At 67.7% G+C, this 57165-nt stretch carries 49 protein-coding genes, 1 pseudogene and 1 riboswitch (2 of these 51 cut by a window edge); of the genes and pseudogenes, 18 read left to right on the plus strand and 32 right to left on the minus strand.

The window, feature by feature from the left end; genetic code table 11:
- Together GJV26_RS03955 and GJV26_RS03960 are read right to left on the minus strand one after the other, a co-directional pair.
- Positions 1–410, minus strand: the start of a protein-coding gene (locus GJV26_RS03955; protein WP_189441658.1) for a GGDEF domain-containing protein. The gene continues 763 nt to the left of window position 1, outside the view; the window shows 410 of its 1173 coding nt (coding positions 1–410); the start codon lies at positions 408–410; its stop codon lies off the left edge, out of view.
- Between the two features lies 1 nt (position 411).
- Positions 412–687 (minus strand): hypothetical protein, encoded by a 276-nt coding sequence (locus GJV26_RS03960; RefSeq protein ID WP_155707688.1) that lies wholly within the window; start codon positions 685–687, stop codon positions 412–414.
- 199 nt (positions 688–886) lie between these two features.
- Between GJV26_RS03960 and GJV26_RS03965 the strand changes: the two genes are divergently transcribed.
- The 3 genes from GJV26_RS03965 (at position 887) to GJV26_RS03975 (ending at position 5058) form a co-directional block, all read left to right on the plus strand.
- Positions 887–1660 (plus strand): methyltransferase domain-containing protein, encoded by a 774-nt coding sequence (locus GJV26_RS03965; protein ID WP_155707689.1) that lies wholly within the window; start codon positions 887–889, stop codon positions 1658–1660.
- A gap of 134 nt (positions 1661–1794) precedes the next feature.
- Positions 1795–4677: a bifunctional diguanylate cyclase/phosphodiesterase gene (locus tag GJV26_RS03970; protein ID WP_155707690.1), complete on the plus strand. Its 2883-nt coding sequence runs from the start codon at positions 1795–1797 to the stop codon at positions 4675–4677.
- A gap of 138 nt (positions 4678–4815) precedes the next feature.
- Positions 4816–5058 carry a hypothetical protein gene (locus GJV26_RS03975; protein ID WP_155707691.1) on the plus strand — a complete coding sequence of 81 codons (243 nt, stop codon included), beginning with the start codon at positions 4816–4818 and terminating at the stop codon, positions 5056–5058.
- Positions 5059–5169: 111 nt separating this feature from the next.
- Here GJV26_RS03975 and GJV26_RS03980 read toward each other — a convergent pair whose 3' ends face one another.
- The gene (locus tag GJV26_RS03980) at positions 5170–5649 is read right to left on the minus strand and encodes an acyl-CoA thioesterase (protein WP_155712236.1); all 480 of its coding nucleotides are present in this window, start codon (positions 5647–5649) and stop codon (positions 5170–5172) included.
- A 106-nt stretch (positions 5650–5755) separates the two neighbouring features.
- Here GJV26_RS03980 and GJV26_RS03985 point away from each other — a divergent pair, with 106 nt between their 5' ends.
- Complete coding sequence (locus GJV26_RS03985) at positions 5756–7096, plus strand: M16 family metallopeptidase (protein WP_155707692.1); 1341 nt, start codon at positions 5756–5758, stop codon at positions 7094–7096.
- On the plus strand, positions 7093–8523 hold the full coding sequence (locus GJV26_RS03990; protein WP_155707693.1) for a M16 family metallopeptidase: 1431 nt from the start codon (positions 7093–7095) through the stop codon (positions 8521–8523). The genes GJV26_RS03985 and GJV26_RS03990 overlap by 4 nt, the downstream gene beginning before the upstream one ends.
- A gap of 122 nt (positions 8524–8645) precedes the next feature.
- Here GJV26_RS03990 and GJV26_RS03995 read toward each other — a convergent pair whose 3' ends face one another.
- Together GJV26_RS03995 and GJV26_RS30430 are read right to left on the minus strand one after the other, a co-directional pair.
- Positions 8646–9005: a hypothetical protein gene (locus GJV26_RS03995; RefSeq protein WP_155707694.1), complete on the minus strand. Its 360-nt coding sequence runs from the start codon at positions 9003–9005 to the stop codon at positions 8646–8648.
- A 79-nt stretch (positions 9006–9084) separates the two neighbouring features.
- Positions 9085–9207: a hypothetical protein gene (locus tag GJV26_RS30430; RefSeq protein WP_260114796.1), complete on the minus strand. Its 123-nt coding sequence runs from the start codon at positions 9205–9207 to the stop codon at positions 9085–9087.
- A 191-nt stretch (positions 9208–9398) separates the two neighbouring features.
- Here GJV26_RS30430 and GJV26_RS04000 point away from each other — a divergent pair, with 191 nt between their 5' ends.
- Positions 9399–9572 carry a hypothetical protein gene (locus GJV26_RS04000; RefSeq protein ID WP_155707695.1) on the plus strand — a complete coding sequence of 58 codons (174 nt, stop codon included), beginning with the start codon at positions 9399–9401 and terminating at the stop codon, positions 9570–9572.
- 81 nt (positions 9573–9653) lie between these two features.
- On the opposite strand, the gene GJV26_RS04005 is transcribed toward GJV26_RS04000, so the two are convergent.
- Positions 9654–9881: a hypothetical protein gene (locus GJV26_RS04005; protein ID WP_155707696.1), complete on the minus strand. Its 228-nt coding sequence runs from the start codon at positions 9879–9881 to the stop codon at positions 9654–9656.
- Between the two features lie 232 nt (positions 9882–10113).
- Here GJV26_RS04005 and GJV26_RS04010 point away from each other — a divergent pair, with 232 nt between their 5' ends.
- Both GJV26_RS04010 and GJV26_RS04015 read left to right on the plus strand, forming a co-directional pair.
- Positions 10114–10722 carry a sulfite oxidase-like oxidoreductase gene (locus GJV26_RS04010; protein ID WP_155707697.1) on the plus strand — a complete coding sequence of 203 codons (609 nt, stop codon included), beginning with the start codon at positions 10114–10116 and terminating at the stop codon, positions 10720–10722.
- Between the two features lie 7 nt (positions 10723–10729).
- Positions 10730–11467, plus strand: a complete 738-nt coding sequence (locus GJV26_RS04015; RefSeq protein WP_155707698.1) for an FAD-binding oxidoreductase — start codon at positions 10730–10732, stop codon at positions 11465–11467.
- 16 nt (positions 11468–11483) lie between these two features.
- Here GJV26_RS04015 and GJV26_RS04020 read toward each other — a convergent pair whose 3' ends face one another.
- The 3 genes from GJV26_RS04020 to GJV26_RS04030 are packed head-to-tail and all read right to left on the minus strand — an operon-like array spanning position 11484 to position 16059.
- Positions 11484–13451: a sensor histidine kinase, YfiR-like protein-associated gene (locus tag GJV26_RS04020; protein WP_155707699.1), complete on the minus strand. Its 1968-nt coding sequence runs from the start codon at positions 13449–13451 to the stop codon at positions 11484–11486.
- Entirely contained in the window at positions 13452–14045 is a 594-nt protein-coding gene (locus GJV26_RS04025; protein ID WP_155707700.1) for a TOL_0243 family YfiR-like periplasmic protein, read from the minus strand. It lies immediately after the preceding gene.
- A gap of 1 nt (position 14046) precedes the next feature.
- On the minus strand, positions 14047–16059 hold the full coding sequence (locus tag GJV26_RS04030; RefSeq protein WP_155707701.1) for a TOL_0244 family TonB-dependent receptor: 2013 nt from the start codon (positions 16057–16059) through the stop codon (positions 14047–14049).
- 340 nt (positions 16060–16399) lie between these two features.
- Here GJV26_RS04030 and GJV26_RS04035 point away from each other — a divergent pair, with 340 nt between their 5' ends.
- Positions 16400–17263: a prolyl hydroxylase family protein gene (locus GJV26_RS04035; RefSeq protein WP_173346136.1), complete on the plus strand. Its 864-nt coding sequence runs from the start codon at positions 16400–16402 to the stop codon at positions 17261–17263.
- Positions 17264–17381: 118 nt separating this feature from the next.
- Here GJV26_RS04035 and GJV26_RS04040 read toward each other — a convergent pair whose 3' ends face one another.
- From GJV26_RS04040 to GJV26_RS04055, 4 genes are all read right to left on the minus strand, one after another.
- Positions 17382–17564 (minus strand): hypothetical protein, encoded by a 183-nt coding sequence (locus GJV26_RS04040; RefSeq protein ID WP_155707703.1) that lies wholly within the window; start codon positions 17562–17564, stop codon positions 17382–17384.
- 280 nt (positions 17565–17844) lie between these two features.
- Positions 17845–18174: a DUF2149 domain-containing protein gene (locus GJV26_RS04045; protein WP_155707704.1), complete on the minus strand. Its 330-nt coding sequence runs from the start codon at positions 18172–18174 to the stop codon at positions 17845–17847.
- Positions 18171–18650: a MotA/TolQ/ExbB proton channel family protein gene (locus GJV26_RS04050; RefSeq protein WP_155707705.1), complete on the minus strand. Its 480-nt coding sequence runs from the start codon at positions 18648–18650 to the stop codon at positions 18171–18173. The genes GJV26_RS04045 and GJV26_RS04050 overlap by 4 nt, the downstream gene beginning before the upstream one ends.
- On the minus strand, positions 18647–23059 hold the full coding sequence (locus GJV26_RS04055) for a cobaltochelatase subunit CobN (RefSeq protein WP_229419163.1): 4413 nt from the start codon (positions 23057–23059) through the stop codon (positions 18647–18649). Before GJV26_RS04055 ends, GJV26_RS04050 begins: the two co-directional genes overlap by 4 nt.
- A gap of 99 nt (positions 23060–23158) precedes the next feature.
- Positions 23159–23375, minus strand: a riboswitch (cobalamin riboswitch).
- Between the two features lie 223 nt (positions 23376–23598).
- On the opposite strand from GJV26_RS04055, the gene GJV26_RS04060 reads away from it, so the two are divergent.
- Positions 23599–25704, plus strand: a complete 2106-nt coding sequence (locus GJV26_RS04060) for a putative bifunctional diguanylate cyclase/phosphodiesterase (RefSeq protein ID WP_155707706.1) — start codon at positions 23599–23601, stop codon at positions 25702–25704.
- Between the two features lie 76 nt (positions 25705–25780).
- Here GJV26_RS04060 and cynS read toward each other — a convergent pair whose 3' ends face one another.
- Complete coding sequence (gene cynS / locus GJV26_RS04065; protein ID WP_155707707.1) at positions 25781–26224, minus strand: cyanase; 444 nt, start codon at positions 26222–26224, stop codon at positions 25781–25783.
- A 490-nt stretch (positions 26225–26714) separates the two neighbouring features.
- Between cynS and GJV26_RS04070 the strand changes: the two genes are divergently transcribed.
- Positions 26715–27707 carry a tetratricopeptide repeat protein gene (locus GJV26_RS04070; RefSeq protein ID WP_155707708.1) on the plus strand — a complete coding sequence of 331 codons (993 nt, stop codon included), beginning with the start codon at positions 26715–26717 and terminating at the stop codon, positions 27705–27707.
- Positions 27708–27915: 208 nt separating this feature from the next.
- On the opposite strand, the gene GJV26_RS29865 is transcribed toward GJV26_RS04070, so the two are convergent.
- Positions 27916–28674: a PEPxxWA-CTERM sorting domain-containing protein gene (locus tag GJV26_RS29865; RefSeq protein WP_216643107.1), complete on the minus strand. Its 759-nt coding sequence runs from the start codon at positions 28672–28674 to the stop codon at positions 27916–27918.
- A 345-nt stretch (positions 28675–29019) separates the two neighbouring features.
- Here GJV26_RS29865 and GJV26_RS04080 point away from each other — a divergent pair.
- Positions 29020–29250, plus strand: a pseudogene (locus GJV26_RS04080) (IS3 family transposase); the annotation flags it as partial.
- Here the strand turns inward: GJV26_RS04080 and GJV26_RS30660 are convergent.
- Positions 29242–29616 carry a DUF5990 family protein gene (locus tag GJV26_RS30660; RefSeq protein WP_371866443.1) on the minus strand — a complete coding sequence of 125 codons (375 nt, stop codon included), beginning with the start codon at positions 29614–29616 and terminating at the stop codon, positions 29242–29244. The pseudogene GJV26_RS04080 and the gene GJV26_RS30660 overlap by 9 nt on opposite strands.
- Positions 29577–30893: an MFS transporter gene (locus tag GJV26_RS04085; protein WP_155707709.1), complete on the minus strand. Its 1317-nt coding sequence runs from the start codon at positions 30891–30893 to the stop codon at positions 29577–29579. Before GJV26_RS04085 ends, GJV26_RS30660 begins: the two co-directional genes overlap by 40 nt.
- A gap of 413 nt (positions 30894–31306) precedes the next feature.
- Here GJV26_RS04085 and GJV26_RS30070 point away from each other — a divergent pair, with 413 nt between their 5' ends.
- A complete protein-coding gene (locus tag GJV26_RS30070) occupies positions 31307–31729 on the plus strand; it encodes a hybrid sensor histidine kinase/response regulator (protein WP_229419164.1) in 423 nt (140 codons plus the stop codon).
- Between the two features lie 7 nt (positions 31730–31736).
- Here GJV26_RS30070 and GJV26_RS04095 read toward each other — a convergent pair whose 3' ends face one another.
- The 11 genes from GJV26_RS04095 to GJV26_RS04145 all read right to left on the minus strand — a co-directional run bounded on the left by GJV26_RS04095 (position 31737) and on the right by GJV26_RS04145 (position 46203).
- Positions 31737–32732, minus strand: a complete 996-nt coding sequence (locus GJV26_RS04095) for a LysR family transcriptional regulator (protein ID WP_155707710.1) — start codon at positions 32730–32732, stop codon at positions 31737–31739.
- Positions 32733–32952: 220 nt separating this feature from the next.
- Positions 32953–33858 carry an alpha/beta hydrolase gene (locus tag GJV26_RS04100; RefSeq protein ID WP_229427899.1) on the minus strand — a complete coding sequence of 302 codons (906 nt, stop codon included), beginning with the start codon at positions 33856–33858 and terminating at the stop codon, positions 32953–32955.
- Positions 33859–33860: 2 nt separating this feature from the next.
- Positions 33861–35111, minus strand: coding sequence for an amidohydrolase family protein (locus GJV26_RS04105; RefSeq protein WP_189441665.1), 1251 nt, complete (start codon positions 35109–35111; stop codon positions 33861–33863).
- 101 nt (positions 35112–35212) lie between these two features.
- A complete protein-coding gene (locus tag GJV26_RS04110) occupies positions 35213–38584 on the minus strand; it encodes a glycosyl hydrolase (RefSeq protein WP_229419165.1) in 3372 nt (1123 codons plus the stop codon).
- Between the two features lie 14 nt (positions 38585–38598).
- On the minus strand, positions 38599–39972 hold the full coding sequence (locus GJV26_RS04115; RefSeq protein WP_155707712.1) for a family 1 glycosylhydrolase: 1374 nt from the start codon (positions 39970–39972) through the stop codon (positions 38599–38601).
- A 90-nt stretch (positions 39973–40062) separates the two neighbouring features.
- Positions 40063–41649 (minus strand): bifunctional 3-(3-hydroxy-phenyl)propionate/3-hydroxycinnamic acid hydroxylase, encoded by a 1587-nt coding sequence (locus GJV26_RS04120; protein ID WP_155707713.1) that lies wholly within the window; start codon positions 41647–41649, stop codon positions 40063–40065.
- A complete protein-coding gene (locus GJV26_RS04125) occupies positions 41646–42512 on the minus strand; it encodes a fumarylacetoacetate hydrolase family protein (protein ID WP_155707714.1) in 867 nt (288 codons plus the stop codon). The genes GJV26_RS04120 and GJV26_RS04125 overlap by 4 nt, the downstream gene beginning before the upstream one ends.
- 24 nt (positions 42513–42536) lie before the next feature.
- Positions 42537–43454, minus strand: coding sequence for a VOC family protein (locus GJV26_RS04130; RefSeq protein ID WP_155707715.1), 918 nt, complete (start codon positions 43452–43454; stop codon positions 42537–42539).
- Positions 43455–43465: 11 nt separating this feature from the next.
- On the minus strand, positions 43466–44551 hold the full coding sequence (locus tag GJV26_RS04135) for an amidohydrolase family protein (RefSeq protein WP_155707716.1): 1086 nt from the start codon (positions 44549–44551) through the stop codon (positions 43466–43468).
- A complete protein-coding gene (locus GJV26_RS04140) occupies positions 44548–44973 on the minus strand; it encodes a GlcG/HbpS family heme-binding protein (protein WP_155707717.1) in 426 nt (141 codons plus the stop codon). Before GJV26_RS04140 ends, GJV26_RS04135 begins: the two co-directional genes overlap by 4 nt.
- Before the next feature lie 69 nt (positions 44974–45042).
- The gene (locus GJV26_RS04145) at positions 45043–46203 is read right to left on the minus strand and encodes an MFS transporter (RefSeq protein ID WP_155707718.1); all 1161 of its coding nucleotides are present in this window, start codon (positions 46201–46203) and stop codon (positions 45043–45045) included.
- A 291-nt stretch (positions 46204–46494) separates the two neighbouring features.
- On the opposite strand from GJV26_RS04145, the gene GJV26_RS04150 reads away from it, so the two are divergent.
- From GJV26_RS04150 to GJV26_RS04160, 3 genes are all read left to right on the plus strand, one after another.
- The gene (locus tag GJV26_RS04150) at positions 46495–48822 is read left to right on the plus strand and encodes a TonB-dependent receptor (protein WP_155707719.1); all 2328 of its coding nucleotides are present in this window, start codon (positions 46495–46497) and stop codon (positions 48820–48822) included.
- Positions 48823–49037: 215 nt separating this feature from the next.
- Positions 49038–49664, plus strand: coding sequence for an NADPH-dependent F420 reductase (locus tag GJV26_RS04155; protein ID WP_155707720.1), 627 nt, complete (start codon positions 49038–49040; stop codon positions 49662–49664).
- 157 nt (positions 49665–49821) lie between these two features.
- Entirely contained in the window at positions 49822–50802 is a 981-nt protein-coding gene (locus GJV26_RS04160; RefSeq protein ID WP_155707721.1) for an aldo/keto reductase, read from the plus strand.
- Between the two features lie 6 nt (positions 50803–50808).
- Here the strand turns inward: GJV26_RS04160 and GJV26_RS04165 are convergent, their stop codons facing one another.
- Positions 50809–52569 (minus strand): FAD-dependent oxidoreductase, encoded by a 1761-nt coding sequence (locus tag GJV26_RS04165; protein WP_229419166.1) that lies wholly within the window; start codon positions 52567–52569, stop codon positions 50809–50811.
- 141 nt (positions 52570–52710) lie between these two features.
- Here GJV26_RS04165 and GJV26_RS04170 point away from each other — a divergent pair, with 141 nt between their 5' ends.
- Positions 52711–53640, plus strand: a complete 930-nt coding sequence (locus GJV26_RS04170) for a LysR family transcriptional regulator (protein WP_155707722.1) — start codon at positions 52711–52713, stop codon at positions 53638–53640.
- Between the two features lie 96 nt (positions 53641–53736).
- On the opposite strand, the gene GJV26_RS04175 is transcribed toward GJV26_RS04170, so the two are convergent.
- The 3 genes from GJV26_RS04175 to GJV26_RS04185 form a co-directional block, all read right to left on the minus strand.
- Positions 53737–54483, minus strand: a complete 747-nt coding sequence (locus GJV26_RS04175) for an SDR family oxidoreductase (RefSeq protein WP_155707723.1) — start codon at positions 54481–54483, stop codon at positions 53737–53739.
- A 134-nt stretch (positions 54484–54617) separates the two neighbouring features.
- The gene (locus tag GJV26_RS04180) at positions 54618–55532 is read right to left on the minus strand and encodes a helix-turn-helix domain-containing protein (protein WP_155707724.1); all 915 of its coding nucleotides are present in this window, start codon (positions 55530–55532) and stop codon (positions 54618–54620) included.
- A gap of 165 nt (positions 55533–55697) precedes the next feature.
- Positions 55698–56435 carry an SDR family oxidoreductase gene (locus GJV26_RS04185; RefSeq protein WP_155707725.1) on the minus strand — a complete coding sequence of 246 codons (738 nt, stop codon included), beginning with the start codon at positions 56433–56435 and terminating at the stop codon, positions 55698–55700.
- A 123-nt stretch (positions 56436–56558) separates the two neighbouring features.
- Here GJV26_RS04185 and GJV26_RS04190 point away from each other — a divergent pair, with 123 nt between their 5' ends.
- Positions 56559–57165: the 5' portion of an AraC family transcriptional regulator gene (locus GJV26_RS04190; RefSeq protein ID WP_155707726.1), read on the plus strand. The gene runs 326 nt beyond the window's last position; only the first 607 of its 933 coding nucleotides appear in the window; its start codon is at positions 56559–56561; its stop codon lies beyond the right edge, outside the window.

Below are 57165 nucleotides of genomic sequence, written 5' to 3' on the forward strand. Positions count from 1 at the left end.
AGCGCCGCGGCGCCGGCCAGGTAGAACGCGCCGACGATGGCGGAGCCGGCCGCCACCCGCAGGGCGGGATCGGCATCGAGCACATGGCAGGCGAGCCAGCCGGCGGCGGCCAGCCCCAGGGCGGGCAGCACGGCGCGGCGCCAGCCCGCGCGCCCGGCGCGCTCCCACAGCGCGCCGGCATCGAGCGCCACGCCGGCGAACAGCGCCACGTTGGCGACCGGGCCGGCCAGCGTTTCGGGAATCACGCCGCGGAAGTACAGCAGCAGCCATGCCACCGCCTGGCACTGCCTGGCCAGCGTGAAGGTGGCCAGCGCGCCGCGCTGGCGGTTGTCCGCATCATGAAAGAAAAGCGCTGCGCACAGTGCGAGATTGCCCAGCGCCAGGGCGAGGACCAGCGTCCTGACGTCCACGTCAGATCTCGTGCTCGACGTTGGTGGTGCCGTCGCCGACCTTGGACGCCCAGGCGACGGTGAAGAATGTCTTCTCTTCCTCGGTGGGCGCCTCGTGCCAGAACACGATCAGCGTGCCCTTGTGATCGTGCAGCTGGCTGCATTTCTCGATGAAGTGCTGCTTGCCCGCCGCATCGGCCAGCGCGGCGGCATAGCCATAGACCCGGTTCAGCCGCTCGATGCGGTCTGGCTCGGTGAAGCTGTTGGTCGCGGTAATGGTCGGGTGGTCCAGGAACATCGGTATTCTCCATCGGGGCGGCGGGCCGTGTACCCATAAAGGTTTTCGTGCAAGTGCGCCGCCGGGGTACACTTTGTGCCTGAGAGCTTAGCAGAACAGCGCCCCCGACACCAATGACACGCCCCGCCACGCCGACACGCATCCTCCCCGCATTTTCCGTTCATATCCTCCCCCACCTTGCTGCGCATCTTCCAATTTCATGGCCCCGATCCTCGACCAGACTTCCCGCGAGCCAGTGCTCCTCAGCCGCCGCAACGGCCGCCTGACGCTGGAATTCGTGCCCGGCGAGGTGCAAAGCCAGATGGACCTGGCCGATCCGCACCGGCTGGTGCTGGCCTACGCGCGGGCAATGATGTGCTTCGTGCTGTTCAAGCCCCGCCCGGCGCATATCGTGATGGTGGGCCTGGGCGGCGGTTCGCTGGCCAAGTTCTGCCACCGCTACCTGCCCCACGCGCGTATCACGGTCCTGGAACTGTCGGCCGAGGTGATCGCGCTGCGCGAGCACTTCGCCGTGCCGCCCGACAGCGAACGCTTCCGCGTGATCCATGCCGACGCCGCCCGTCACATGCCGCGGCTGGCCAATAGCGCGGACGTGCTGCTGGTGGACGGTTTCGACGCTTCCGGCCTGCCGCCGGCGCTGGGCAGCGCGCGCTTCTACGCGGATTGCCGGCGCGCCCTGCGGCCCGACGGCCTGCTGGTGGCGAACATCTTCAGCTACGATCCGAACTACCCGGCGATCGCGCGCCGGCTGCGCCAGGCGTTCGGCGACAACGTGTGCCAGTTGCGCGGCGTCGCCGGCAACAACCACATCGTGTTCGCGCTGCGCCCGGCCGAGGGCATGCCGGCGCGCGCGGCCACCCGCGCCCAGCGCCTGGTGCAGCGCATCGCGCTGTGCGGCGCACTCTGGCCGGGACTGGCGCCCTTCAACCGCCTGCTGGCGCACTGGGTGGTCGCCCGCCTGCGTGCCGGGTAGCCACGCGCCACTTACGTGCAATAAGACAACAATAAGTTCCTACTGATTACATTCTTATCGGCAACTTGCGGCTTTTGTGACACACTGACGCCCGGGCATCATGTCCGCGTTTTTTGTTCATCCACAGGAGTCCCATGGCACGCAGGTTCACCCCGGTATCGTTCGCGGCGGCGGTAACGCTGGCGGCCGGCCTGTGCGTGACAGGCACCCTGTTCATCGCCGTCAGCGCGCTGGAATATGGCAAGCTGTCGGCGGGTTTCCAGCAGCGCGCCAGCCTGCGCGTGGCCGCGATCCGGCGCGGGCTGGACGATACGGTCGAGGTGCTGACGGTCACCAACCAGCTGTTCCGCACCATGCCCGAGGTGACGCAGGCGCAGTTCGGCGATTTCACGCGACCGCTGCTGCAGCGCTACCCGTTCATGGCCTCGTTCGCGCACCAGCACGTGATGACGCATGCCGACCGCCTTGCCTTCGAAGAACGCGTCGGCCGTGAGCGCCCCGGCTTCACCCTCAGCGACATGCGCGCCGGCCGCCTGGAGCCCGCGCCGCGCCGCGAGCGGTACCTGGTGACCGAGTTCATGGCGCCGCTGGGCGCGCACGGCGTCCTCGGGTTGGACGTGTTGCCGCTGGCCGACACCCCCGCCACGGTGGAACGGATGCTGTCGACCGGCAAGCCGTCCGCCACCCCGCTCATCAGCGTGCTGCAACCCGCGCGGCGCGACAGCTTCGTGCTGCTGATGCCCTTGTACCGGCGCGGCATGCCTACCGAAACAGCGCAGCAGCGACGCGCGGCATGGACTGGCCAGACCGCCACGCTGGTCCGCGCGCCCCACCTCGTGCACACGATCCTGCAATACGGCGGCCTGCTGGACGATCCGCAACTGCTGTTGCGCGTGTATGCGGGCGCACGGTCGGAACTGGTCTATACCACGGGCCCCGAGCCGGCCGCGGAGGGCGGCAGCTGGCCGGCGCTGCCGCAGTGGCTGCGCCGGTTCGATCCGCGCCATCCCGAACATGCGCAGGCCAGCTTCAGCCTGCTGGGCCAGGCCTGGCGCGTGCGGGTCGATGCCTTGCCGCGCCCGTTCCTGGCCGACCACGCCGGGTCGCTGATCGTGCTGGTCGGCGGACTGCTGTTCTCGGCGCTGGCCGCGGCCCTCGTGCACACGCTGGAGCAACGTTCCCGCCGCGTGCAATGGCTGGTCGACGAACGCACCGCCGACCTGCGGCGCAGCAATGCGCAGCTGAATGCCGACGTGGCGGCGCGCAAGCGCACCGAGCGCGCGCTGCAGGAGAGCGAGCACCGTTTCCGCCGACTGCTGGCATTGTCGTCCGACTGGTACTGGGAACAGGACGTGAATTTCTGCTTCACCAGCATCACCGACGGCTTCTTCGACAAGGCGCGCGTGCAGCGCAAGGCCTACCTCGGCCACACCCGCTGGCAGGTCTCGCCGGCATTCCTCGATTCGAAGAGCGGCCGCGACCACCTGGCGCTGCTGCAGGCCCGGCTGCCGTTCGCGAACCTGGAACACGAGATCACCGGCGACGACGGCGCAACGCGCTGGTTCCAGTCCACCGGCGAACCGGTCTACGACTCGCAGGGAGAATTCCGCGGCTACCGCGGCACCGGCAGCGAGATCACCGAGCGCAAGCAGACCGAGCAGCGCATCCGCCACATCGCCCACCATGACGCGCTGACGGGCCTGCCGAACCGCATGCTGCTGCAGGACCGGCTGGCACAGGCGGTCGCACGCGCGAACCGCGGCGGGCGCCAGATGTGGGTGCTGCTGATCGACCTGGACCGTTTCAAGTTCGTCAACGACAGCCTGGGCCACAAGGCCGGCGACCAGCTGCTGCGCACGATCGCCGGGCGCCTGCAAGCCGCGGTGCGCGACGCCGACACGGTGGCGCGGCTGTCTGGCGACGAGTTCGTCGCCATCCTGTCCGAGCATGCCGACGAAGCGCTGGCGCCGCACGCCGTCCAGCGCATCATGACGGCGCTGGCGCAGCCGATCATGCTGGAGGGCAAAGAGTTCTGCGTGACCTGCAGCATCGGGGTGGCCGTGCACGCGGCGGACGGCGCGCCCGCCGAGCACCTGATCGAACATGCCGATATCGCCATGTATGCGGCCAAGAAGCTGGGCCGCAACCGCTGGCAGTTCTACGAAAGCACGATGAACGACGCGGCGCTCGAGCGGCTGCGCATCGAAGGCGCCCTGCGCAAGGCGCTGGAACGCGGCGAATTCGTGCTGCATTACCAGCCGCAGCTCGACCTGGCGAGCGGCCGCATCGTCGGCATGGAGGCGCTGCTGCGCTGGCAGCATCCGGAACTGGGCACCGTGCCGCCGCAGCGCTTCATCGGGCTGGCCGAGGAAACCGGGTTGATCGTGCCGATCGGCGCCTGGGTGCTGCACACGGCCTGCGCGCAGGCCAGGGCGTGGCACGACATTGCGGAACCGGGCGGCTTCGGGCCGCTGCGCGTGGCCGTCAACCTGTCGGCACGGCAGTTCGCCCAGCCCGACCTGGTGGAATCGATCGCGCAGGTGCTGGCCGACACCGGCCTGCCGCCGGCCTGCCTGGACATCGAACTGACGGAAAGCCTGTTCGTCGACGACGTGGCCCAGGCGGTCGACACGCTGCACCGGTTGAAGGCGCTGGGCGTGGCGCTGTCGATCGACGACTTCGGCACCGGCTATTCGAGCTTCTCGTACCTGCGCACGTTCCCGATCGACGTGCTGAAGATCGACCGCTCGTTCATGGCCGATATCGCCAGCGATGCCGACGAAGCGGCGATCGTGATCTCGATCATAGCGCTGGCCCACAACCTCAAGCTGCGGGTGATCGCGGAGGGGGTAGAATCTGCTGCTCAGCTGGAGTTCCTGCGCGCCCACGGCTGCGACGAGATGCAGGGCTACCATTTCAGCCGGCCGGTGCCGGCGGAGGAATTCGAGCGGATCGTGCGCAGCGGCCGGACGCTGGCACCGGCCGCCGTGTCGGCGCCGGAACTGCTGTGCGCATGAGTCGACAACGAGGCGACAACGAGGCGACAGCGATGCGAGTAACAATGCGAAATCGCGATGCGCCACAACAATGCGCAATCACGGTGCGCGACAATAATGCGTCATACGAGAACGCATGACCGGAACGGGGAAAATAAAATGAATGCACGAATCAAGAAACAATTTCTGCTCAAGCCGCAACACGCGCGCACCAACCGCAAGATGCGCGACCTCGTCGACCAGGCGGTCGCCGCGCTGCCCGAGGTAGGCATCCGCAACGCGGCCGAGTTCCTGGCCTCGCTGCATGTGCCGGTCGACGTGGCCGTGCGCGCCCTCGTGTATCCGAAGCGGCGCCGCGCGGTCACGCCGCCATCTTATGCCCGCACCGGCAGAAACTGGTGATCTACCGGACCGGCGCATTCGCCGACTGATTCCGGTGCCGGCCCCCTGCTCCCCCGGGAGCCGGTGCCGGTACCTGCGTTGCCTGCCGGCCGTGGCGCTGCCCGCCGCGGCCTACTGGCCTTTCGCCTTCTTTTTCGCGCCATGCAGGGCCAGCCGCGCCGCCTTGCGGGCTTCGGCCTGCTCGCACCGCGCCACCTGCTCCGGCGTTTCCGGCACCAGCGGCGGCACGGCCACGGGCTTCCGGTCCTTGTCCACCGCCACCATCGTGAAGTAGCAGCTGTTCGCGTGCCGCACCAGCCGCTGCTGGATGTTTTCCGTCACCACGCGGATACCCACTTCCATCGATGTGCGGCCCGTGTAGTTCACGGAGGCCAGGAACGTCACCAGTTCGCCCACGTGGATCGGCTGCAGGAACATCACCTGGTCCACCGACAGCGTGACGACATAGCTGCCCGAATAGCGGCTGGCGCACGCATAGGCCACGCTGTCGAGGAATTTCAGGATCGTGCCGCCGTGCACGTTGCCCGAGAAATTGGCCATGTCGGGAGTCATCAGGACGGTCATCGTCAGCTCGTGGGCCGACCAGTGCATTGCGCTTTCCATCGTGCTTTCCATGTGATTGAGGGTCCTACCCATTCTAACGGCAATGCCGTATGCTTGCGAATCAACAATTTTTTCAATTTTGGAAAGGCATCCGATGCAGGGGAAACCGAGGTGGAAACTCGCCGCTGCCGTCGCCGGCGCAGTCATTGCAGCGTCGCTGGCCGGTGCGGCCCAGGCCGCGTTCACGGCCGATCAGGTGCAGTCGTTCACGCTTGCCAACGGCATGAAGTTCATCGTCCTGGAAAGCAGCACGATCCCGAACGCCAACATGTACACGTTCTGGAAGGTGGGCTCGCGCAACGAGGCGCCGGGCACCACCGGCCTATCGCACTTCTTCGAGCACATGATGTTCAACGGCTCGAAAAACTATGGGCCGAAGATGTTCGACCGCACGATGGAAGCGAACGGCGGCAGCAACAACGCCTACACGAACAGCGACGTGACGGTGTACCAGGACTGGTTCCCCGCCTCGTCGCTGGAGACGATCTTCAAGCTTGAAAGCGACCGCATCGCGCACCTGACGATCGATCCGAAGATGGTCGAGAGCGAGCGCGGCGTGGTGCTGTCCGAACGCAGCACGGGCCTGGAGAACTCCAACGTGCGCATGCTGATGGAAGACCTGAACAGCGTGGCCTATTCGGCCCACCCGTACTCTTGGCCCGTGATCGGCTTCGAATCGGACATCAAGGCATGGACGCAGCAGGACCTGGTCAACTACTTCCGCACGTACTACGCGCCGAACAACGCGGTGTCCGTGATCGTCGGCGATGTCAAGGCCGGCCAAGTGAAGGCGCTGGCCACGAAGTACTTCGGCGCGATCCCGAAACGCGCCGCGCCCCCGGCCGTGAAGACCGTGGAGCCGGAACAGAAAGGCGAGCGCCGGCTGTTCGTCGCCAAGGCTTCCGCGACGGCGGCGAACCTGATGGTGGCCTACAAGGTGCCGCGTGGCGACAGCCCGGATTACTACGCGCTGAACGTGCTGCAAAGCGTGCTCACCGAAGGCAAGACGTCGCGCCTGTACAAGGCGCTGGTCGAGAAGCAGCTGGCGACATCGGTCGGCGCGGATGCCACCGACGGCTTCGACCCGGGCCTGCTGTACGTGTTCGCGGTGGCCGCGAACGGCGTCGACGGCGCCAGGGTCGAGAAGGCGATGCTCGACGAGATCGACAACGTGGTGAAGAACGGCATCAGCGCCGGCGAGTTGCAGGCCGTGAAGAACAAGAAGCTCGTCAACCTGTACCGGGCGCAGGAAACGATCAACGGCAAGGCCCAGCAGCTGGGCAATTACGAAACGTTTTTCGGCGACTGGCGCGAACTGTTCGACGCGCCGGCCGCGTATGAAAAGCTGACGCCGGCCGACATCCAGGCCGTGGCCGCCCGCTACCTGAAGAAATCGCAGCGCACGGTCGGCATGCTGGCCGCGAAGGAGGAATGATGAAGAAGCTGGTGTTTTCCACGACCCTGAGCACTGCCCTGCTCGGCGCCGCCGGCATTGCCGCCGCCGCGACGCAGCCTGCCGCGCCGTCTGCTGATTTCAAGCTGCCGCAATTCGAAACCACGAAGCTGCCCAACGGCCTGACCGTGATGCTGATGGAGCGCCATGAAGTGCCGCTGATCGCCGTGCGCGCCGTCGTCAGGGCCGGCGCCGTGAACGACGGCACGCAGGCGGGCCTGGCCAACCTGACCGGCGATGCGATCCTGCTGGGCAGCGAGAAGCACGACAAGGCCGCCATCGACGAGGCGTTCGACTTCCGCGGCGCGCAACTGGCCGGCGGCAGCGCCACCGAGCAGACCACCGTGCAGGCGAACTTCGCGAAGAACGACGCGGCCGCGCTGCTGCCGCTGTTCGCCGAGATCGTGCAGCAGCCGAGCTTCGAAGCGGCCGAGCTGAACAAGCTGAGGAACCGCAAGGTCAGCGGCCTGAAACAGGCCAAGGAAAGCCCGCGCCAGGTGGCCGGCACGTACTATCGCAGCATGCTGTACGGCGATGCGCCGTATGCCAGCCCGGCCGGCGGCACGGTCGGCAGTCTGTCCGCGCTCAAGCGCGGCGACGTGCAGGGCTTCCACGAACGCTATTTCAGGCCGGACAACGCGGCCGTGATCGTCGTCGGCGATTTCGATCCGGCGGCGATGCGCCGGCAGATCGAAAGCCTGTTCGGTCAGTGGAAGGCGGAAGGCCCGGCGCCGCAGCACGCCGACTACGGCAAGCCGCTGGCCGGCAAGCCGCGCGTGTGGCTCGTCGACAAGCCCGATGCGATCGAGACCACGTTCATCATCGGCGGCCCCGGCATTGCCCGCAACGATGCCGGCTACGTGCCGCTGCAGGTGCTCAACACGGTGCTGGGCGGCCGCTTCACGTCGTGGCTGAACGACGAGCTGCGCGTCAATTCCGGCCTCACCTACGGCGCCAACAGCTCGTTTACACCGCTGGCGCAGTCGGGCACGTTCGCGATGTCGAGCTTCACCGCGTCGGCAAAGACCGAGGCGGCGCTCGACCTGGCATTGAAGACCTACAACCGGCTGTGGGACAAGGGGATCGACAAGGCCACGCTGGATTCGGCCAAGGCCTACGTCAAAGGCCAGTTCCCGCCCCGGTTCGAAACGGGCGAACAGCTGGCCAGCCTGCTGGGCGACATGTACGCGCTGGGCGTGGACCGCGCGCAGATCGACAATTTCATGCGCGACGTGGATGGCCTGACCCCGGCCAAGGCGAAGGCGATGATCGACCAGTACTTCCCGCGCACCAACCTGCAGATGGTGCTGGTCGGCAAGGCGGACGACATCCGGAAGGTGGCCGCCAAGTATGGCGAAGTGACGGAGCTCGACATCAGCGCCGACGGGTTCAAGCCGGCGAGGAAGTGAACAAGTGAGGTGAACGGGCAAATCGTCCCGCGCTGGTACCAGGCGCCATTTTCTGGAAGACCCATCCGGAAAATGGTGTCTGGCACCGGTTTTCGGCGACGGCGGTTTCGGCGGCCGGCCGCCTACAAGCCCTGCGCCTCGATATCGGCCAGCGTCTCGCGCCCCTTGTCGGTGACTGCGAAGCCGGTGTCGGTGGTGGCGATGTGCGACTTCTTGCCGAGGAAGGCGATCACTTCGTCATCGAGCTTCGCGGCGGGGTCGGCGGCCAGCGCGCGCAGGCCCAGGATGCAGCGGCGCAGGAACAGCCTTTCCTTGCCCTTTTCGGTCAACGACAGGTGGCCGTTGCGCGCGAACGACAACATCTTCAGGCCGGACAGGCGCTTCGTGTTGCGGGCCACGCAGGCAGATGGCCTGCCCTGGATGCCGCGGCGCACTTCGTCCAGCGCATTGTATTCGTCGGTGGTGAGTTTTTCGTCTTTCATTACCTGTTCCATGATGGCGATTGCGGCCGTCATGGTACGCGGCCCGAACGGCCCCGGCAAGCACGCTCGGTAGAAAGCCTTACCTGAAAGCCTTGAAAGCCAGCAGGAAAACGCCGAGTCCGGCAACGACGCCGGCCACCAGCATGCGCAGCGGGCCGGTACGGCGGCCGAGGTAAATCTTGTTGTGTAAGGAATTGCCCATGATTGTCTCCAGATAAATCGTCTATTACTGACTCAATTATAGGAACACTTTGGTGACGCGACTGTGACAGCCACCACAAATAACCACAACCTGTATGCGCAGTGCAACACTCGTGGCCTTCCCGTCAATATGGCGCCGCAACGTTGCCGCTCTTGCTAGCATGGGTCATCGTTCACTAACAGGAGATGGCAATGACCGAAGCTCACAAGCAGGACAATTCCGCGGACGACTCTGAAAAAGGCGGCCACATGATCAACGAACCGGACATCGGCAGCGGCGAAAAATCGCCGGGCGAGAAGGAAACCGAGGAGCAGATCCGCCAGATTCCGCAGCGCACGCCCGAGCCACCGAAGGACGGCAAGTAAGCAATAAATAAGCAACAACCAAGCAACAACCAAGCCACAACGAAGCAACAACCAGGCGGCGGCGGCCGGCGGTGGCGCCGGTCAGTCCATCCTGATCGGCGGCGCCGGCGCGGTCGGCTCCTCCACCGGCGGCACTTCGTTCGGCGGTTTCTCGGTAGGCGGCTGCTGCACGGGCGGGTCCTGTTCCGGCGGTGCCTGTTCGGGCTCCGGCGTGATGTGGGCCGACAACGGCACGTCCCTCACCGCGGCCTGCTCCACGGCCGCCTGCACCACGGCGACATCCTGCACGCGTTCCATGTCTCCAGTCATGACAATGCTCCTGAGTAAATATTGCTAAAAAGCTTATCACTACCGGCGAAGGCATGGCGCCCGGAACGTAGCCTGCCGACATCCGGCGCCTTGCAGGAACACCCGCCGACGGGCCGTATATCTTCCGACACCTGCCGGATGGCAGGTTCAGCCGGGCACGTAAAACGCTAAACTGCGCTTGGACTGCGCTTGAACTGATCACCTGCCAACGCCCTGACATGGGAGCACATCGATGACCACACGAGGATTCACCGGCCGCCGCCCCGGCGCCGACGCTGCACTGCGGCTGCCGCCCGGCCAGCACGAGACCGACGATTTCCCGGTGCTGTCGCTCGGCCCGGCGCCTGTCATCGACATGGCGAACTGGCGTTTCACGCTGCGCCATGGCGCACGGCCGCTGGCCAGCTGGAACTGGGAGCAATTCCTGGCACTGCCGCGCAGCACATGGCGCGGCGACATCCACTGCGTGACCACCTGGAGCAAGTTCGACACGGTGTGGGAAGGCGTCATGTTCGACGACCTGCTCGCCGCGGCAGGCATCGCCGCCCCCACCGGCTTCCTGCTGGCCCAGTCGCATGACGAATACGACACCAACATTCCCGTCGCCGACCTGACCGGCGGCCAGGCGATGGTTGCCACGCATTTCGGCGGCGCACCGCTGGCGCCCGAGCATGGCGGCCCGGCGCGGCTGCTGGTGCCGCACCTGTATTTCTGGAAGAGCGCGAAGTGGCTCAGGGGCCTGAAGTTCACCGAACGCGACGAAGCGGGTTTCTGGGAACTGCGCGGCTATCACATGCGCGGCGATCCATGGCGCGAGCAGCGCTACACGGATGATGACTGAGCCGGCAATGAACGATGCCGGCGCCGCCGGGTGGCGGCAGGCCGTCATCACCCGGATCGAACAGCGCACGGCGCGGATGCGCAGCTACTTTCTCCAGGCGCCGCTGGCGCGCCACGTGGCCGGCCAGCACCTCGACGTGCGGCTGACCGCGCCGGACGGCTACCAGGCCCGCCGCAGCTACTCGATCGCCTCCGCCCCCGGCGTGGCGGAGATCGAACTGGCCATCGAGTGGCTGGACGACGGCGAAGTATCCGGCTTTTTCCACGACGTTGCGCAACCGGGCGACACGATCGAGGTGCGCGGCCCGCTCGGCGGCCATTTCGTCTGGCACGCGGCGCAGCCCGGCGCCGTGCTGCTCGTGGCCGGCGGCTCCGGCGTGGTGCCGCTGGTGTCGATCGCGCGCGACTGGGCCCGGGCGGGCACGCCGGATTCGATGCAGCTGCTCCACTCCGCCCGCACCTGGGAAAGCCTGGCGTACCGCCACGAACTGCAGGTCGTCGCCGCGACCCGCCCCGGCTTCGACTACATCGCCACCGTCACCCGCGGCACGGCCGAACCCGGGGCGGCCCGCTACGGCCGCCGCATCGACGGCGCCATGCTGGAAGAAGTGCTGGCCCGGGGGCCCGCCCTGCCGGACGTGTGCTACGTGTGCGGCGCCAACGGCTTCGTGGATACGGCGGCGCAGCTGCTGGTCGCGGCCGGCATCGCGCCGCGCGCGATCCGCACCGAGCGGTACGGCGGATAGCCCTGCAAGGCCGGATTCAGCCCCGGTCCGCCACCGCCACCCCTTCCCGGTGGCCGGCAAGGATCGCCAGGATCTGCTCCACGCTGACCGGCTTGACCAGGTGTTCCTCGAAGCCGGCCTCGAAGGCCAGGTCGCGGTCCTTCTGCTGCCCCCAGCCGGTGACGGCGATCATCACCGTGCGCCCCAGCGCCGGAATCGTGCGCAGCGCGCGTGCCAGGTCGTAGCCGTTGAGCCCGGGCAGGCCGATGTCGAGGAACGCGAAATCGGGCACGAACGCCCCGGCGTCGGCCAGCGCCTGCGGCCCGTCGTGGCAGACGTGCACGGTGTGGCCCATCGTGCGCAGCAGGCCGGCGATCGCATTGACGAAGTCCTCGTTGTCGTCCACCAGCAGGATGCGGAAGCGCGTATCGCCGCCGTGCCCCAGCGACGGGCGCGCCACCGGCTCGGGCACTTCCGCCAGCACCGGCAGCGTGACGATGAACGTGCTGCCGGCGCCGGCCCCGCCGCTGGCCGCTTCCAGCGTGCCGTCGTGCAGCTCGACCAGCTTGCGCGCCAGCGACAACCCCACGCCCAGCCCCTGGTTGGTGCGCTCCAGCGACGCATCGGCCTGCACGAACATTTCGAAGATCTCGCCCAGCATCCCGGGCGCGATGCCGATGCCGTTGTCGGCCACCCGGATATGCAGCCGCCCGCCGTCATCCTCGTCCCCGCCCACGTCCGCCGACAGGGCGATGCGCCCGCCACGCGGCGTGTACCGGGCGGCATTGTTCAGCAGGTTCGACAGCACCTGCGCGAGCCGGGTCGTATCGCCCAGCACGTGGACCGGCCGGGCCGGCAGGTCCACCGCCAGTTCGTGGCCCTGCGCGTCGATGAAGGGGCGGGCGATTTCCAGCGCGTTGGCGACCACCGCGTGCAGCTCCAGGCTTTCGCGCCGGATCGTCAGCTTGCCCGTGTTGATCCGCGAAACGTCCAGCAGGTCGTCGACCAGGCGCACCATCTGCTTGAGCTGGCGTTCCATCACGCCGCGCGCGCGCAGGCTGGCGGCCGGGTCGCCGCCGTTGAGCCGCATGATATCCAGCCCGGTACGCAGCGGCGCCAGCGGGTTGCGCAGTTCGTGGGCCAGCGTGGCCAGGAATTCGTCCTTGCGGCGGTCCGCCAGCAGCAACGCGCGCTCCGCGCCCTGGCGCACCGCCATTTCGCGTTCCAGTGTCAGGTTCGCTTCCTGCAGCGCGTTGGCGCGCTGGCCGATCTCGGCGAGCATGTCGTTGAACGCGTCGACCAGCGTGCCGATTTCACCACTGTGAACAGCGCTGCCGCCGCCCTGCCCGCCCTTGCCATGGGAGCCATCCGCGTCATGCTCGACGCGCAGCGAGAAATCGCGCCGCTGCATGACGGCGCGGGCCACTTCCGTCACCGCCCGCAGCGGCCGCGTGATCGCCTGCTGCAGGCGGCTTGCCACCAGCGCCGCCAGCAGCAGGCTGGCCAGCGTCACCACGCCGAGGATCATCGCGTAGCTGGCCAGCCGGTCCAGCAGGCGGTAGCGCGCGCTCAGGTACACGGTGCCGACCCGTTCGCCGTTCTCGAGGATCGGGTGATAGACGACCATCCTGCCGCCCTCGATCGCATGGCCGGGCCGGCCGGGCCGCTCGGGCAACGGCGGCAGGTTGGCGCCGGATTGCGCATACGCGGCGAAGATGGCGCCGTCGGCGCCGTAGATGGCGCCCTGCTGGATCTGCGGCCGCACGCGCAGCAGCTCCAGGTTCTGGCGCGCCACGGCGGGATCGTTGAAGCCCACCGCCGGTGCCGACACGGTGGCCACGATCTCGGCCTGGGTGGTCAGGTCGTCCACCCAGTTCTTCTGGAAGGTCGACAGGTCGTAGATCAGCATGCTGACGGACATCGTCACCAGCGCGGCGAACGTGGTCGCCAGCGCCATCGCCACCAGCTTCGCTCGCACGGTATCGGGCCGCAGGCGGGACAGCACTCAGTTCCCCTTCTGCACGTGCCAGGCCACCGAGAGCAGGCGCGAGCTCAGTTTCAGGTTGCTGCGTTCCGCGGCGGGCAGCGAGACCTCGAAACGCACGCGGTCCTCGACCAGCCGGAAGTTGATGACGGCGCCATGCTGCAGCCCGTTCTCGTCGTCCGCCACGGCGAGCGCGCCGTTCTGCGTGGCATTGCGCAGCACCTTCGGCAAGTCCGACGCCGTGCCGGCGAACACCATCTGCATGCCCGCCACCGGGTCGCCCTCGCGCAGGCTGCGCACGGCCACCGGGCGCCCGTTCACGGTACGTCCGGCCGTGATCCGCGTGAGCTCGGCCGCCACGTCGTCCGCGCCCATCACGCCGACAGCCAGCGCGTCGCCGGCCTCCTTTGGCGCGCTGAATTCCACGTAGCCAAGGAACTTGAACAGATACGCCGCCTTCACGCTGCGCTCCAGGTTCGGCACGGCCGCGGCGGCCGGCTGGCCCACGGCGGCGCAGCTCAATGCGACGCACAGCGCAGCCAGCGCCAGCAGCGCAGCAAGCCAGCAGGGCAAGGCCGGTGTGGGCCGGGGAGGTGCGATCGCGGTTGGCGTCATGTCAGAAGCGGTAAGTGAGCCGGAGTACGGCGGTTCGTTCGAACACGCTCCGGTTCGGCGCCGCGCCGAATTCGGGGTGGGACCGGTGCAGCAGGTTTTGACCGATCAGCGCCACGTCGAGATTGCGGGTGGCCTTCCAAAGCCATTGCAGGTCCAGCTCGTGATACGACGGCACGGCCGGGCGCGGCAGCGCGCCGACCTTGCGCAGCGTCCAGTCCAGCTGCATGTCGCCCGGCAGGTCGTGCGACGAACGCAGCTGCCAGTAATGGCCCGGGTCGGCCGTGGCCACGCCGAACGCGCCGCTGCCGTCGCGGCTGCCGGGTCGCAGCGCCGTGTCCACCCGCTGCACCACCAGGCCGCCGCTCAGGCGCCAGTTGTCGGTGGCCTGCCAGCGCGCCCACATCTCGATGCCGCGGGTACGGCCATAGGCCATGTTGCGTACCTCGCTCAGCCCGCTGTACGCGGGGCCGCGCGGATTCGGCTCCTGCGTGCGCAGCTTGTCGTAGCTGGCGAAGAACGCGGTGGCCGAATACGACCAGCGCGGCGACGGCTGGATGCGATAGCCCAGTTCGGCCACGTTCGCCGTTTCCGATTCGAACGCCGGCCCGCCGCCGAAGATATAGCGGGGCACGCCCCCCACGGCGACCGGCCGCAGCGGTGTGTAGAGATCGCGGTCGTAGCGCGACGGCGTGCGCACCGTGCGGGCCAGGCTGGCCCACAGCAGTTGCCGGCTGTCCGGCGTCCAGGCCAGCCGCAGGCCGGGCAGGAATTCGCCGCCGGTGTACTGGTTGTGCTCTGCCTTGATGCCCACCGTCAGGCGCAGGTCTTCGCGCAGCGCCACTTCGTCCTGCGCGAACAGGCTGGCCCAGTGCATCGACAAGTCGTTCGGCAGGTAAGCCTGGTTGCGGCCGTTGGCGATCCGGTCGCGCGAGTAGCGGTAGCCGGCGCCCCAGGTCACATTGTGGCTGGTGCCGAGGCGCACGCCGTGCTGCGCTTCCAGCTCGACCGTGTCGAGCCTTTCGTACAGGGTGTTCGGCTGGTCGCGCTCGACATGATCGAGCACCAGTTGCAGCCGCACGTTCGAATCGTCCGCCAGCCGGCGCGTCAGCCGTGTGACCAGGTTGGCGCCCGAGATGCGGATCGGGCTGCCGGTGCGCTGCGCCAGCTCGCCCTGGTACACGTCGCCCGACAGCGTGAAGCCGCCGCGCGGCCGGTCCCAGTCGGCGCGAAAGCCGGCCTGGCGGCGCGTCAGGCCGGTGGCGGCCAGGCCCGTATCGCGCGCGGCGTCGTCGGCATCCACGTAGCGCGCGTAAATGCGGTAGTGGCCGTCGTTCGGCAGCGCACCGCCATAGCGCACGCTGCCTTCGCGATCCTCGCTGCTCGCGGCGGCGGTCACCAGGGTGCCCTGCGTGTCCTTGGCCGAACGGGTGATCACGTTGATCACGCCATTGACGGCGTTGGCACCCCAGATCGTGCCGCCGGGCCCGCTGATCACCTCGATCCGCTCCACATCCTCGAGCAGCACGTCCTGCGCGTCCCACTGCACACCGGAGAACAGCGGCGTATAGACATTGCGCCCGTCGATCAGCACCAGCAGCTTGTTCGACTGCAGGCTGTTGAAGCCGCGCGCCGTGACCGCGTAATTGCGGGCATCCGCGCGCGCCACCTGCAGGTTGGGAGCCAGGCGCAACGCCTCGGGCAGCGAGCGCGCGCCGCTGCGGCGGATGTCGTTGTTGCTGATGATATAGATCGACGCGGCGGCATTGCCCAGCCGCTCTTCCTGGCGCGAGACGGAGGTGATGACGATGTCGCTCAGCTGCTCGAGCGAGAGCTCGGCGATGTCGTCCTGCTGCGGTGCCGCATCGGCGCGACCGGCCGCCATGGCGACGCATGCGGCGGCGACCGCCGCGCGCAACATGGCCGTGCCGCGCGCGCAGGTATCGCGCGGTGCAGCGCGGGTGATACCGGGTCTGGTTGTGCCGCGGTTCGCTTCCCCGCGTGTCATTGGTTTCATAGCCGCGCCAGGCACGTTGAATTTTGCTCAGGAATTATATGCATGCCGATGCTTCTCCCTGCGCACAGTAGCACAGCAGCCTTGCAAAATGGGCAATGGCCCGCATTTGCCCCGTAAATTCCCGACGAAAGAGCACATGTTCCCGAAACCGCCCCGCCCCGAACCGCCCCGCCGCGCCATCGCCACGCAGGTCGTCCAGCAACGCCAGGCGCAGCGCGCGCCGGATGTGCTGATCGTCGGGCGGCCCGGGCCGGCACCGGCACCGGCACCGGCTGACGAGCCTGCCTCGATACAGGGTCCGCCTGTGGATCGGCAGCCAGTTTAGGTATACTGCATGGCCATGAACAAGCACACACGCATGTCGGAAGAATGGGAGCGCTGGCTCGATGCCAGCCTGGACAAGGGCTGCCGCATCACGGATATCGTTGCCGCGATGGCGGCCGCGCACTACGATGCGGCCTGGGCGGAAGCCACGGTGCGGGAGCGCCAGCTGCAGCGTTCGCGGCCCACGCCCGAGGCGGCGGCGGCGCAGGCCGGCCCGTATCGCTACGGCACGCCGACGATCCGGCACCGCAATAATACGATCGTCACGAGCGACCGCACGGTACGGGTGGCGATGCGCATCGAACAGCCCGTGGTGGCCGTGCTGGACGACGTGTTCTCGCCGGAGGAATGCGACGGCGTCGTCGCGCTGGCGCGCGTGCGGCTGCAACCGTCGGCCACGCTGAGCCCCACCACCGGCGAAAACCAGGTAAAGGACCACCGCACCAGCCAGGGCGCGTTCCTCGACGATGCCGATGAGCCGCTGCTGCAGCGCCTGAACCGCCGCATCGCCGAGATCATGCACCAGCCGGTGGCGCACGGCGAAGCGCTGCACGTGCTGCACTACGGCGTGGGCGCCGAGTACAAGCCGCATCACGACTATTTCGATCCCGCCAATCCCGGCTTCGCGGGCACGCTCAAGCGCGGCGGCCAGCGCGTGGCCACGCTGATCGTCTACCTGAACGACGTCGAGGAAGCGGGCGACACGGTGTTCCCGAAACTGGCGCTGTCCATCGTGCCGAAGAAGGGTTCCGCGGTCTATTTCGAATACGTGAACGGCGACGGCCAGCTCGACGAGGCCAGCCTGCACGGCGGCGCCCCGGTGGAGCGCGGCGAAAAATGGGTTGCCACGAAATGGGTGCGCCAGGGGGTATTCAAATGAAGGCGGGCAAGCGGGTGCATGCGCCGGCTTGCCCGCCCGGGTATGATCCGGCCCGCCTGCGCGGACGCCTTGCCGCCCGCCCGGCCGGTCAATTGCGGCCGGTCGGGATCAGTCGCGGTTAGTCATCTTCCCGGCCGATCTGGTCGATGATGCGCTTGCCCTGCTCGACGCCGCCGTCGCCCATCCCCAGCGGCACGTAATAGTGGAACAACGGCTCGCCATCCTTGTACACCGAGCCCATGCAGATCTCGTACCCCTTGTACTCCACGGTTTTCAACTGCGACAGTTCTGCGCCTCTCACGATTGCCTCCCCATTCAGCGGTGATTTAGGTTCTGGCCGCCCCTGGCCGGTGGCGGTGCCGTATTGGTATGCCCTACGGCTCCGAGTATGCCGTGCGCGTCAGGCGCGAACTGTGCGCGGCTTCACCAAGCGAAGGCGGTGCTTTCACCGTGATCGCATCGGCGCAACAGCCGCCGTGCAGGGTTGACCGGGCGGGCGCGGCGCCGGCACGGCCGTGTTGCGGCGCAGCGAAAAAGCGGCGCGGTTTGCCGGCGCCCCTGCCTTCCGGCGCCGCCAGCGCCTATTTCTTCAGCGCCGGCTGCCCCGGTTCGATCAGCACCAGCTTGCCCGTCTTCGGGTCGCGGTAGACTTCGCCCACGCGGTCGTAGCCGCTGCCGGCCTGCGTGACGCCGGCGGCGGGGCGCTCGATCTGCCGCCCCTTCTCCACCGGCTGCGGCGCCTTCAGCGCGCCCTGGCTGCCGGCGATCGCCGCGATCAGGCCGCACGCGAACACCAGCATCACGTCGACCAGGTTCACCAGGCTGGCACGCGGGTCTTCGTCGCCCGCATCGAACCGGTCGTCGAGATGGGAGTACAGGCGCAGGCGCCTGCGGCCGGGTTTCGCCGTCATGCGCGCTGCCCCATCGATTCCACCGGCCGGTCTTCCATGGCGTCCTCCATCGCTTCCAGCGTCTCCTCGTACCAGCGGCGGCGCAGCTTGCCGATCACCAGGCCGCCGATGCCGGCCACGAGGCCCAGCACCGTGGCGTCGAACGCAACGGTGACGGCGCTGGCCAGTTGCGCGGGATCGCCGGCGCCCAGCGCGGCCAGCCCGGGCCCCAGCGGAATGATCGTGGCCATCAGGCCCAGCATCGGCGGAATGCGTGCCAGCAGGTCGGCCCGCTCGAGGCGGTGCCGGGCGATCGCCTGCACCTGGGCGATATTGCCGCCGGCGCGCAGGCGGCGCAGGCCGTGGAAGCGTTCGCCGACGGCGATGCCGGCCTCGATCACCGCGATGGCGCAGCCCAGCAGCAGCGCGGCCAGCGACGGCATCAGCAGCCAGCTGACCGCATCGTGCAGCCAGCCGAAGGAATGGGGTTCGATCATGTGAATCTCCTGGAAATGTGAGGAACGGTGCGGCCGCGCCACAGGCCCGCCGAGAAAAGCGCGAGCCCGGCCGCCAGCATGGCCAGCAGCCTGGCGACCGTGACGCCGGGCACTTGCGCGGCGACCTGGGGATGCAGTTCATAGGCGCGCGGCGCGGGTGCGGCGTCGGCCGGTGTTTCGGGGCGCATCTGTGTCGTTGACGCTTGCGTCCTGCTATCGGCCGGGGGCGGTGCCGGGGCCGCCTGCGGCTGAGTTCGTGTCAGGGTTCCTGACCCCATGACACGGGCTGAGCCGTTATCGGCGGCCGGCAACAGGTCGCCGCGCGCCCTGGCGAGGGTAATGCCGAGCGCCTGCGCGTCGGCGCCGTCGAGCTGCGGCGCCAGCCATCGCCACATCGGGTGGCCGGGCGCGGCGTGGCCGCTGCCGGGCAGGCCGTTGGCGGCCACCAGCCGCGCCAGCTCGCCGCCCAACCGCCGGATCGTGGCGGGATCGGTCTTCCAGTAGCCCTTTTCGGCGGCCACCATGAAGATCGCCAGCATGTGCGCCTTGACATGGGCGTTGTGGCGCTGGCCGAGGAATTGCGGCAGCCCGAGGTTGCGGGCATCGTCGAAGTACACCGACTTCACTTCGTCCCACGCCCAGTTCTTCACCAGGTCGGGCCGCGTCACCTGCCAGCCCCACAGGTTTTCCAGGAATTCCTGGCCCATCGTGCGGGCGCCGGCATAGCCATGGTCCATCAGCGGCTTGAGCCACGCGGGATTCAGGAAGCGGCCGCGCAGCTCGCCCAGCAGCGCGGCGGCCAGCGGCTCGACATCGGCGCGGCCGGGCTGCGCGTGCTGCAGGATCAGCGCGTCCGGCACGCGGCCGGTGCGGCCTTCGACCGCCAGCGACAGGCCGCCCAGGTAATCGAACGCGTCGTTGTTGTCCAGCAGGCCGTACAGGTTGCTGGCGCGGCCGTGGTAGGTGCGGGCGATGCCGTCCAGCGCCGCGTCGAATGCCGCATGCTGCGCCTCGCCGCCCGCGTCGAGGCCATACGCGTGGCCCATCCGGTTGCGGTAGGCAGCGCCGATTTCATCGCGCTCGCGCCATGCCCCCGAACGCTCGGTCAGGCGGTTGACGCCGGTGCCATAGGCCCCCGGCGCATCGCCGAACACGCGCTGCGCGGCGGCGCGGCCAGCCTCGGACCCCGGCTGGCCGGCACGCACCAGCGCGCGATACCGGGCCAGCCATTCGTTCGCGACCCGGTTGCCGGCCACGGGTTCGCCGCCCCATTCGACGCTGCCGCCCAGCGGCGCGAGCGCCGCCTGCAGCGCCTCGCGCAACGCCGGGTCCTGCCCGGCCAGTGTCCCGGCCGATGCCGCCAGGGCAAGCCGGCCGGCGCGGTCGATCAGCCGGATCAGGTTCGGATACAGGTCGCGGAACAGGCCGGAGGTGGTCACCAGCGCATCGCGCCGCTTCGCGCCGGGCCTGAGGCGCACGCCGGTGACGATGCCGCGCGCGTTCCACTCCGGCTCGGCGCCCATCATCGCCAGCGCGAACGCCACCATTACGCCTTCGTCGCGCACCGCGTCGGAGGCCCACAGGATGATGCCTTCGCTGCCGGCGGCATCGGGAGCGCGCGCGATCGCCTTGTCGGCCAGGCTCGCGCCGAGCTGGTAGCCGAGCCTGGTCGGCAGCAGGTCGCCGTCGACCGCGTGGAAATTGCGGCCGGTCGGCAGCGACTCGGGCGAGCGCAGCGGATCGTTGCCCTTGCCGGGCTCGATGTAGCGGCCGTCCAGGCCGGCCAGCAGCGCCTTCATTTCGAGGCGGGGCGAATCGGCCAGCTTCGCGGCGACGGCGGGATCGTCGATGCCGCCCTTCTTCATCGACCCGAGCATCAGGTCGATCGATTCCTGCCGCCACGGCCGGCCGAAGACGTGCAGCCCGTGCGGCATGAATTTTTCCTGCAGCTTGGTCAGATAGTGGCCGATCTCGTGGGCCAGCAAATCGTCGTCGGCCGCATCGTAGCCGATGCCGCGCACCGCCAGCACATCGGCCATCGACGCTTCCAGCTCCGCCTTCAGGTTCAGCGCCGCCACGCGTTCGCGCATCAGGCCGGCCGCCTGCGTCTTCAGCGATTCCGAGCTGGCCGCCTCGTAGCTTTCCACCACCTGGCGCAGCGCCAGCAGCTCGTCGTACAGCGGCGTGCTGGCCAGCGGCGGCGTCAGGTGGTCGACGATCACGGCCAGCCCGCGCCGCTTGGCCTGCGTGCCCTCGCCGACCCCGTCGACGATGTAGGGATAGATCCCCGGCAGGTCGCCGGCGATCAGGCTCGGGTAATCGTCGCTGGCGAGCCCCACCGCCTTGCCGGGCAAGAATTCGTATGTCGAATGGCGGCCCACGTGCACCAGCGCATCGGCCTTGAAACGGTCGCGCACCCAGTGATAGAAGCCGAGGTACTGGTGCGGCGGCGTGATGCTGGTATTCGCATGCAGCAGTTCCTCGTCGACTTCCCAGCCGCGCGGCGGCTGCGGGCCGATGAACACGTTGCCGAACACGAGGCCCGGCACCAGGAGCCTGCCGCCGTCCACCATGACCTTGCCGGGCGCGCTCCCCCACCCTTTCAAGCCTTCGATGCCATAGCCGGCCACCTTGCGGCTCAGCCGTTCCAGTGCGGCGCAACGTCGTGCCGCGCGCACGTCGAGGCAGGCGCGGTAGCCGTCGCCCAGCGCGGCCAGGTCGCGGATCGCGGCCTCGCGCAGCGGATGATCGGCGCCCTCGACCAGGTGCTGCAGCTCCTTGACGATGACGTCCACCTGCTTGCGGCCCAGCAGCCATTCGCCGGCCGCTTCCGCTTCCAGCACGTCCACGTGCAGGCGGCCAAGAAGGCCGTTCGTCATCTCGCCCTGCACGCGCGGCGGCAGCGTGGCGAACCAGCGCGCGTACTCCGCGGCGGTCAGGCTGTTCACGCTGCCGGCCAGCTCGCGCAGCGCGGCGCGGTCTTCCGGCAGGTTGACGCCGTGCGCCATGATCCGGTCCAGCAGCGCCCCGGGCGACGCCGGCAGGTCGCCGACTGTGTAGCCGGCGTCCTTCATCGCGTGCAGCATGTCGAACAGCGAGGCCGGCACGTCGAGGTTGTCGGCGCCGATGTTCTGCCGGCCCGGCGGATGGTTGTAATAGATCAGCGCCACGCGCTTGTCGCGGTTCGGCTTGTCCCGAAGGGCCAGCCAGCGCGTGACGCGGCCTGCCAGTCGCGCCGTTTCATCGGCCAGCACCACCGGCGGCCGGTTCTCGATGCCGGTCAGCCTGTCGCGCTGCGCCTGCCCCAGCGCAGCCACCACGATCGGCTGGCCGATGCCCTGCAGTTCCGGCAGCGCCACGCGGTATTGGACGGAATCCGGCGGCAGGCCGTCCGGCGACAGGCGCCATTGCAGCGCCGTGCGGTCGGACAGCCGGATGGCCTTGAATACGGGGACATCGAGCCGCCTGAAGGCGTCCGCCACGGCTTCGCGCCCTTCGGCCGCGCCCACCACGAAATCCTGCAGCACGACCAGCGCCGCCGGCCGGGCCGGCGCGACCAGTTCCGGCAGACGCTCCAGCGCTTCGCGCGACGCGCCGCCCCAGCGCGTGAGCACCTGCACGCACGGCTGCCCGCCGGCCTCGATGCGGCGGCACACCGCGGCCGGCACGGCGGCATCCATGTTCGCCAGGTCGAGCACCACCACGGTGGGCCGGGCCGCCAGGCCCAGCCGCGCGCCGTTGCCCCACGCCGCGGCATCGGCCAGTTCGCGCCCGCCGGCGCGCACCCGTAACGTCGGCTCCGGCCGCGGCCCCGCCAGCGGCGCGGCCGGGTGCAGGCGATGGGCGAACAGCGCTTCGGTATTGTCGACGCCGCCGGCCTGCCACACGCGCCGCGCCGCGAGCCAGCGCATTGCAGCCGGGTGGGCCTGCGCCGCCGCCAGGGCGGCCGGCGACGGCGCCTCGGCGGACAGGTCGCGCAGCGTTTCGGGCGGAAAATCGCGCATGGTGCGTTCCTTGTCACCGCCGGGTTGGCCGACCGCTTCGCGGCTCATCAGGCTCAGGCCCGCTTCGCCGTTGAACGCCAGCACCGCCGTCCTTGCCTTCGCATGGCGCGCCAGCGCATCCTTCAGCCGCTGCGCCGGATCGCCGAACAGGGACACGGCAAGGATGGTGTCGGCCTGGCCGACCAGCCGCGCCGCCTCCTGGTCGCCGGTGGCCATCCACTGTGCCGGCGTGCGCAGCACGATGCGGTCGTTCGGGTGCCGGGCGAGATGGCGGTGCGCCGCCTCGATCGCCACCGGCGCGGCGCGCTCGGTGACGACGGCGAACAGCGTGGCGGCGTACCCGCGCGCGCAGGCGGCGATGCACAATAGCGCGGCCAGTGCGCGCACGAATGGGGAAATGCTCAAGGTAGTCCGACCGTCCCGACCGTTTCCCGGCCGGCGCCTGCGGCAACCGGAAGGAACAGGCGATGAAAACGCAACAGGCAGGACCCCTCCCCGGGCCCGGCACATCCATTGCAAACGGCCGGTCTTCTGGCTTGCCGTCGTCCTTCCCGGTTCGTGCCTTCCCGTGCGCTGCACAGTGGCGGTTGAACCGGGTCGTCAGGCTTACAGCAGCGGGGGCTGCGCCGGACTGGCGGGGATCGACATCCCGCGCATCACCGGCTTCCCGTTTCACCCCCTGGCCGAAAGGCGGGAGGGCACCGTTTGCTCAAGCGGCGGATTCTACAGGCAATGATGGCGGTTTGTCACGACGGCCGCGGCGCTGACAAACAACACACGCTGGCGAAAAGACAGTCACGATATTTCCTGATGGCATTGATTGGGGTATAGTCATCGTGACCTGGACAATTCACCGATACCAGGCCCGCTTTCCGTTGCCACCCTTGCCGCCGCAATCGTTGTCCACAACATTCGATCGTCGGCGCCTCTCCTTATTCCTGCCGATGACTGCACAAACCTCCGATCTGATGTACCGCCTGCTGGTGCAGGGCGTGGTCGACTACGCGATCTACACGCTGACGCCCGAAGGCATCGTGTCGAACTGGAACGCGGGCGCGCAGCGCGCCAAGGGCTACACGGCGGGCGAGATCGTGGGCCGGCATTTCGAAGTGTTCTACAGCGCCGAAGACCGTGCCGCGGGGCTGCCGGCGGCCGCGCTGGCAACCGCGCGTGCCGAATCGCGGTTCGAAGCGGAAGGCTGGCGCCTGCGCAAGGACGGCACGCGGTTCTGGACCAGCGTGGTGCTCGACGCGATCCATGACGACGACGGCAAGCTGGTCGGCTTCGCCAAGATCACGCGCGACATCACCGAGCGCCACCAGCAGCAGCTGAAACTGATCGAGTCGAAGGAGCTGGCCGAACAGTACAGCCAGCAGATGGCATCGCTGTCGCACTTCCTCGAATCGGTGATCGCCAACATCCCCGCCAGCGTGCTGGCGCAGGACGTGGGCACGGGCGAGATCCTGCTGGCCAACGGGCAGGCGCGCCGCCTGTTCGCCGGCACGGATGCCGGCAGCAGCGCCGACCTGAAAGGCCGGCGCATGCGCGACTGCCTCGATGCGGACGTTGCGCAATATATCGAGCGCCTGGCGGCGGCTTCGGCGGGCGGCCAGGCGACCGACGACGGTCTGGTGCAGACCCCGCTCGGCCCGCGCACGCTGCGCAGCCGCACGGTGGTGGGCAGCCGGCCCGACGGCGAGGGCGACTATATCCTGATCATCACCGAAGACGCGACCGACGAACTGGCCGCCTATGCGCAGATCCACCACATGGCCCAGCACGACGGGCTGACCAACCTGCCGAACCGCACCTATTTCCACGAGCGCCTGGCAGCCGCGATCAGGGACAGCGCGCAAGAGCACACCCATGCGGCGATCCTGTGCCTGGACCTGGACAACTTCAAGAACATCAACGACGCGTTCGGCCACGGCTTCGGCGACAAGATCCTGCTGACGCTGGCCGGCCGGCTGAAGAAATGCCTGCGCGAGCACGATACGCTGGCCCGTCTCGGCGGCGACGAGTTCGCGGTCGTGATTCCCCGCGTGCGGCGGCTGGAGGAAGCGGAGCAGGCGGCGCAGCGCCTGATCGACGCGGTGGCGCCGGCCTTCGCGGTCGATGGCCACAGCTTCTCGGTGGGCCTGTCGATCGGCATCGCGATCTCGTCGCCCGACGGCAGCACGGCCGAGCAGTTGCTGCGCTTCGGCGACATGGCGCTGTACGAAGCCAAGCGCAACGGCCGCAACCGCTATGAACTGTTCCGCCCCGAGCTGGAAGCCGCGTCGCGCGTGCGCCGCCAGATGGAAATCGACCTGCGCCGCGCGCTGCACCGCGGCGAACTGCAGATGCATTACCAGCCGATCATCGAAAAGGAAGGCTGCCGCATCTGCGGCTACGAAGCGCTGATCCGCTGGCACCACCCCGTCAGGGGCCTGGTTGCGCCGATGGAATTCATCCCGCTCGCCGAGGAAACCGGCCTGATCCACGAACTGGGCGCCCGGGCGCTGAACCTGGCATGCCAGGAAGCGGCGACCTGGAGCAACGGCGAAACCATCGCGGTGAACCTGTCGCCCGTGCAGTTCAAGAGCACCGAACTGGTGAAGACGGTGGCGCTGGCCCTCGAGGATGCGGGCCTGGCGGCCGGACGGCTGGAACTGGAAATCACCGAGTCGGTACTGCTCGCCAATACCGACGGCAATATGCGTACGCTGCAGGCCCTGAAGGCGCTCGGCGTGCGCATCTCGCTCGACGATTTCGGCACCGGCTATTCGTCGCTGAGCTACCTGCGCTCCTTCCCGTTCGACAAGATCAAGATCGACAAATCGTTCGTGCGCGACATGGGCGAAAGCCGCGAGGCGATGGCGATCATCCGCGCCATCATGGGTTTGTCCAGCAGCCTGCTGATCGAGATCATCGCCGAAGGGGTCGAGACCGAGGAGCAGTTCCGGCAACTTCAGGACGAAGGCTGCTCGCACTTCCAGGGCTACCTGTTCGGGCGCCCGGTGGCCGCCGAGCATCGGGTAGTGGCGATCGAGGAACGGCGCGCCGCCTGAGCCTCCGCCTCTGCGCCACCGCGGAACATGACAGCGCCCGAAGCGCACCATGCCGGTGCACCGCGGACGGCAGTGCTCAGTACGTCTTGTAAGGCAGGAACTTGCCGGACATCGTGATGCTGACCCGGTCGCCGGCCGGATCCGGTTCGCGCTGCATGTCCATCCGAAAATCGATGGCCGACATGATGCCGTCGCCGAATTCCTCGTGGATCAGCGCCTTGAAGGTGGTGCCGTACACGCTGACCAGCTCGTAGAAGCGGTAGACCAGCGGGTCGGTCGGCACGGCCGTCGGCAGCGAACCGCGGTACGGCACCTGCTGCAGCACCAGCACCGCCTCTTCCGGCAGGCCGAACACCTCGCCGACGATCGCCGCCTGGCGCGCATCGAACGTCATCTGACCCAGGCAGCCGGCCGTCACCCACTCCTTCGACAGGCCGACCTGCGCGGCGACGTCGCACCATTTGATACCATTGCGGATCTTGGCGGTCATGATCATTTCGGTGACGTCGGTGCGTTGCATGTTTTGTCCTTTGGGATGGGTGGAAAGTAATGTGGCAGCGGGCCGCGGGCATTGGGCCCGGCCAACCCCGGGTTGCCATCACCAACGAGCAGCATTTATCGTGCCAGATGAAGCCGCACTACCGGAACTTCACCATAAGGGTCGGCTGTGCGCCGTCTTGAGCCGATCAGGACGCCCGGCCGTCGAAGCCCGAGCGCACATCGGTTACGCCGGCCGCAAATCAGATCGGGGTTATTGCGGGCAGGCCGGATCATCCGGGCAGCCCTTCCAGGACTGCTGCCGGCATTGCCGGATTGGCCCTGGCTTCGATTCGTCTGCATAGACGGCAGTAGGCCGCAACGGGGCTGCAATCAAGGGGTGTTTCTCAAGACAATAACCCCAAAGCGGATGGCCAATAGCATGGGGGTCTCGTTACAGTTACACAATGCCATATTGCCACATGGAAACTTGTGAGATAATGTTCTAACTTTTGTCCACTGAGCTATTGAAGATGCGAGTCTCCCAAATCTGGCGATCTGTTTTTACTTGTTCGATCATCTACATTTTTATGGCGGCAGCAGCCAACACATCGGTAGACGCCAACGCATCAGAGAAGCAGGCACCGCTGAAAGCCAGTACAGCGGCCTCGACCGTTGATCAGCGCTCATTAGAAGAGCTCGAAGTACTCGCCCGTACTGGAGACGCTGGGGCAAACTATACCCTCGGGGTACGCTACGCTAAAGGTCTTGGGGTGTCCGCAGATCCCATCAAAGCTTTTTCCCGGATGCGTTCCGCTGCACATCAGGGGCACCCGGATGCGCAAACTGCTGTTGGGCTCTATTATCTTTTCGGCACCGGAACGAAAGCCAGTCCGCAGGATGCAGTCAAATGGCTTAGCTCTGCCGCGACACGGGGAAATATTGAGGCCCAAGGGATACTAGCGGAAATTTATTTTTATGGAACTGGTGGTACAGCCAAGAATCGGAAAGAGGCTCTCAAATGGGCTGTGGCAGCCGCAAAGCAAGGAGATCCGGAATCTCAATACAATCTAGCGGTCTTGTATTCGCAAGACGACGCAAAGACGGCCAATCACGCTGAAGCCGTGAAGTGGTATAAAGCAGCTGCTAACCAGGGACATCTCGATGCGCAGATGCAAGTCGCGGTAGCCTATCTTGAAGGGCACGGCGTTACCCCCGACTTCAATGAAGCCTATCGGTGGTTGAAGCCCCTGGCGAAACAGGGTAATTCGTCGGCTCAGACAAGACTTGGTTTCATGTATCAAAATGGTAAAGTACCCGGGCAAAGCGCAGGTTCTAGCAGAGCGGAAATCTGTTTTTATCGCGCTGCAAAGCAAGGGAATCCAGAGGCGGCAGTTCAGTTTCGGCGTTTTGCGAGCGAAAACCCAGGTTTTGCCGAGGCAATTGCTGCCGCATCCATATCGACGCCAAATAACACCATGACTCAGGGCGAGTGGGCAATGCCTCAGCTTGCAAACTGCGAATAGCTTATTTCCCGTCCAGTCAAGTGATAATTTGATGCATCCCGCAATCGAAGCGGGATTGGGTCGCATACGAAGACACTTACGGTTTCGTAATTCTTTGCTTACCGCTTGGGGCCGGCTTGCCAACGCTGCGTGAATGGGCGCCCAACCTCCCGCAGTAGCATTGGGCGCGCCGTATTGCACGGCGCTGTACGCCGTCAATATCGAACGGTCAGCCGGGACGGCGAGCTAAGCGCCGCCGGCGAAATGCACCGCCAATGACTCCGAGGCCGATGATCAGCGTCGCCCAGGACGCGGGTTCCGGGACTGGAGAAAGGATGACGTTATCAATGGCAAACTCCGGGAACTCCTGTCCACCGGTGATCGTCAAGGAATGGATGTTGGTGAAATCCTCAAATTTGAAAGTTGAAAATGCGTCAGCCGCCTCCGCGTCGATGAGAATCGTACTCGTTACGACGCCATTGAGACCGGTCGCAGTCAACGTCAGAGTCACGGGCTTGTCGTTGCCAAGAAAAGTCTTGGCAACATCCAATGAAATCAAAGAGAACATTTCTGCATCAGGGCGATTGATCGTCACACTACTCTCGTTAAACAAATAAAAAGCAGTGGTTCCGTTGGAGGCGCAACCAGGGCTACACATACCCAAATGGTCCGCAGGGTCGTCAAGGAGATAAAAGCCGAATGGACTGATTGACGAGTAATTTACCCTGAAATTATCCTCGAGAAAGCTGTACGGATAGTAGCCGTAACCGCCGTCCTGAGACTCAAAATCGATTGTTTCCGCATGAGCGGACGTCGCTAAAATGCAGGCCGCAAGAGCAAGCAATGCTTTTCGAGTTGCTTTTTGAATCATTGTTAGTCCCTTTGTAAAATGAACCGGCGCCACCGATGCCCATCCGGGATCAGCCGCGCCGCATCTATCAGGAGCACGGTTACGCTTGGCTGCTAGAACACCAAGAATGCCGAACAACGCGCCCTCGTACGTCGGCTGAAGTGCCACTAATTTCAGGCATTCCTCGACGGGTTATACAGACATACCCCTAATCGCCGTGATGCCGGCGAACGTATAGCTCTATACCTGTTGGCGCGCAGGAGAAGCACCGATACTTAATTTTTAATTAAGAGATGCCTTGGCCATTCTCGATGGCTAATAACTTGCTGTCAAAGACAATAAAATATTATTTTGTAACAAAGTGCTGTGTGGAATTTGCAGCTCTGCCAAAGGAAATAGAAGACAGTTGAACCGCCGCTTCGGTGCACGGCAATGAATCGCCCCGGGTTTTCCAGAGGCTCCATCGTTTGAGAGAATCCAGCCATGAAGAAACAACCCAAATACTCCCCTGAGGTCATCGGGCGTGCCGTGCGCATGGGCGGCGGGGCAGCCAGCGATTACAGCTCGCAGTGGGCAGCGATCGAATCCGTTGCAGGCAAGACAGGCTGCACGCTGGAAACGCTACGTCGCCAGGTACGGCAGCAAGACCGCGACGCTGGCCAGCGCCCCGTCCCGACCACCGCTGAAAAAGAGCGCATCAACAGTTCAACCAGGATGTTTCCAGCTCAAGCAGATAAACCGTGTCGACGGTGTGCCGTGAACGAATGGGCCGAAGACGTCCAGGCTGTCTCCTGCCTTGTTGCGCATCTGGACCACGCACCTGGATTCGAACGAGCCGTCTTGCATGCGTAAGCCTTCATGAACACACTGGTTTTTGTCTTGAATACCTGCTGTTGCTGGCTCATCAAACGAAGGCAGCGACTTGCAGAACAGGGAAACCTGCATGTCACGAGGGAATTTACTCATCCGAGTCCGCGGCAGTATGTACGGTTTATGGTCGGCCTGCGTCGCATGAAAAGCAGAGCACGACGCTCCGAAGCCTATTCCAGCACCCGGTTCCGCGACTCCATGTCCACGCATGCAATGGCCACCGCCCCGGCCAGCAGGAACGCCGCCAGCATCGCCAGCGCCAGCGTGAAATGCGTGGCCATCACGGGTGCCACGATCGCCGGCGCGAACAGCCCGCCGAAGCGCGCCACGGCACCGGCGGTGCCCATGCCGCTGGCCCGCAGATCGGTCGGGTACACCTCGGGCGTGAACGCATACAGCGCGCCCCACGTGCCCAACAGCGCAAAGCTCATCAGCAGGGTCGAGCCCACCACCAGCGCGGTGGACGTGCCCAGGCTGTAGCACATGCAGCCGGCGGCGCTGAGCACCAGGAAGCCCACCAGCGTGGGCTTGCGCCCCCAGCGTTCCACGCCATAGGCGGCCAGTGCGAAGCCGGGCAACTGCACCAGGGCAAGCACGATCAGGAACACCTGGCCACGCATGAAGGCGAAGCCTTCCGCGCCCAGCTTTACCGGCAGGTACACGAACACGCCGTAGTAGGCGATGGAAATGAGGCCCCAGGCGATGAACAGCGCGATGCTCCGGCGCCGCAGGCGCGTCGAGAACAGCGCGAAGACGGACTGGCGCGGCGCGTTCTCCGCCCGCAGTGGCGGCAGGTCGGCGCTGCGGCCGTTCGCCGTGGCCACGCGCACCAGTACCTGGCGCGCCTGTTCCGGCTTGCCGCTGCGGCTCAGGTACATCGGCGATTCCGGCACATACAGGCGCAGCACGACGCCGACCAGCGCCGGCAGCCCGGTGACGAGGAAGATCACGCGCCAGGCATCGTCGCCCCACCCCACGGCCACCAGGGCCAGGATCGCCAGCAGGATCGTGCCGACGGCCCAGAACGATTCGAGCATCACGAGCCAGCGGCCGCGCCTGTCGCTGGGCAGGAATTCCGCCATCATCGTGTAGTCGACAGGCAGCGTGCCGCCCACGCCGATGCCCGTCAGGAAGCGCAGGGCCAGCAGCCACGTGAAATCGGGCGCGAAGGCCGACGCCACGCCGCAGCAGGCGTCGACGATCACCGCCGCCATCAGCACCGGGCGCCGCCCGATCCGGTCGGCCAGCCGGCCGAAGGCGAAGGCACCGACCAGCATGCCGATGAAAAAGAACGTGCCGGTCTGCAGCGCCTGCGGCACCGCCAGCCCGAAGGTCTTCGCGATCGACGGCGCGGTGAAGCCGATCGACAGCACCTGCATCGCGTCGGCCATCCAGACCAGGCCGAAAATCACGAACAGGCGGTACTGGAACCTGCCGACGCCCGCAGCGGCGATCCCCTGTTCGACGGTAATGGGTAAAGCGGACATAAATCTCCCTGGTCTTTCGGTAATGGCAGCGGCGACAGCGGGAACCCGCGCTAGGCCTGCCCTTCGGCAATTTTATCGGGTAACCGGCAATTACTGATTTACAATATGCGGACGATCACTACGGTCGTTCCAATCCTGCCCGTAAAACACCCATATCCTCTCCCAGCGCCCCCCCCCGATCAACCACGACCTCAGCTGGCTGTCCGGCGGCGGCGAGATGGGCGCGCTGATCCGCGCCATGGACTGGTCCGGCACGTCGCTGGGACCGCTGGAGGGCTGGCCGCAGAGCCTGCGCACCTCGGTCAGCCTGTGCCTGTCGTCCACCTTCCCGATCCTGGTCGCATGGGGCGGACGGCATCCAGATCCACAACGACGCCTACCGCCCGATCTGCGGCGACCAGCGTCCACGCGCGATGGGCGGCGCGTTCAGGCAGGTGTGGGCCAGCGCGCTGCCCGTGGTGGGCGATGCGTTCGACCGCGCCCACCGCAATTCGCTGCGCCTCCTGAAACTGGTCAACTCGCTGCTGGACTTTTCCCGCATCGAGGCCGGCCGGGCGACGGCCACCTACGTGCCGCTCGACCTGGCGCGGCTGACCACCGACCTGGCCGGAGTGTTCGATTCGGCGATGGAAAAAGGCGGGCTGCAATACCGGATCGACATCGAAGACCTCGGCGAGCTGCAGCAGGCCATGCTGGTGGCGCTGACCGGCTGGGGCACGGAACAGGACCGGCGGCGCTCGCGCGAAGCCGGCCTCGATGCCCGTCTCACCAAGCCGGTGGACCTGGCCAGCATCGACGCGTTGCTGCGGGAAGCGGCGGCGCAGCGCGCGAACTAGCCGGCCTTCAGGCCGTTTCCAGTGCCGGCAACCGCATTGCCGGCATGGTTTCCAGCGCGTTGGCGCCGTGCGGCGACTTCGGCAGCTCGCCGTTGGCCGGCATGCCCCGCCCGATTTCCAGCATGATGCCGCGCAGCCAGATGTGGCAGGGATCGTTTTCCTGGAAGCGGTGCCATTGCAGGCATTCGGCCATCGGCGGCAGCGCGTAGGGCAGCGGCAGCACGCGGATCGGCAGGCGCCGCGCGCAGGCCAGCGCCAGGCGCGTGTGCATCGTCGCCACCAGGTCGGTGCCGACCAGCGCGGTGGCCATGCTGGTGAAATCGGCGGTCACCACGCGGATGCGCCGGTTCACGTTCTGCGCCTTCAGCAGCAGTTCTTCCATCGTCGGCGAGCGGGGCCGGCCCAGCATCGGCGCGATATGCGGCAGCCGATCGTAGGTGGCCGCATCGAGAACGTCGCCGACCTGGGTATTGCCCTCCCAGATCACGGCGCAGTAATGGTCTTCGAACAGCGTTCGCTGCGGGTGCTCGGGGTCGAGGAAATGGCGCGGGATGATGAGGAAATCGTTCTCGCCGCGGCGCAGCTTCTCGGCCGCGTCGTCCGCCAGCGGCACCAGGTCCAGCGTCATGTTCGGCGCATCGCGCAGCACGCGGGCCACTACCTTGTTCAGGAACACCTCGGTGGCATAGTCCGACACCATGATCTTCATGCAGCGCGTTTCGCGCGCCGGGTCGAACGTGACGCGGATGCCCACGGTGGCGTGCACGTGCAGGATCAGGTCGCGCACCGGGCCCACCAGCTGCCGGCCCAGCACCGTGAGCTCCATGTTGCGGCCCACGGCGGCCAGCAGGTCGTCCTCGAAGAATTCACGCAGCCGGGCAAGCATGCCGCTCATGGCCGACTGGCTGACGTTGACGCGGGCCGCGGCCCGGGTGATGTTCTGTTCTTCCAGCAGCGCGTCGAGCGCCAGCAAAAGATTCAGGTCCAGCCTGTTGAATCGCATGTTGTTGTCTCCTTTTTATGACTCATTGCTGCTTTTTATCCTCCCACTGTATGTTTTTTTATCGTGCGTGTCACTAGCAAAGTGCGCGGGAAATGCGTAAGGATGTGTGAAGAAGCGTGTGAAGAAACGTGTGCAGAAGCGTTTGAAAAAGCGAGTGCGGAAGTAGCGTAGCCGGGCCCGCGTGCGCCGCGCAGGCCCGGTCACGCAACAGCCGGGAAAATCAGGCCTGCGGGTCGCGCACGAAGGCCAGCAGAGGGCCGGCGAGCGCATCGTCGCCGCTGTTGATGGCATACACCTGCGTCAGGTGATTATGGTTGCGCACCACCGAGATCTTCGGCTGGAAGCCGTGCCGCGTGACCAGCGTGGCGAACAGCTCCCCGGCCTGCGCCTGCATCTGTACCGGGTCCAGCTCCGCGTAGCTGATCGCCAGCGGGAACGGCGCCGCGTCGGCCAGCGCCACCGTCGACATGGCCCGGTACGCCGTGAAATCGGTGCCGAAATACGCTTCGTTGCGCGGGTCCGGCGTGGCGATGTTCAGCTGGCTGCGCGCCAGCAGTTCCAGTTCCGCGTTGTAGACGCCGGAAGCGAGAAAGGCGCCGGCGATCCTCAGCCCTTCGGCCGGGTGGAAACGCCGCACCAGCGTGGCCGCAGCCACGTGCGCCGCGCCGGCCGATTCTCCGGCCATCACGATGTGATCGGGATCGCCGCCGTGTGCCGCCGCATGCGCCCTCGCCCACGCCAGCACCGCTGCCGCGTCCTCGGCGCCGGCCGGCCAGCGGTGGCGCGGGCCGAGCCGGTAATTCGGCAGCACCGCCAGCACGCCGTGGCGCGAGAAATAATCGCCGACGGCGGCGCGGTCGGCCTTGTCGCCACGGATGAAGCCGCCGCCGTGCAGGAAGATCACCACCGGGGCCTTGTCCACTCCGCCGAGCGGCAGGTAGACGTCGAGCCGGTGCCGCTCATCGTCGCCGTAGGCGATGTCGCGGAGCACTTCGCCGCCACGCGGCGCATTGGCCAGCAGCGGCGCATACAGGTTCTTCGCGAAGGCGGGATCGATCACGGGCCCGGCGGCGCGGATCGCCTTTTCCAGCTTGCGCATATCCGGCGCATTCACGTTCGCATTCACTATTACGCTCCCGCCAGCCCGGCCAGCGCCGGGTCCTTGTGGAAGCGGCCGTCCTTCATGATGGCGCGCAGGCGCTTGCGGTCCTGCATCACCCTCACGTCCGCCACGGGGTCGCCGTCCACCAGCAGCAGGTCGGCCAGGAAGCCCGGCTTCACCTGGCCCAGTTCGTCGCCCATGCCCATCAGCTCGCCGCCCAGCAGCGTGGCGGCCGACAGCACCTCTTCCGGCGTGTAGCCGAAGTGCTCGACGAACAGTTCGAGGTCGCGCGCATTGCGGCCGTTCGGGTTGAACGGAAAGCCGTAGTCGCCGCCGGGCAGCACCTTCAGGCCGCGCCGCTTCAGTTCCGGCACCAGCTTCTTCTGCAGCGCCAGCACCTCGGCCGCGCTGGTCTTCATGTGCGTCATGTCGAAATGCGGCGGTGGAGTGGCGTCGAGCGTGGCCTGGATGATGCCCACGGCCGGCGCGATGAAGATCTCGTCGCGTTTCGCTTCCAGCAGGTCGAGCGCTTCGCTGTCCGCATAGGTGCAGTGGTACAGCACGCGAAAGCCCGCGCGCAGGCCCATCTTGACCGCCTCGTTGGCCTGCGCGTGGCAAGCGAGCCACACGCCCGATTCGCGCGCCTGTTCGCCGGCGGCGCTGGCTTCTTCCTGCGTGTACAGCAACTGCTGCGAAGCACCCGGCATCAGCGCATCCTCGCCGGACAGCAGGAACTTCACGGACTTGGCGCCGATCGATGCGCATTCCTTGACGAACGCGCGAACCGAATCGGGCCCCTTGCCGTGATCGGCCACCTGGCCGGGATCGAGTTCGTCGATGGTCGGCGGCGAGCGCTCGATCGACGAGGCCACCAGCCGCGGACCGGGCATGCCGCCGCTCGTGATGAACGTGTTCAGCACCACTTCGACCGACTTGCTCAGCGAGCCGGCCGAATAGGCGCTCGTGAAGCCATGGTCGAGCAGGATACGGGCGTTGCGCGCCGTCGTCAGCACCAGGTCTTCCGGCGGCAGCGCCATGCCGGGCACGAAACGCTCCACCGAACTCGGCCACGACAGGTGCGCATGCGCCTCCACCAGCCCCGGCATCAGCGTGCCGCCCTGCCCGTCGATGACGCGGTCGCCGGCCTGGGGCTCGATGCCGCGGCCGCCGTCGGCGACCTCGCTGATGCGGTTGCCCTCCACGCGCACGGCGCCGGTGCCGGGCCGCAGCTGGGCGCCGTCGAAGATGCGTACGTTGTTGAAAATGATTCCGCCCACTTTTGTCTCCTGAATATTCGAATTGATGTCCCAGCTTAGTGGGGCCGCCGGCATCGCCAAAGCCTTGTTTGGCGATACCAGCTATCGCCTGCCTTCATTGCCTATTTGCTGGCCTGCACCCGCAGCGTGACCGGCCCGATCAGTCCGGAAGGACGCAGCGGCGCATCGGCCCGGTACGTCGGCGCGGCGGTGAACGTGACCTTCTGCGCGCCCGGTTGCGCATCGCCGACCAGGCGGTTGACCCACAGGTTGGCCACCCTGACTTCCACGGTGTTGGCGCCCGCGACCACCAGCGAGCCGATGTCGACTTCGTAAGGCTGTTTCCAGGCGATGCCGGCAGACTTGCCGTTCACGATCACTTCCGCCACGTCGCCCACCCGGCCGAGATCGATCTTCATCGGCATGCCGGGCCCTGCCCCGTCCGGAAGGGTGAAGCCGCGCCGGTACACGCTGATTCCCGAGAAATACTTCACCCGGGGATCGGCACTGTCGGCCAGGGAACCCAATGCGCCGGCGGCGATCGCTCCCGGGGCGCCGAGGCCGTCGAAACCGATCTGCCATCCGCCGTCCAGCGTCGCGGCCCGGGTCCATGCCGGCGTCGCGATCGTTGCGGCCGGGCCGGCGGCCGCTTTGCGGAACACGACGAAGACCGATTCGTTCGCGCCCAGCGACAGCGGCACCGCCGTCCTGTTGTCCTGCGTGCGATAGCTTGCCGGTTCGCTGCGCCCGCTGTCGGCATGCCAGAACTCGGGGGCCTTGCCGCGCACGTTGAAGAGCGCCTCCGTGCCGACCGCCGCAGCGGTGCGGTTGGAAATGAAGTACACGTCGCCGTCGTCCAGGCGGCGGTGCACGAAAGAGAGCTGCGCGGCGCCGGTGCCGAAGTCGACGTCCGGCGCCTGGCCGAGCGTGCCCAGCGCCGCTTCCACGTCGCGGCCGTTCACGACGCGGCCCTTGCCGACAAAGGTCGCGGCACCGTTGCTCCACATGCGCCTGGCCAGCGCAGCGAACCGCCGGGGATCGTCGCCGAGCGCCGGCGAGCCCTCCGGCGCCTCGCCGACGATCGTCGCGCCCTGCGTCGCCAGCGCATGCAGCCTGCGCAGCGTGGCCAGCGTCATCCTGCGGCTGGAGCCGCCCAGGAACAGCACGCGGTAGCGCGCGCCGCTCTTCGCGACCAGGTCGCCGTCCTTCACGGACAGCGCGTCCGCGAGGGCGTCGGCATTGACGAAATCGTACGCGTACCTCCGCGGCGCGTCGGCCGGCTGCCCGGCCTTGTACAGCGTGACCAGCGGCGCCTCTTCGCCGTAGAAGTACGCCACGTCGGCGTAGAAGCGCCCCTGCTGGAGCAGCCAGGCGCCGCGGGCCATGTAGTCCACCCACGGGCGCGCCATGCCGGCCCACGTTTCGTTCCGGTTGAAATACTGGCCGAAGATCGCCAGCGACAGGCCCGGCTTCCTGTCCTCGCCCAGCGGCTGGTGCACCGACGTGTGGATCACCGGCAGGTTGACGCCGCTGGCGAATTCCGTGTCGATCATCGGCCGCAGGTCGGCCGGGGCGAACGCCCATGGCGCCATGGCGCTCGTCATCGATTCGGCCGCCACCAGGTTCTGGCCATAGATGTGCGAGACCGAGGCGGCGCCCCGCATGTCGGCGATGGCGGTCGGGTTCGGGCCGAGATCCGGGCGGTACGTCCACATCGCCGCCATCGGGATATCGGCGTGGCGGCGCATCGCCATGTCGTCGCCGAGCGAGACCCTGGCGCTTTCCAGCGCCTCGCCGTAGACCTTCATGCCCCGTTCGCGGGCGACGGCCGCCACGGTGCCGTAGTGCTCGCTGGCGACCAGGTCGGCCAGCGTGCGGCGGTAGTCGTACAGGAAGGCGTCGGTGCGGGCGCGGTTGCCGATGACGAGGCCCGTCAGGGCCGGCAGCCACGGTTTCGCATCGTAGCCGCGCAGGCGCCTGAACTGCTCCAGCAGGCGCGGCGTCCAGTTCGACGTACCGACTTCGGTGCTGTCGGTCACGATGGCGCGCACGCCGCGCTTGCCGATCATGTCCTTGCCGACCGCGCTTTCATAGTTTCCCAGGTAGGTCTGCAGGTAGCGGCGCACTGCCTGGCCGTCGTATTTGTCGACTTCCAGGCCGGTGGCCTCGGGCGTCGCCGGGTGGTTCTCGATGCCGGTCAGCGACCAGCCGAGCCGCACGACCTTCCACTTGCCCCTGGGCGGCGTCCACCGCAGCGTGCCGTCGGCGCCCACCCTGGCGGTCAGGTCGATGACCTGCGACGGGGCCGTGCCGGCCTCGCCCGGATCGGCGGCGGCATCGAGCGCGTGGTAATCGGCCACCGTTGCAAAACCGGCCTTGGCCTCGAACCCGTTCACCCTCGGCTCGGCCGACAGGACAAGCTGGGTCAACCTGAGGTTTTTCGGCTTGGCCATCGCCGCGAACGGTCCCGTGTCGGCGCCTGGCACCGGCATGAAGCCCGGATTGACGACCGGCGGCGTGGGCTTGATCACGACGCGGAAGTGCGCCGCCGTGACGGGTGCGAAGCCGGCCGTGGCCGGTACCAGGGACAGGGGCAGGTCGCCGGCCTTGCGCCATGCCTGCCCGTCCGTACTCGATTCCAGCACCGACGTATAGGCCGCGCCCTCGAAAATGGTCCCGACGCCGGCCACGAAGAGCGTGGCCGAGCGCACCGTGCGGGGCGCCGGATAATCGAGCGTGATGACGATCGCGCCGTCGGCGGCCGGTGGCGCGATCTCGACAATGTCGGCGTTGCCCGGCGCCGCCAGCTTGCCCGCGTCGAGCGTCCTGTCGCCGAGGCGGACGGACGGCAGGCCGGTGGCCCATTCCCCGGCCGGCCAGGCATAGACGGCGATATCGCCGCCTGACCGCGGCAGCGTCTTCGCATCCGGCACGTGCCCCATGATATCGGGCAATACGAACAGGTCCTGGAACGGCCCGCTGGTGCCCGGCACGGGCGCCAGCTTCACGTCGAGCGGCGCGCCGCCTTCGACGACGGTTTCGGACCAGACGACCTTCTTCATCCCGTCCTTCGCCGGCACCCACGGCCCGCCCGTTTCGCTCCAGCCCGGCGAAGCGGCGATGCCGAATTCCAGCTTGTTCCGCTCCGCCAGTTGCGCGGCGAACCTGAACGCTTCCTTCCACCCGGGATCCATGTAGGCCAGCCGTTTTGCAACGACCTGCGGCGTCATCATCTCGGCGTCGAAGTTCTGCAGGCCGCCCAGGCCCGAGCGCGCCATCCACTCGATATCCTTCCGGATGCCTTCCTTCGTGACATTGCCGTTCAACCAGTGCCACCAGACGCGCGGGCGCGCCGTGTTCGGCGGATCCTGGAATTCGCGCAGGTCGAGCGCGGCAACCTCGGCCACCGGGGCCAGCGTAGCGAACGTGCCGATCACGGCCAGGCTCATCATGGCGCGGCGCGCGTGCCCGGCCATCGTGGATTTCTTGTCCATGCGGCGTGCTCCGTTCAGATGCGGTTGGCCCTGGCGATCCTGCCCAGCACCGCGAGACTCGGCTTGGCTGTGCGCTTCATCGTCTTGCGGTCCACGTCGATCAGGCCGAAGCGCGGACCGTAGCCGAAGATCCATTCGAAATTGTCCAGCAGCGACCAGTGGACGTAGCCGCGCACGTCGATGCCGTCCTTCAGCACATTGGCCACGCCGGCGACCGCCGTGTTGATGTACGCCACGCGCTGGCTGTCGTCGTCGGTGGACGTGCCGTTTTCCGTGACGTACAGCGGCACCTTCACGTGCTGCGCCGTGTAGCGCAGCGTCGCTTCCAGCGCCTGCGGGTAGTACTCCATGTGGGCCGACGTCATCACCGCATCCTTCGGCGGCGGCAGCACGCCTTCCGGCCCGACCAGCTCGCGCGTATAGGTCTGCACGCCGAAGAAATCGCCGTGCTCGGAAATCGCCTTGAACCATGGCTCGTAGGCGATGGCGCGCTTGCGGTCGCGCATGGCCGGGTCGCCGACGGCCTGGTCGTCCGCGATCGCGATCGAGAAGCCGACCGGCAGTTGCGGCCGTGCGGCCTTGATGGCCTGGTAGGCCGCGGCATGGCCTTGCAGCAGGCCGGCCTGGATCTTGTCGAGATCGCCGAACAGCCAGGCGGAGAACTTGTCGGAGCCGGATGCGCGCGCGGCGCTGGCCAGCATGCCCTTCATGCGCGGGTTGTCGGCCATGCCGGACAGCGGGCCGGGAATGCCGAACAGCAGCCGCGGCAGGTTCGGCTCGTTGAACGTGGTGGCGTAGTCGATCAGGTGGCCCAGGTGGCGCGCGACCTTGTCGCAGTAGCGCGCGAACAGCCCGGCGGCGCCTTCCGCTTCCCAGCCACCCCGCGCGGCGAACCAGCGCGGGTTGACGAAGTGGTTGAAGCTGACCATCGTGCGCACGCCGCGCTTGCGGCACGCTTCCAGCACGTCGCGGTAATGCTCCAGCGCGGCAATCGAGAACAGGCCCTCCACCGGCTCCACGCGCGCCCATTCGATCGAGAAGCGGAACGTGTTCAGGCCCGCCTGCGCCAGCATGCCGATATCCTGGTCGAACAGCCGGTAATGGTCGACGCCGGCGCCGGATGGCTCCTTGAACTCCGTCGGCTGCACGTTTTCCAGCAGCCACGCATCGCTGTTGACGTTGTCGCCCTCGGCCTGGTGGCCGGCGATCGCCGCGCCCCACAGGAAGCCTTTCGGGAACGCACCTTTTGCCTTGGTCGCGGCGGAGGTGGCGGCGGCGGCGGCGCCGGGCAGCATCGCGGCGCCGGCCAGGGCCGTGCCGAGACCCAGCAGGGTGCGGCGGCGCGGGCTGTCCGGGATGTTGTCGTCGTTCTTGAACTGTTCGGTCATGCTTGTCTCCGTTATCGGTTGTCGTGCTTTTCCAGCATATGTCCAGATGCTGCTCTTGCGGCTCTTGTTGCAGCCGCTTATTTCAGCCGCTTATTTCAACTTGTACGTCAGCGCCGCCACCAGCGCGAACAGGCTTGCACCGTCGCCGGCCACGCCGTACACGTAGTGATCCGGGCGCACCACCGCGGCGCGCACGCCGTGCCGCGCCAGCCAGCCGGCCACCACGCCATCGAGCTCGCCCGTCTGCATGCGGTGCGGGCCGCTGGTGAAACTTTCTTCTCCTGCCGGCAGCGAAACGAGCATGCCGAGGCCCGCCGCCGCCGGCAGCAGCCCGGCCGGCAGCTGGTCAATCGGAAGGTCGGTGACGACGCGCCAGCCGGTGCCGGCGATATCGTCGAGCAGCGCGGCGCCGGCCGGGCCTTGCACGCGCGGCTGCGGGAACAGCTTGCCGGTGCCGGCATTGGCGTTTTCCCCATCCAGCAGGCCCGTGGACAGCGGCGGGATGATGTCCTGGCGCGCCTGGGTCCTGACCTGGCCGCCGGCCGCGTCGAGCAGCGCGGCGTCCCGTGCCCGAGCCTTCGCCACGTCGCGCTCGCAGATCACGCCGCCGATTTCCTTGATGCGCGTGGTCAGCTGGCGCACGTGCTCGCGGCGCTCGGCCGCGTAGGTATCCAACAGCGCCTCGCCCGCTTCGGCACCGGCTTCTCCTCCGAGAACGGCGCGCAGCTTCCACGCCAGGTTGGCCACGTCGCGCACGCCCTGGCACATGCCCTGCCCCAGGAACGGCGGCTGCTGGTGCGCCGCATCGCCGGCGATGAATGCGCGCCCGCGCCGCCACTCCTTCGCCACCAGCGCGTGGAAGCGGTAGCTGGCCTGGCGCCACAGCGTGGCGTCGTCGCGGCCGATCCACCGTTGCAGCACGCTCCACGCGCCCTCTTCCGTCGCCATGTGGGCCGGGTCCTCGCCCGGCAGCAGCGAGATTTCCCAGCGGCGGTGGTTGCCCGGCCCGATCACGTAGGTGCACGGCCGGGCCGGTTCGCAGAACTGCACGCTGGTCGCCGGCAGTTTCGCCAGGCCGCGCTCGTTGACCTGCACATCCACCACCAGCCAGGGTTCGTCGAACTGCAGGTCTTCCAGCGCGATGCCGAGCGCCTCGCGTACCGCGCTGGAAGCACCGTCGCAGCCGATCGCGTAGCGGGCCCGCACCTTGCTGCGCGCCCCGTCGCCATCTTCCAGGAACAGCGTGACGGTGTCGTCATCCTGTTCCAGGCCGGTAAAACGCAGGCCCAGCTTCACATCGACCGTGGGCAGCGCCCGCACGTGCCGGCGCAATGCCGCTTCCACCGGCGGCTGGGTGAACACCATCGATGGCGTATGGCCCAGCGGGTACGGCGGTTCCACCGTGGCGAGCCGCTTGATCAGCTGGCCGTCCACACCGTAGTACTCGGATGGCGTGAACGGTTCGCAGAACGGCGCGATGGCATCGGCCAGCCCGAGGTTCTGGAACACCCGCATGATTTCATGGTCCAGCGCGATGGCGCGCGGCTTCGGGTAGACCTCGTCCGTGCGGTCGATCACCAGCGTGCGCAGGCCGGCCTGGCCCAGCAGCGCGGCAGCCACCGCGCCGGAGGGCCCGAAGCCGACGATCGCCACGTCGTATTCGGAATGGATTGTCATGCTTCGTCGCGGATCGTGTTGACCAGCAGGCCCACGCCTTCGATCTCGACTTCGATCGTGTCGCCATCCTTCATCCACACCGGCGGCACGCGGGACTGGCCCACGCCGGCCGGCGTGCCCATCGCGATCACGTCGCCCGGTTCCAGCGTCACGCATTCGGACAGCAGGGCAATGGTTTCGGCCACGTCCCAGATCATGTCCTTCGTGTTGGCATCCTGCATGACCTGGCCGTTCAGGCGCGACTGGATGCGCAGGCCGGCACCGCCCGGCGGCAGCTCGTCGGCGGAAACCAGCACAGGGCCGAACGCGCCGGTGCGGTCGAAGTTCTTGCCGATGGTCCATTGCGGCGTGCGTTTCTGGTAATCGCGCACGGAGATGTCGTTGAAGGCGGCGTAGCCGAACACGTAATCGAGCGCGTCTTCCTTGCTGACATGGCGGCCGCGCTTGCCGATGACGACAGCCAGTTCCGCCTCGTAGTCCAGTTTTTCGGACACGCGCGGGCGTTCGGCGGCTTCGCCATGCGCCAGCAGCGACGTGGTCGAGCGCAGGAAGAACCACGGATAGACTGGCTTGTCGCGGCCGCTTTCGGCGGCGTGGTCGTAGTAGTTCAGGCCCAGGCACACGGTCTTGCCCGGCTCCGGTACCACCGGCGCCAGCGTCGCACCGGCCAGCGCCAGGCGGTCGGCCGGGCCGGCCAGTTCGATGGCGCGGCGCGCCGCGGCCAGCAGGTCGATCCCGGATTGCAGCGCCTTGCGCGCGTCAAACGGCACGTCGGGCACCAGGCGGTTCAGGTCGATGATGCTGTCGCCGTCGACGACGGCCAGGCGGGCTTCGTGATTGTTGCTGTAGCTGACGAATTTCATGGGTTCTCCTGTTGCTTGGCTAGGTTATGCGGTGATATCGGTAAAACGGATTTTTTTCTGCGCCGCCTTGATGCGGTCCGACGGCGGCTTCGACACGCCCCACTGGTCGAACCGGCCCGGCGGCCAGGTCCAGTCGGCCGGCGCGCCGACCCGATAGCTGTCGTCGACCTGCTGCACGTCGGCCGTGTATTCGATGACGAAATCGTCCGGCCCCACGAAGTACGCGAAGACGTTGTTGCCGGGGCCGTGGCGGCCCACGCCCCACTCGATCGGCCAGCCGGCATCGCTCATGCGGCCGGCGCCGCGCATCACCGCGTCCAGGTCCGGCATCACGAAGGCGATGTGGTTCAGCGTGTTCGCATCGGCATCGGCCAGCGCGATGCTGTGGTGGTCGCTATTGCAACGCATGAAGGCCATGATTCGGGTTCGGTCGGACAGGCGGAAGCCCAGCGCTTCCTCGAAGAAGCGTTGCGCCACGGCCACGTCGGCGCTGTTGAAGACGGCGTGCGTGATTCGTACGGGTGCGTCAGGCACGGGAGCGTCGCGCCGCGCATCCGTCACGGCATGGCGTTCGTCGCCGTGCACGAAGCGCAGGATGCGGCCTTGCGGATCGGCGATGACGACGGCATTGCCGCCGCCCGGCTCGTCGAGCGGCGCCGGGCCGGAGAGCAGCGCGCCGCCCGCTGCCGGCGTGCGGGCGGCGATCGTGTCCAGGTCGGCCGCCGTGGCCACGCTGAAGGTCAGGTTGCGCACGTCCGGCTGCGCGCCGCGGTGCAGCGACAGGATGTGGTGGAAGCTGCCGGTGCCGCGCAGGTAGGCGGCATCGGCCGTGCGTGCCACGGTTTCAAGGTGCCAGGTGCCGGTATAGAACCGCTCCGCCGCGTCGAGGTCGGTGACGCCGATCGCGATGCTGCGCAACTGGCCGGCTGGTGAGGAAGACATGCGGATACTCCTTATGGATTCGAACTGGGCGCGATATCGGGCGCAATATCTTGCGTAATACCGGGTGCAATATCGAGCGCAAGAAAGCGCGCCGCGTTGCCGGTGACAAGTTTTTCGCGCGTGGACGGATCGGCCACGGCAGCCTCGATGCTGGCCACCGGCCGCGGATCGTGGAACGCGAACGGATAATCGGTGCCGATCATCAGCGCATCGGCGCCGAAGCGCTGCAGCAGCACGTTCAGCGTGGGGGAATCGAACACCAGCGTGTCGTAGAACAGGCGGCGCGCCTGCTCGGACGGGCTGGTGGGCATGGTGTCGGCCAGGGCCGGGAACACCTTGCGGGCCTGCTCCAGCCGCGGCAGCAGCATCGCCAGCGTGCCGCCGCCGTGGCTGAACGCGATGCGCAGGCCGGGGTGGCGCTCGATCAGGTTCGATGTCAGCACCGAAGCCGCCGCCAGCCCCACCTCGGAGGGATAACCCAGCGCCTGCAGCAGGTTCGACGGGCCGATCAGGCGGTCGGTGCCGGCAGGCTTCAGCGCATGGACGAACACCGCCACGCCCTTTTCTTCGCATGCGGCGAAGAACGGCGCGAACTCGGGCGCACCGGGCGGGCGGCCGTTGATGTTGCTGCCGATTTCGATGGCGCGAAAGCCCAGCTGGCCGGTGAGGTACTCCAGTTCGGCCAGCGCCAGGTCCATGTCCTGCAGCGGCACCGCGCCCATGCCGACGAGGCGCCCGCCGGACAGCTCGACGGCGGCCGCGACCTGGTCGTTCACGTAGCGCAGCAGCTGCGCCGCGGCGGCTGGCGCCATCCAGTAGGACAGCAGTTCCGGCATCGGCGACAGCGCCTGGCGCGACAGACCCATCTCGTCCATGTCGGCGATGCGGCGGCTCGGGCTCCAGGCTTTTTCCGACACGGTGCGGTACACCTTCCCCGAGATCATCACGTGGCGGTGGCAGGCATGGGCCGGCGCCATCGACGGCCAGTCGGCCGGCAGCGCACTGCCCAGGTAGTGCGGAAAGTCGTGCGGGATGAAGTGCGCGTGCACGTCGATGCCGCAGGTGCAGCCCTGGGACTGACGAGCACCGCGCATCATGCCGTCGCCAGTCCCGCGGCGGCGGCACCGGCGGCGCAGATCGCCTCGTCGTCCTCGCCCTTGCCGCCGCTGGCGCCCACGGCGCCGATGACGATGCCGTCACGCAGCACGGGCACCGAGCCGGCCTGGGGAATGAACTTGCCCTGGCCGGTCGCCGCCAGCGCGTTGAAGAAGGCGGGATTGCCCTGCGCGCGCCCGTGCAGCACGCTGCCGGCCGCACCCATGCCGGCGGCCGCCCAGGCCTTGCCGAGCGCGATATCGGCACGCAGCATGCTGGCGCCATCCTCGCGCTGCAGCGCGACGGGATGGCCGGCCGCATCGAGCACCACCACCGCCACCGGCGGCATGTTGCGGCTGCGCGCATCGGCCAGCGCGGCATGCAGGATTGCGTTGGCCTCGGCCAGGGTCAGGGGGTGGTTCATGATTACTCCAGTAAAAAATTAATCGACTACGCGAATCGGATACGTGCAACGGCCTGCCGCAAACGGCACCTAAACGGCTGCCGCAGCAGGTGCGCCGGCCTTGCGGGCCACCAGCGCGAAGCACAGCGTGGCGCACGCGCCGACGGCGATGGCCAGCGCGGCCAGCCCGCCGAAGCCGGCGTGCATGACGACCGTGCCGGCCAGCGCCGGGCCGATCGCCGAGCCGGTCATCATCATGGCCGGCGTGGCGGCCAGCGCGCGGCCGCTCGGGTCGAGCCGGGCGATCAGGCCGAACAGGAACGTGTGCATGAAGATCAGCACGGCCGGGTAGACGCAGCCCGCCACCGCGTACTGCGGATAGCCGGTGGAAAGGCAAACCATGACGGCCAGCGCGGCCTGCAGCGGCGCCGCCACCAGCGCCACGCGCACCGGATTCAGGCGCTTGTCCAGGAAGCCGGCAACGGCAGCGGGCAGCAGGTTCACCAGGCCGACCACCAGCAACAGCTGATTCACGGCGTCCTGGCCGAAGCCGCGCATGATGCCGATCCGGTCCAGCATGCTGAAGACCAGCGCCTGGTTCAGCGCCATCGCGGTGACGCCGAAGATGGCGCACCACGCCGCGCGGGACAGCCGGCCATGCGACACCTGCTCGCGCCCTGCCGTGGCAATGTCCGGGAAGGCCAGCGCGGCCACGGCCGCCACGGCCATCAGGCCGGCCAGAACCTTGAACAACATCGCGCCGCCGTGCGCGGCAATCGCCGGCGGCACCGCGCCATAGAACACCACCGCGCCCACGCCCAGCGCGGTACCGGCCAGCGCGAACATCCGGTGCGGGTTGGCGCTGCGGCCGATGGTGCCGTGCGTGACCGACAGCGCGGTACCGGCGGCGAGGCCGGCCACCGCGTGCAGCAGCACCAGGATGCCGAATTGCGTTGTGAATCCGGCACAGAGGAATGCCAGCGCGGCGATGCCGTAACCGCCGACGACACAGGCCGTGCGGGGCAGCCTGCCGAAGCGTGGCGCGGCGACGAGGCTGGCGACGACGGCGCCGGCCAGGAACGCGGTCACGGTGATGCCTGCCTGTTCGAGGCCGAACCCGTAGTGTTGTACCAGTGCGCCGACCCACACGGGCAGCGCGACCAGGTCGACCATGCCGACGAAATGGCACAGCATCAGGATGCCGCGGCCGCGCCAGGTCTCCGGCACGCCCCCTTGGACGAGGTTCTGCATGGTTGTCTCCGTATTGTTTTGTGTATTTGTAACGGCAACGATAGCAGCGGCCCCGGCGAAACCGAACGCCGGAGTTTCGATACGACGTATCAGGATTCTCGATCGTTCGGGGGGCCAGCCATCACTTCCGGCCGGCGATAGCTGGTATCAGGATTTACGGCTTCTGGCGGCCGAAACGCCGAACCTATACTCGGCTTCAATCGACCGGGGCTGGCCGGCCCCGGGTCCGGGACAGCAACAGCGTCGCAGATAGCTAGCCGGCACAGATCCGGCACATACCCAGGAGACAAGATGCGCACCAATCACTACCAGCGGCCATTCGGCCGTCTGACCATTCTCGCCATGAGCCTCGCGGCCATCCACCCAGCCCATGCCCAGGAGGCAGCGGCCACGGCCGCCGCCGCGGAGCCCGCACCGGCGGTCGCCGCCGCCTCGAAGCGGGAAACCGGCATCGAAACCGTCGTCGTCACGGCCCAGAAGCGCACGCAGAACATCAAGGAGGTGCCGCTGGCGATCACCGTCGTCAATGCCGCGCAGCTCGAACGCGCCGGCGTGAAGGATATCGGCGACCTGGCCAAGACGGCCGCCGCGCTGGAATTCGGCGACCAGAGTTCCACCAGCGGCCCGGGCGGCAGCGCATCGATCCGCGGTATCGGCACCGCCGTGATGACCACGTCGGCCGAGGGTTCGGTCGGCGTGGTGGTCGATGGCGTGCCGCAGGGCTCCACCGCCAGCGGCCTGATGCTCGACCTGGCGCGGGTGGAAGTGCTGCGCGGGCCGCAGGGCACGCTGTTCGGCAAGAACGCCTCGGCCGGTGTGCTCAACATGTCGACCCAGGCGCCGATGATCGGCGAAACCGGCGGCAACGTACAGCTCGAGTACAAGGGTACCTACGGCGCGGCCGTGCGCTCCACCGTCAACCTGCCCATCAACGACATCTCGGCGCTGCGCGTTTCCGGCCTGGTCGAACGTAACGAAGGCGTGTACCACAACGTCTACAACGACAAGGACAGCGTGACCGACAACGCGGGTATCCGCCTGCGTTACCTGCTGCGGCCGAACAGCGATCTTTCCATCAACCTGATCGGCGAGGCATCGAACAGCCGCGGCGAATACGCCACCTTCTTCGCGCCGGCGATCGCGAACGTCACCAACACGGCGGGCAACCACCGGCCGCTGGCCGAATTCGCCGCCTGCGGCGTGACGGTCTCGCGCACCAACAACCAGATATGCAGCGACGGCGAGGAACTCTCGCGCAGCCAGGTGCGCGGCCTTTCCGGACAGGTGGACTGGACCCTCGGCAACGGATCGACGCTGACCTCCATTACCGCGTACCGCAAGCGCAGCGTGGGCCCGAACTCGAGCGCCATCGACATGTCGGTCGGCTACGACAAGATCCGCAACCTGACGCCGGACCAGGAGTCGAAGCAGTTTTCGCAGGAGCTGCGCATCGCTTCGCCGAGCGGCCGGCAACTGGAGTACGTGGCGGGCGTGTTCTACGCCGACTCGGAGATCGACAAGCAGACCATCACGACGATCATGCCCAATCCCGCGCTGCCCGCTTCCGTGCCACGCTCGATCGTCACCGACACGACCGAGCATGCGCAGATGACGACGAAGGCGCTGTTCGGCCAGGCCACGTGGCGCTTCACGCCGGCCACCAGCCTGATCGCCGGCCTGCGCTTTACCCGGGATGCGGTATCGGCCGATTATCTCCAGGCCAGCGCGGTGAACTTCGCCGCTTTCAGCGTACCGACCACGGTCAAGACCGCCAGCGGCGATACGCATGAGACCAACGTTTCCGGCAAGGTGGGCCTGCAGCATACGCTGTCGAAGCAGGCCAACGTGTATGCGACGCTGAGCCGCGGCTACAAGGGTCCGCAGATCGACAACGACTCGCCCGTCAGTGCCGCGACCGTTGCCGGTGCGTACACGGGCAAGCTGGTGAACCCGGAACTGCCGACCAGCGTGGAACTGGGCACCAAGCTGTCGCTGCTGGACCGCAAGCTCGACCTCGACCTGGCCGTGTTCCACACGAAGATCAAGGATTTCCAGGAACAGAACTGCACGCTGACGTCGGTGGGCGCGTTGAGCTGCATCCCGCTGAACGTGCCGGAAGTGACCAGCAAGGGCTTCGAGGCCGACCTGCGCGCGCGCCCGCTGCCGCAGCTGCAGCTGGGCCTGTCGATGGCCGTGATCCTCGATACCGCCTACCCGGCCGGCTTCATCTTCGACGGCGGCGACGTGGGCGGCCGGCGGCTGCTGTATTCGCCGAAGCAGAAGGTCACGGCGTCGGCCGACTACGGCTGGGACCTGCCGAACGATTACGAGCTGCGCGCCGGCGCCGACCTGGTCTACAAAAGCCGCGTGCGCTACTGCAATTCGGTCGACGACAACTGCAGCTTCGGCGGCCACACGATCCCGTCGCTGCGCCTGGTACTGAACGCGCCGGACAACAAGTGGAGCGCACAGCTGTATGCGCGCAACCTGGGCGACAAGCGCGTGCCGAACGCGATCATCTATCCGCTGCCGGGCAAGGGCGCCGGTTCCGGCTTCGCGTACAGCCTGGGCGAGAACTCGTTCCGGCGCGTGGGCGTGACGGTGGATTACCGGTTCTGACCGGCGCGGGCAGGGCCGGCTGCGGCCGGCCCTGCCGAATCCCCGACTTCCGGTTTACGCATGACAGGTCATGCGGCCGATCGCGGCGAGCGCGTGATTGTCACCAATTTGGGAATAGTGCGTGTCCTCGATTCGCGTTTATCACCTCCCCCGTTTTCCCTAGACTGGTTACATCAGCGCAGGCAACGCGCTTCAACCAGAGCAGGGAGAACAGCATGTCCACGATCACCACCAACGACAACATCGACACCGTCGGCATCATCGGCGCCGGCGCCATCGGCCAGGCATTCGCGAAGCAGCTGGTCAACGCCGGCATCGATGTCATCCTCAGCAACAGCCGCGGCCCGGACTCGCTCGCCGGCGTCGTGGACGCGCTGGGGCCGCGGGCGCGGGCCGGCACGCCATGGCAGGCGGCGCAGGCCGGCCTCGTGTTCGTCAGCGTGAACTGGTCGCGCCTTGAGCAGGCGCTGGCGGGCATCGACTGGACGGACCGTATCGTGATCGATGCCAACAACCCCGTGCTGCTGCCGGGCTACCGCCTGGCGGAACTGGGCGGCCGCAATTCCAGCCAGGTGTTTGCCAGCCTGGTGCCGGGCGCGCGTGTCGTGAAAGCATTCAACACGCTGCTGGCCGGCGTACTGGCCGGCGACCCGCGGCAGGCCGGCGGGAAACGCGTGGTGTTCCAGTCCGGCGACGACCGCGAAGCGAAAGCCGTCGTGGGTGGCCTCATCGAACGCCTGGGCTTTGCCGGCATCGACCTGGGCGGCCTGGAGGTGGGTGGCGCGCTGCAGCAGTTCCCCGGCGGCGTGCTGCCGGCCGTCAATCTCGTCAAGTTGGGCTGAGCCCGCGCCGCCAGGAGCATGACAGGAACACGATGTTCCCGGTGTCCCGGCCGGCACGTAACGGCAGCAAGATCGCGACAGCCGGAGCAACGGCGCGACAGACGGCCGCGCCGCGCTGCCCGATGATGGGTTTCATCGACACAGGAAGGAGACTGCGATGAAACACCGCACCATCGCCGGCATGCCGGTTTCCGCGCTGGGCCTGGGCTGCATGGGCATGTCCGAATTCTACGGCGCGACCGACGAGGCGCAATCGCTGCGCACGCTGGAGGCCGCATTCGACGCCGGCGTGACGCTGTTCGACACGGCCGAATCGTACGGCAACGGCGACAACGAGCGCCTGCTGGGCCGCTTCCTGGCCGGCGGCCGCCGCGGCGTGCGCATCGCCACCAAGTTCGGCATCGTGCGCGAACCGGGCAAGTACGAGCGGCGCATCGACAATTCGCCGGCGTACATCCGCCGGGCGGTCGACGGTTCGCTGGCGCGCCTCGGCATCGACACGATCGACCTGTACTACGTGCACCGCGTCGACCCGCGAGCACCGCTGGAAGACACCATCGGCACGCTGGCCGACCTGGTACGTGCGGGCAAGGTGCGTGCCATCGGACTGTGCGAAGTGGCGCCCGCCACGCTGCGCCGCGCCGCCGCCATGCACCCGGTCGCCGCCGTGCAGAGCGAATATTCGCTGTGGACCCGCGATCCCGAGGAAGGCATGCTTGCTGCGTGCGCGGAGCTCGGCACCGCGTTCTGCGCCTACAGCCCGCTGGGCCGCGGTTTCCTGACCGGCAAATTCGACGGCGCCACGCCGCTGGCACCGGATGACTTCCGCGGCTTCAACCCGCGCTTCACGGGGGACAACCTGCAGGCCAACCTGCGCATCGCCGCCACGGTGCGGGCCCTGGCGGCCGGCAAGGGCTGTACGCCGGCGCAGCTGGCGCTGGCCTGGCTGCTGGCCCAGGGCGGGCACGTGATCCCGATCCCCGGCACCAAGCGCGAGAGCTACCTGCGCGAGAACCTGGGCGCCGTGGACGTGACGCTGACGGCGGCGGAAGCGGCGGCGATCGGCGCCGCGCTGCCGCCCGGCATCGCGGCGGGCCAGCGCTACAGCGACGAAGGCATGAAGGGCCTGAACGCGTAGGGCCCGTCACCTGGCGGCCGGCAGGCTGGCCAGGTAGCCGTGGATCTGCGATACCACCTGCGCGCCCTCGCCCACGCCGGCGGCCACCCGCTTGGTCGATCCGGCGCGCACGTCGCCGATCGCGAACACGCCCGGCACGCTCGTTTCCAGGGCGGCGCGTTCGGCCGCACCGTTTTCTCCGGCGCGGCATGGCGCCGCCGCCACGGCGGCACCGGTGCGGATGAACCCCTGCGCATCGACTTCCACGCCGCAGTCGCCCAGCCAGTCCGTGTTGGGGTCGGCGCCGATGAACAGGAACACGCGCGTCGCATCGCAGTTTTTCTCGCCGAGCGTGCGGTTGTTGCGCCAGCGGACCTGCTTGAGGCCTTCGTCGTCGCCTTCCAGCGCCACGATTTCCGTATGCGGATGCAGTTCGATGTTGGGCGTGGCGCGGATGCGCTCGATCAGGTACGTGGACATGGTGGCCTTCAGGCCGTCGCCCCGGATCACCATGTGCACCCTGGCGGCGTGGGCGGACAGGAACACGGCGGCCTGCCCGGCCGAATTGCCGCCGCCAACGAGGATCACCTCGGCGCCGGCACACAGGTTGGCCTCGATGCGCGAGGCCCAGTAATAGATGCCGCGTCCCTCGAATTGCCGGATGTTGGCCAGCGACGGCCGCCGGTAGCGCGCCCCGCAGGACAGCACCACGGTGCGCCCGCGCACGCGCTGGCCGTCGGCCAGTTCGATGGCCAGCGGCGGCGCATCGCACACGAGCCGCGCCGCCACCATCGGGATGCCCACTTCGACGCCGAACTTCATCGCCTGCACGTAGGCCCGGCCGGCCAGGGCGCCGCCCGAGATCCCGGTGGGAAAGCCCAGGTAGTTCTCGATGCGCGCACTGGCGGCGGCCTGGCCGCCATATGCGCGCGCCTCCAGCGCCAGCACCGACAGGCCCTCGGAGCCGGCATACACCGCCGTGGCCAGGCCGGCGGGCCCGGCGCCCACCACGATCACATCCCATACCTTGTCGGGCGGAAGTTCCGGCAGCATGCCCAGGCAGCGCCCCATCTCGGCATGGGACGGGTTCTTCAGCACGCTGCCATCCGGGCAGACGACCAGCGGCCAGTCGTCCGCACCCGGCCGGTAGTGTTCGCACAGGGCCAGCGTGCCCTCGTCCTGTGCGGGATCGAGCACCGTGTGCGGGTGGCCGTTGGCAGTAAGGAAGCTCTGCAGCTGGAACAGGTTTGGATGGCCCGCCGGGCCCACGAGCACGGGGCCGCCCGAGCCCACTTCGATCAGGTTCACCCGGCGCAGGATCAGCGCGCGCACGATGCGCTCGCCCAGCTCCGCCTCCGCGATCACCAGCGCGCGCAGCTGGTCGGCGGGAATGACGAGCGCCTCGACCGTGCCCACGGCCGTCACGTTCACCAGCGACGGCCGCCCCGCCAGCTGCGACACCTCGGCGGTGAACTCGCCCGGCCCGTGCTCGACGATGAGGGACGAGTTGCCCAGGCCATCGTAGCGGTGCACCGCCATGCGGCCCGCCAGCACCAGCACCATGCCGAAGGTGGTGTAGCCCGCTTCGAGGATGCGCACGCCGTTGTCATAGGTGCGCACGGTGCCGAAACGCCGCAGCCGCCTCGTTTCCTGTTCCGTGAGCACCGGGAAGATCTGGTGGCGCCGCTGCTCGATCGACGGCGCGATCGCCGGCACCTGCTCGTCGGGGCTTGCTTCGGGAATGAAGCGGGGACTGTTCGTGAACTCGTTGGCCATGGTGTTTTGCATTCGGTGAACTGCATCGGATGAAAATTCGGGTGCCACCAGTGTAGCGGATGCCCGCGCCCTTTTCAGCGTTGTCAGCGCGGCCGTTCCCGACCATAATCGCATTCATTTCACCAGGACCACACCAGGGCCACGTTCGCATCGATGGATAACCTCACCGCCGTCCGCACCTTCCTTCGCGTGGTGGAAACGGGCAGCTTCGCCCGCGCCGCCGACTCGCTGCAGCTGCCGCGCAACAGCGTGACCAAGCTGGTGCAGCAGCTGGAAGCGCACCTGCGCATCAAGCTGCTCAACCGCACCACGCGGCGGGTGTCCCCGACCAGCGACGGCACGGCCTACTACGAGCGCATGGCGCGGCTGGTGGGGGAATGGGACGAGGTGGAGGACGAACTGGCGCGCGCCCGCAGCCACCCGCGCGGGCGCCTGCGGGTCGACATGGGCACCACGATCGCCTCGCTGCTGCTGATCCCGTCGCTGGCGCGGTTCCACGCCCGCTACCCGGATGTGCAGCTCGACATCGGCGCCAGCGACCGGCCCGTGGACCTGGTGGGCGAACGGGTCGACTGCGTGATCCGCGCCGGCACGGTCACGGATCCTTCGCTGGTCGCGCGCCACCTGGGCAGCCTGCCGCAGGCCGCCTGCGCCAGCCCGGACTACCTGGCCGCGCACGGCGTGCCCGCGCATCCTTCCGACCTGGAAGGCGGGCACACGCTGATCCGCTACGTGTTCGCCGGATCGAACCGGGCGCAGCCCGTGGTGCTGTCGCGGGGCGACGCCACCGTGGAGGTGAAGGGGCGCTACTTCGTGTCCGTCAACGAAAGCGGCGCCCTGCTGTCGGCCGCGCTGGCCGGGCTGGGCGTGATGCATGCGCCCGCGTTCATTTCCGGCCGCCATGTCGACAGCGGCGCGCTGGTGCGCGTGCTGGACGGGTGGCGCGCGCCGGACGTGCCGATCCACCTGGTCTACCCGGCCAACCGGCACCTGAGCGCGCGCGTGCGGGTATTCGCCGACTGGATGATCGAGCTGTTCCGCGAAAGCCCCTACACGCTGCCGCCCGGCCCGCCGCGGGGCTGAACTTCCTTCAGCCGCTCGACCACCAGAGCCCCGCCGGGGCGGACGGAAATGCGGGATCGCCCGCCGCGGCACCCAGCCGACAGTCACCGGCAAGGCTTACCAGGGCTGGCTGGTGGGCATGATGAACATTTCGGCCAGGTCCACGCGGCCCGGCGCCTGCAGCGCGTAGACGATCGAATCGCCGATGTCTTCGGCCTTCAGGAACGTCATCTGTTTCTTCAGGCTTTCCATCTGGCTGCGGTAGCCGTCATCGGTGATGTGCTCGAAAAGCTCGCTCTCGACGGCGCCCGGCTGCACGCACGTGACGCGGATATCGTGTTTCGGCGCCACTTCCATGCGCAGGATGTCGGTGAACGCGGCCACCGCGTGCTTGGTGGCGCAGTAGACGCCCAGGCCAGGGAACGTCTTGCGGCCGGCGATCGACGACGTGGTCACGATGTGGCCCGACTTGTTCTCCTTCAGGATCGGCAGCGCGGCGGCCACCGTGTTGAACAGGCCCTTGATGTTGACGTCCACCATGCGGTGCCATTCATCCACCTTCAGGCTGGCGATGTCAGAGATCGGCATCAGGCCGGCGTTGGCGAACACGATGTCGATCGTGCCGTACCTGGCGGCCAGCTCCCGCACGCCCCGCTCCACCGCGGCCAGGTCGGTCACGTCCATTTCGATGGCCAGCGCCTCGCCGCCCGCGTGCCGGATTTCGGCAGCCAGTCCGTGCAGGCGGTCAAGGCGGCGCGCGGCCAGCCCCACTTTCACGCCGGCCGCGGCCAGCTTCTTCGCGGTGGCGGCGCCGATGCCGCTCGATGCGCCGGTAACGAGTGCCACTTTGTCCTTGAGTTCCATGATGAGCCCTTTCGTGTCGATTGAAAGATTCCGGCCGAAGCGTGCGGGGGAACAAACGCGTCGGCACGGGACACATGATGGAACCGCGCGCCCGCGCCGTCTGGCGGGAACTTGCGTGCGCTGTCGGGATCTTGCTATGGACCGGGCTGCCGCGCGGCGCGCCAGGCGCTCGGCGCAGTGCCGGTCGATTCACGGAACACCTGTGCGAAGTGGCTGGGGCTCGCGTAGCCCACGGCCAGGCCGATATCGAGCATGGATTGCCGCGTGTCGCCCAGCAGGCGGCGCGCCTCGTCCATGCGCAGCCGCACGAAATAGCGCGACGGCGCCATGCCGGTGGCCTGCTTGAACACGCGCGAGAAGTGGAACACGCTGAGCCCGGCGAGCGCGGCCAGCCGGCCCAGGTCGAACGGCTCGGCCAGCCCGTCGCGCATCGCATCGAGCACGCGCCGCAGTTTATGCGCCGGCAAGCCGCCGCGCACCACCGCCCGGCCATCCGTCTCGCGTTCGTAGTGCGCCACCACGTGCGCCGTGATCGCCTGCGCCACGCCCTGCACGAAGCTGGCGGCCGCCGGCACGGGGCCCGACAGCGCCGCGTGCAGCGCCTGGAACAAGCCGCCCAGCACCGCGTCGCGCTCGCCGGACACCTCGCGCAGTGCGAAGCGGGCCAGTTCCTTGCCGGCGAGCTCCCTGGCGGTACGCGCGAGCAGTGGGAGGCCGAGATACACGTGCATCACGCAAAACGGCTCGTCGCCCGTGCTGCGCCAGCGCATCTCGACCGGCGCCGGCGACGTGGTCAGGTAGAAATCGCCGCTGCGCACCGGTACGGCAAGCCACTCGCCGCCCAGCGGCCGTTCTTCCACGGTCGCCGCGCCGGAAACGATCCAGACCAGCATCGGCTCCGGCACGGCCGGCACCACGACCGGCTCCTGCACCGGCGCGTGCGCGTGGATCTCCACGTGGATATCGTCCGGCGCGCGGGCCCTGCGCTCGCGCAGCAGCTCGCCGGGAATGTGTTCCTTCATCGATTCGACCGAAGCGGTATGGGTCATGCCTTTCCTTTCCACTCTCACGACAGCGCGATGCCGACCAGCGTGGAGTGTATCGCGAACAGGAATGCCGCATCGACGGCGCCGCCGTGGACATGCGCGGACACGTGGCCCGGCTGCGCCACCCGATGGACGGCTGAACGTGCCGGCCGGGGAGGCGGCGAAACGTCAGTACGGGCTGGCCGTGGGGCGCACGATGATCTCGCTCACGTCCACGTCGGCCGGCTGCTCGATCGCGAAGTGGATCGTGCGGGCGATCGCCTCGGGCTTGATGGCGATCCGCCGGAAGCCGCGCATCTCCTCGCGTCCGCCCGGATCCGAGATCGACTCGGCCAGCTCCGATTCCACCACGCCGGGCGATACGACGGTGACGCGGATGTCGCCCCCTACCTCCTGGCGCAGGCCCTCCGAGATCGCGGCGACGGCGAACTTGGTGGCGCAGTACACGGCGGCGGTCGGGCTCACGGCATAGGCGCCGATCGACGCCATGTTGATGACCTGCCCGCTCCTTTGCCGCTGCATCACCGGCAACGCCGCGGCGATGCCGTGCAGGACGCCGCGCACGTTCACGTCGATCATGCGGTTCCACTCGTCGACCTTCAGCGCCTCGAGTTTCGACAGCGGCATCACGCCGGCGTTGTTGACGATGACGTCCACGCGGCCATGCAGGTCGAGGGCGAAACGGACGAAGTCCTGCATGCTTTCCAGGCTGGTCACGTCGAGCTGGCGGACAGCCGCGGACCCGCCTTCGGCGGCGATGCGGGCGGCCAGTTGCTCCAGCCGATCAGTACGGCGCGCGCCCAGTACCACGTGCATGCCGCGAGCGGCGAGACAGGTGGCGGTGGCCTCGCCGATGCCGCTGCTGGCGCCGGTGATCAGGACGACTTTCTTGCTTGCTGCATTCATGGTGTTCTCCGTGGCTGGTTGCGATGGGGCCAGTATGCAAGAGCGTGCCGGAACGGAAAATATCCATTATTATCTGGCGATTGCCTGATTCTCCAATCCCGTGATCCCCTGCTTCCATCGGACATGAGCGACTCGCGACAACGCCGGATCATCGCCCTGCTGGAGCGGCTCGCGCCGCACGAGGGCTACACGCTTTCCAGCCTGCCCGGCCTGAAGTTCATGCGCGCCAACGGCAGCATTGCGCGCACGCCGGTGCTGTACGAACCGTGCATCGTCATCGTCTGCCAGGGGCGCAAGCGCGGCTTCCTCGGCGGCCAGGCCTATACCTACGATGCGCATCATTACCTGGTGCTGTCGGTGCCGCTGCCGTTCGAATCCGAAACCGAGGCCGGCCCCGGGGAGCCGATGCTGGCAGTGTCCGTGCCGATCGACCTGAAGGTGGCGGCCGAACTGGTGCTGGCGCTGGAGGAGCGGCACCGGCAGCACGGCGCGCCGCCATCGGGCATCCTGTCGACGCCGCTCGACGAACGGATGAGCGACACGCTTCTGCGGCTGCTGGAGGCGCTGCAGTCGGAGGCCGATGCGGCGATCCTCGGGCCGGCCATCGTGCGGGAACTGGTGTACCGCGTGCTGACCGGGCCGCAGGGGGGCGCCATCCGCGCCGCGCTCACGCAGCAAAGCCATTTCGGCAAGATCGGCAAGGCGCTGCGCCGTATCCACGCCAGCTACG

The sequence above is a fragment of the Pseudoduganella dura genome (assembly GCF_009727155.1).
GTDB classification, from domain to species: Bacteria; Pseudomonadota; Gammaproteobacteria; order Burkholderiales; family Burkholderiaceae_D; genus Rugamonas; species Rugamonas dura.

Coding starts and splice junctions, on each gene's coding strand:
- GJV26_RS03985 (WP_155707692.1), top strand. CDS start 5,756: ATGCAGGGGAAACCGAGGTGGAAACTCGCCGCTGCCGTCGCCGGCGCA.
- GJV26_RS04140 (WP_155707717.1), bottom strand. CDS start 44,973: ATGAACCACCCCCTGACCCTGGCCGAGGCCAACGCAATCCTGCATGCC.
- GJV26_RS04175 (WP_155707723.1), bottom strand. CDS start 54,483: ATGGAACTCAAGGACAAAGTGGCACTCGTTACCGGCGCATCGAGCGGC.
- GJV26_RS03990 (WP_155707693.1), top strand. CDS start 7,093: ATGATGAAGAAGCTGGTGTTTTCCACGACCCTGAGCACTGCCCTGCTC.
- GJV26_RS04155 (WP_155707720.1), top strand. CDS start 49,038: ATGTCCACGATCACCACCAACGACAACATCGACACCGTCGGCATCATC.
- GJV26_RS04085 (WP_155707709.1), bottom strand. CDS start 30,893: ATGTCCGCTTTACCCATTACCGTCGAACAGGGGATCGCCGCTGCGGGC.
- GJV26_RS04185 (WP_155707725.1), bottom strand. CDS start 56,435: ATGAATGCAGCAAGCAAGAAAGTCGTCCTGATCACCGGCGCCAGCAGC.
- GJV26_RS04015 (WP_155707698.1), top strand. CDS start 10,730: ATGAACGATGCCGGCGCCGCCGGGTGGCGGCAGGCCGTCATCACCCGG.
- GJV26_RS04120 (WP_155707713.1), bottom strand. CDS start 41,649: ATGACAATCCATTCCGAATACGACGTGGCGATCGTCGGCTTCGGGCCC.
- GJV26_RS30660 (WP_371866443.1), bottom strand. CDS start 29,616: ATGCGTGGACATGGAGTCGCGGAACCGGGTGCTGGAATAGGCTTCGGA.
- GJV26_RS04160 (WP_155707721.1), top strand. CDS start 49,822: ATGAAACACCGCACCATCGCCGGCATGCCGGTTTCCGCGCTGGGCCTG.
- GJV26_RS30070 (WP_229419164.1), top strand. CDS start 31,307: ATGGGCGGCGCGTTCAGGCAGGTGTGGGCCAGCGCGCTGCCCGTGGTG.
- cynS (WP_155707707.1), bottom strand. CDS start 26,224: ATGCAACGCACCGACGTCACCGAAATGATCATGACCGCCAAGATCCGC.
- GJV26_RS04170 (WP_155707722.1), top strand. CDS start 52,711: ATGGATAACCTCACCGCCGTCCGCACCTTCCTTCGCGTGGTGGAAACG.
- GJV26_RS04045 (WP_155707704.1), bottom strand. CDS start 18,174: ATGACGGCGAAACCCGGCCGCAGGCGCCTGCGCCTGTACTCCCATCTC.
- GJV26_RS04180 (WP_155707724.1), bottom strand. CDS start 55,532: ATGACCCATACCGCTTCGGTCGAATCGATGAAGGAACACATTCCCGGC.
- GJV26_RS04030 (WP_155707701.1), bottom strand. CDS start 16,059: ATGAAACCAATGACACGCGGGGAAGCGAACCGCGGCACAACCAGACCC.
- GJV26_RS04145 (WP_155707718.1), bottom strand. CDS start 46,203: ATGCAGAACCTCGTCCAAGGGGGCGTGCCGGAGACCTGGCGCGGCCGC.
- GJV26_RS04165 (WP_229419166.1), bottom strand. CDS start 52,569: ATGCAAAACACCATGGCCAACGAGTTCACGAACAGTCCCCGCTTCATT.
- GJV26_RS04010 (WP_155707697.1), top strand. CDS start 10,114: ATGACCACACGAGGATTCACCGGCCGCCGCCCCGGCGCCGACGCTGCA.
- GJV26_RS04060 (WP_155707706.1), top strand. CDS start 23,599: ATGACTGCACAAACCTCCGATCTGATGTACCGCCTGCTGGTGCAGGGC.
- GJV26_RS03995 (WP_155707694.1), bottom strand. CDS start 9,005: ATGAAAGACGAAAAACTCACCACCGACGAATACAATGCGCTGGACGAA.
- GJV26_RS04000 (WP_155707695.1), top strand. CDS start 9,399: ATGACCGAAGCTCACAAGCAGGACAATTCCGCGGACGACTCTGAAAAA.
- GJV26_RS03960 (WP_155707688.1), bottom strand. CDS start 687: ATGTTCCTGGACCACCCGACCATTACCGCGACCAACAGCTTCACCGAG.
- GJV26_RS30430 (WP_260114796.1), bottom strand. CDS start 9,207: ATGGGCAATTCCTTACACAACAAGATTTACCTCGGCCGCCGTACCGGC.
- GJV26_RS04005 (WP_155707696.1), bottom strand. CDS start 9,881: ATGACTGGAGACATGGAACGCGTGCAGGATGTCGCCGTGGTGCAGGCG.
- GJV26_RS04110 (WP_229419165.1), bottom strand. CDS start 38,584: ATGGACAAGAAATCCACGATGGCCGGGCACGCGCGCCGCGCCATGATG.
- GJV26_RS03975 (WP_155707691.1), top strand. CDS start 4,816: ATGAATGCACGAATCAAGAAACAATTTCTGCTCAAGCCGCAACACGCG.
- GJV26_RS04135 (WP_155707716.1), bottom strand. CDS start 44,551: ATGATGCGCGGTGCTCGTCAGTCCCAGGGCTGCACCTGCGGCATCGAC.
- GJV26_RS04070 (WP_155707708.1), top strand. CDS start 26,715: ATGCGAGTCTCCCAAATCTGGCGATCTGTTTTTACTTGTTCGATCATC.
- GJV26_RS04130 (WP_155707715.1), bottom strand. CDS start 43,454: ATGTCTTCCTCACCAGCCGGCCAGTTGCGCAGCATCGCGATCGGCGTC.
- GJV26_RS04095 (WP_155707710.1), bottom strand. CDS start 32,732: ATGCGATTCAACAGGCTGGACCTGAATCTTTTGCTGGCGCTCGACGCG.
- GJV26_RS04115 (WP_155707712.1), bottom strand. CDS start 39,972: ATGACCGAACAGTTCAAGAACGACGACAACATCCCGGACAGCCCGCGC.
- GJV26_RS03970 (WP_155707690.1), top strand. CDS start 1,795: ATGGCACGCAGGTTCACCCCGGTATCGTTCGCGGCGGCGGTAACGCTG.
- GJV26_RS04050 (WP_155707705.1), bottom strand. CDS start 18,650: ATGATCGAACCCCATTCCTTCGGCTGGCTGCACGATGCGGTCAGCTGG.
- GJV26_RS03980 (WP_155712236.1), bottom strand. CDS start 5,649: ATGCACTGGTCGGCCCACGAGCTGACGATGACCGTCCTGATGACTCCC.
- GJV26_RS03965 (WP_155707689.1), top strand. CDS start 887: ATGGCCCCGATCCTCGACCAGACTTCCCGCGAGCCAGTGCTCCTCAGC.
- GJV26_RS04035 (WP_173346136.1), top strand. CDS start 16,400: ATGAACAAGCACACACGCATGTCGGAAGAATGGGAGCGCTGGCTCGAT.
- GJV26_RS04150 (WP_155707719.1), top strand. CDS start 46,495: ATGCGCACCAATCACTACCAGCGGCCATTCGGCCGTCTGACCATTCTC.
- GJV26_RS04025 (WP_155707700.1), bottom strand. CDS start 14,045: ATGACGCCAACCGCGATCGCACCTCCCCGGCCCACACCGGCCTTGCCC.
- GJV26_RS04125 (WP_155707714.1), bottom strand. CDS start 42,512: ATGAAATTCGTCAGCTACAGCAACAATCACGAAGCCCGCCTGGCCGTC.